The organism is Trinickia sp., assembly GCF_051953405.1.
Classification (GTDB): domain Bacteria; phylum Pseudomonadota; class Gammaproteobacteria; order Burkholderiales; family Burkholderiaceae; genus Trinickia.
Window position 1 is genome coordinate 57,672 of record NZ_JBQCIV010000071.1, and the last position, 56,407, is coordinate 114,078.

Below are 56,407 nucleotides of genomic sequence, written 5' to 3' on the forward strand. Positions count from 1 at the left end.
TCTCTTGCGCATGAGCGGCGTTGGGTGCGATCGCTATCGATAATCCGAGCGCGCCCGCAACTTGCCGCAGACGATCGGATACGCGCGATGTACGCAAATGCCGAACCATCATGAGTCTGCTCCTTGTGCTTGTTATCGGTGGGAGCGCGTCTCGGCCTCGCGTGCGAGGAGAGTCGAATCGCGGTCGCGGCGCGCGTGTCCTACGAGTAGCGATCCGTAGCAAACCACGCGCCGCGAGCGCTCGAACGGGCGATGCGCCGGTCGCGCCTATTCAGATGATAGGCGCCGGGGCGGACAGATCAAGGCTGAGCAGCGAGGCGGCGGCCGCGATGGGCGCACGCGCCCCGCCCGCCGCCAATGGCGCTAGTCGTCTTCCTGCCAATCGATATCGCCGCACAAAACGCATAGACGTTCATCGATTCGCACGGCCATCGACAGCGTGACGCAAGGTAGTGCTTCGTTGATCGACAGGTACGGCCTTGTCGCATGGATGCGATCGGGCGCATCGATGGCCGCATTGAAATACGGCCGGCGCATCCAATTGGCACCCTGTGCGTCGGCCACCGGCGCGAAGCGCGCCTCCCGCCCCGCGCGATCGGCGCGCAATACGACGTTGCGGCCCGCTTGCCGGCCATGCTCGTCGAGTACGAAGCAACGCGCCGCGTGATCGAGCGCGAGGAAGTTCCAGCACACTTCCTCGATGGGCTCCCCTTGAGCCAGGCGTTCGCCCACGCGGTCGAATGCTTGCAGATACGGGGCGAGGCGGCCGGCACGCACGCGTTCGCGCGCTTCGGTGAGCGTGCGATGCCGCTCGGCCAGCGCCGCGATGCGATCGGCTGCGTAGACGCTGTCGGCCGCGGCGGGGTTCGGGCGCCCGAAGTAAAAGCCTTGAACGAAGTCCACGTCGCACGAGAATGCGAGCTGCGCTTCGTGCTCCGTCTCGACACCTTCCACGAGTACGAGCTTGCCCGCTTCGTGCAACATCGAGACGAAGCCCGGCAAAATCGCCGCAGCCTGCGTCCGGTGCGCCGCTTGCGAGAGCATCATGCGATCGACCTTGACGATGTCGGGATCGAGCTGCCAGATCCGCTCCAGATTCGAATCGCCGGCGCCGAAATCGTCGAGCGCGATCAAAAAGCCCTGCTCGCGAAAGCCTGCCGCCTCCTCCGCAAGCTTGTCGAAATCTTCGGCACGGACGGCTTGCAGCTCGATCACGATACGTCGCGGCGACAGCTCCAGGCGATCGAGATGCGCGCGAAACGCGGCGGCGTGGTACGAATCCGCCAGTGCGCCGGCGTGGACGTTGAGAAACAGCCACTCGCGCTCGGCCCGCAGCGTCTTGAAGTTTTCCAGATGCAGGGACTGAGCGAGGCGGTCGACGTAGTGCAGTTCGCCATGGCGCGCGGCATCGCCGAATACATCGAGCGGCGGCACGGGGCGATCGAAGGTGTCATGCGCGCGCAACAAACCCTCGTAGCCCACGGCGCGCATGTGCGACAAGCTGAAAATCGGCTGAAATACGCTCGTGAGCGTGAAGTCGCGGTGGCGCAGCACATGACGCTGCGCGATCGTCGTCGACTCTAATTGGGCCGTCGGCGCGCGCGCGGCGGCCTCCTCGCGGACGGGGCTCACCATGGCGACCTCCCCGCACCGATGGCACGGATAGTACGAACATCTCGAACGCCGCATGTCGGCCGGCGGCGCAAACGGCGCTGAAAGCGAAAGGCAAAAACCATCATCGACGGGCTCCCTCGATCGTTTTTAATGTAGTGGCCGCCGCGATGAAAGCAAGCTTTATGCGCACGCTCGGCCTTGCGCCGAGGTAGGGCATACGCTTTCCGGCGGCGCGCGCCGCGGGGCAGGCTGGGTATCGAAGGGAAAGGGAGGGAAAAGGCCGCGCGCGTCAGCGGCGGCGGGCGTGTGCGGAGTGACGCGCGAGTTGCCGCGCGGTGCTGCCGCGAGCCGCTCGCACCAGTGCGGTGCAAACGGGCTCGCTATGCGCGCGCGTTTCGATCAAAGCACCGGGCCGCGCGCCGATTCGCGCCGAAGCAGCGTATAGAGCAAGATCGCGCCGAAGGTGGCGGTCCCGATCCCGCCGAGGGCGAAGCCGCCGATCTGCAAAGAGAAATTGCCGGCGCCGATCACAAGGGTGACGGCGGCGACGATCAGATTGCGGTTATCGGAGAAGTCCACCTTGTTGACAACCCAAATGCGCGCGCCCGTCACCGCGATCAGACCGAATACGACGATCGACACGCCGCCGAGCACGGGGCCCGGGATCGTTTCGATCAGCGCGCCGAACTTCGGCGAGAAGCCCAAGATGATCGCGATGAGGGCGGCCACGACGAACACGATCGTCGAATAGATTTTCGTGACGGCCATCACGCCGATGTTCTCGGCGTAGGTGGTCACGCCCGTGCCGCCGGCAAAACCCGACACGATCGTGGCGAGGCCGTCGCCGACGAACGCTCGGCCGATATAGCGATCGAGGTTTTGCCCGGTCATGGCGCTCACGGCCTTGATATGCCCGAGGTTTTCCGCGACGAGAATGACGGAGACCGGTGCCAGCAGCAACATCGCATGCGGATCGAACACGGGCGCCGAGAAGTGCGGCAAACCGAACCAGGCGGCATGGGCGACGATGGAGAAATCGACCGGCTTGCCGAGACCGAGGCCGTTGGTCAAGACCGCATAGATCGCGTAGGCGATCACGAGCCCAATCAGAATGAGCAGACGCTGCACCATGCCGCGCGTGAACACGGCGACGATGCCCACGCTGAGGACGGTCATGATCGCCATCCAAGAATCGAACGTCGATCCGCTGACGCTCTTCACCGCGATCGGCGCGAGATTTAGGCCGATGACGGCGACGATCGAGCCCGTGACGGCGGGCGGCATGAGCGCCTCGATCCATTTCGTGCCGACCGCGCCGACGATGAGGCCGATGATCGCGTAGACGACGCCGCAGGCGACGATGCCGCCGAGCGCCACGGGCACATTTAGGTTGGGGCCGTGCCCGGCATAGCCCGTCACGGCGATGACGAGACCGATGAACGAAAAGCTCGAGCCGAGATAACTGGGCACGCGTCCGCCTACGAGCACGAAGAACAGCAGCGTGCCGATGCCGGACATGAAGATGCATAGGTTCGGATCGAAGCCCATCAGCAGCGGAGCGAGCACGGTCGAGCCGAACATCGCGACGACGTGTTGCACCCCCATGGCAACCGTCTGCGGCCACGGCAGACGCTCGTCGGGCGCGACGACGCGTCCCTCGGCGGCGCGCGGCGCAAGACGCCAGCGCGGAAAATAGGATTCGGCCATGCTTGTTGGGCTCCTTCTCGCGTACGTGGGGGGTTGCGCCGCCTCATTGGGGCGGCGCATTGGAATCACGCGAGTTTAAGGACGGCAATAAGCGGTGACAAGCGATTGACATGCGGTCGAGTGCAGAGGACCGGGTGGCCCGGGGAAGACGATCGAATCCGGTGCCGAACTCTATGCACGCCGACGCATGCGGTGTCCATTTCTGCACGCCGGGCTCTCACCAATATTGATGCCGACGGTTGAAGTTAAAGCGGATCACCTCGAACGCCCGTCAAACATCGACGCAGACTTCCGCAGCTTGCGCTCCGAGAATTTTCTCAATTTTTTTGGCAACACTGCCAGTTGAAAATAGTAAGAAGCGTTGACATTATTCGTCCACGTGCTAGCAAGAACCGATCATATGCCAAATGTGTCGCAAGATGCTGAACAAGATAATACGACAACAATTGATCACACTTTTCAACACCACATCGATTTTCGGCTTGATAAGGAAGAACCTTGGATCCGACCACCGTACGACAGCACTCTGCAAGAAAACATTTTCATCAGCGTAAACCGCTTGACATCGGCAGTTTCGCCGGAATGCATCTTATGGCGGAGCTATATGGGGTTGACGGAACCATTCTCGACGATAGCCAATTTCTTACCTCCTCGCTCGCAAATGCAGTCGCGCAAAGCGGTGCAACTCTCTGCGGCATGCAAACCAAGCAATTTACTCCATCCGGTGTAACGATTGTCGCACTGTTATCGGAGTCGCATGCATCGATACACACATACCCGGAAAAGCGCGCGATGTTTCTTGACATCTTCACATGTGGGGAATGTCGCCCACATCTAACATTGGCATCGCTGATCGAGTCCTTGAAACCAACGGATTGGAATTCAACAGAAATCAGGAGAGGAAATGAATAGTACCTCACACGCAACGCCATCGGTTTGGGAGCGCGACAGTATGAATGTCATCGAGCAAGTCGCCCCGGGTTTGACGCGCACATGGGCGCTCGAACGCGTGCTTTACAAAACAACGAGCCCGTTCCAAGACATTCTTATCGCCGTGTCATCGCAGGGAATCAGTCTCTTTTGCAACTCCGAACGCCAAAGTACTGAAGCCGCACAGCTTGCCTATCACGAAGCACAGGTGCTACCGGCCGTGCTTCTAGCCGACAAGATCGACTCCGTGTTGGTAATCGGCTCCACTGAGGGCGTCGCTAGCGAGATCGCAGTATCGGCGGGCGCCAAGAACGTCATCCATGTCGACATCGACGAACAGTGTCTTTTCGCGTGCTCGGAGTTTCTCCCCTATGGTTACACAAAGGATCAGTTACGGAACGCACGCGAAAAAATCGGTCCGGTGCACGTCGTAGTGCAGGACGGATTGGAGTATGTCAAATCGGCGCTCCAAAGTGGACTTAAATTTGATGTCATCGTCGTTGATCTGCCGGACGAAGATGTGCACTGCCGTGGCCAGCAATGCCGATTGTACGATGCTGACTTTCTTCGCATGCTCAGTGACCTTCTTTCTCCTGGCGGCGCTGTGATCTCGCAAGCGGGCAACTGCTGCCTTTGGAGGCAAGAAACTTTGATTCGATCGTGGGTTCGGGCTAACGCAATTTTTCCGTGCGTAGTTTACTTCGGATCCGACGAGCATGATTGGAGCTGGATCGTCGCTCGTAACGATTCGTGTGATGATGCGGTTCGCCGTATGAGGGAAAAATTGGCCACGCTTCCATATCAACCACAATATATCGACGAAGCATCCCTAGTCCGAAGCACGATTACTCCTAAGTCGCTACGAGATTCTATCAAGCGAGGCCAAAATGTACGACAGCGTTGAAAATTCTCGCGCCGATCTTCAAGCCGCAGAGAAGTGGCCTCAACCTGATCCCTCACGATCACCAGTCAGCGTATTTACTGAATGGGACCCGCTTGAGGAAGTGATAGTCGGAATCATCGACGACATCCGGGTTCCCGACTGGGACCCGAACCTAAATGCGGTGATTCCGGAAAAGGCCGCGAGCTTCTTCCGGGCGCTCCCTGACAGGTTTCCTTCGGATCTCGTTGCATTGGCCAAACGCGAAGTTGATCAGCTGGCGTCGCTGCTTTCGTCAGAGGGCGTTGTCGTTCGTCGACCCGATGAATTTAATCATCGAAAAACCATTTCAACACCTTACTTTTCCACGAATGGCGGCTTTTATTCGGCGATGCCGCGGGATTGCCTTTTTTCGATGGGCAACACCATTATCGAGGCACCAATGGCTTGGCGAAGCCGATATTTCGAGACGTTTGCCTTTCGTTCAATCTTACAAGACTATTTTGATCGCGGAGCGCATTGGATATCCGCCCCAAAGCCCATGCTGAAGGATGACCTTTGGAATCTTTCCCACGAAAAATCGTTCTTCGATTCAGTAATTAGAGATGATGAACCGCTTTTCGATGCTGCCGATTTCGTCCGATTGGGGAGAGACATCATCGGCCAGCGCAGCCACGTGACGAACCGGAAGGGCGTAGATTGGCTAAGGATGGCGCTGGGGCCCGAGTTCACGGTCCACGTTTTTTCGTTCGACGATGCTTCGCCGATGCATATCGATACAACTATCTTGCCGCTCGCTCCTGGAAAGGTGTTGGTGAATCGAGCATGGGTGAGTCGGCTTCCCGATATTTTTCGGCACTGGGACGTTTTGACGCCGCCCGCCTCCACGCTTCCCGATAGTCATCCGCTGTATATGACGAGTAAATGGATTCATAGCAATGTGCTGATGCTTGACGAAAAACGAGTAATCGTGGAGGCACAGGAGGAACACCTGATCGCCAGCTTCACGCGCTGGGGGTTCACTCCAATACCCTGTTCGTTTCGTCATTTCCAGAGCCTGGGCGGCTCGTTTCATTGTGCCACGCTGGATGTGCGGAGACGTGGCCGACTTGATAACTACCTTTAAATGGAACGCGCGAAATGACGACCGATGTCTACGATGTGTTGCGCGCCGACTACGGCTTGACCGAAATTCGCAAACACACAAACCTTATCAAGCTATCGCAGCCCGAAACAAATCGGAGGCAAGCGGCGATGCTCGGCTTCTGGAATGCATATCGCGACGAGTTCCGTGAACGATTGTTCGCGTCCCGCCGTGAACTCGACACCTGGAAGCTACGTCAATTGCAGCGTCTGGTTGACTGGGCGTACACCACTTGCCCGCTCTACCAATCTCGATTCGCAAGCGCTGGATACGAGCTGGGCGGCATTCGGTCATTTCGTGATTTCGAATCCCTACCGATTTTGACGCGAGATGATGTGATCTCTGGATATCCAGGTGCCATTGTTTCGGCGGGATTTGACGCGTCGGGTTGTAGGCTCGTAGGATCTTCAGGTTCGTCTGGAAAGCAGGTGCAATTGATCGTCGAGCAAGACCGTGCGGATCTTGACACGCTTCTAAAGTACCGGATGTTTGAGCATGCTGGAAACTTTCGTTTAGAGGCGGACGATTGGCTATACAACGTTCACCATGCGCCTTGGTGGCATACGTCGATGCTTGGCGACTACCGAGTGTTTTCGGTCACGCAAGACTGCGATCCCGAGAACCTTTTACGTCATGTGGCGCTGCTTCGCCCCAAGGTCATATCGTGTACAGGAAGTTACCTCAGTAAGCTTGCGCCCACGTCCTGTACGCTGGCTAAACACGGCGTAGCGCTAGTGAGCACCAACTCAGAATCCACAACCAGTCGGGAGCGAATGCTTGCCGAAGCAGCGTTAGGCGTCCCCGTTCGCGACGAATACTCGTCCGAGGAGATTGATCTCATTGCCACTGAATGTAGTGCGGGGAGATATCACGTCGTCGAAGACAACGCCTACGTTGAGATCCTTAGTCCAGAGACGAATGGCACTGGGGCAGTTGTTGCTACGGACCTATGGAACCGCGCGATGCCGATGATCCGCTACGACCAGGGAGACCTCGCAGCGTGGTCATCCAGTCCAGTACGTTGCGCCTGCGGCAGCGGCTTCCGCCAACTGTCGGCGGTGCACGGCCGGGCTAACGATGCATTCCGCACATCCACAGGGGCCGTTATTTCACCGGCAAGCGTGTTGCATGCCGTAGAAGAGTACTTCTGCATGGGCGATACGGGATTGAATGAATTTCGAGTGATCCAGAAGACCCTCTGCGCAATCGAGGTGTTGTTCGTCGGCGGTGAGAGACAGCAGAATTTCGGCGCTGCAATAGAAGGGTTTTCAACCCATCTCAGCGACTTGTTCGGATATCGGATCGATGTGAAGGCTGTCCCGGTCGAAGCATTGCCGCCCGCACCCAGTTATAAGCGCAAGACGTTGTTCTGCGACCTGGCGCCGGGGACCCTGTTGGATCAGGGTCCGGAATCATGAGCCATCGTTCCGTCAGAATGAACATTCATCAGACCACCGGTGCGCGTCCAGCGCAAGCCAACCTTTGCAAAGCATCGGCGGCCGAGAAGGTCGCGGTGGTTTCGTCGTCAGCGGATGCGATGACAAGAATCCGCTCATACGTGCGAGCAGGAGTCCTACCCCAATGCAAGTACTTTGCGTTTGAGGAGACGTTCGGCAGGAATGTCCGCACCAAGCCCGAGCATGAAGGCGTGCAGGTTATTGACTTTATGGAGAATGAGGTCGTCGCGGCGGAAATCAGGGAGTTCGTGAACCGATTCCGCGTCGACCGAGTGGTCGCTGTTGACGAGTTTAGCGTCTGCATCGCCGCGGCACTCAGGGAGGAAGCCCGATGCTGTGGCGCGTCGCCCGGCACAGCGCGTCGCGTTCGAGACAAGCTCTTGATGAAACAGCTAGTCGCGGAGGCTGGTATCGCGATCCCTCGACAATACGCGCGGGAAGATTTGGAACGCGGAAATATTTCCTTTCCTGTCGTAGTGAAGCCACGGTCGCTCGCCGGATCAGTTGGCGTCGTTGTCCTTAGGTCCTTGGAACAAATCGATCTAGCCAGCCTTACCATGGCTACGTCCGCTGTCGAGTATTCCGACATGTCGGAGAAGCAGCTGCATGTCGAAGAGTTCGTCGATGGGGATCTGTTCCACCTAGACGGGCTGGTTCGCACCCAAAAGGCCATTTTTGTTACCGCGTCCAGGTATATCGGCACACCCCTCGGGTACTTAGGCGGTAAGCCGGTGGCATCGACGACAGTCAGCGCAGTGGAGTGTAGCGAATGGCAACCGTTTGTCGATCGGTGCCTAGACGCCCTTGGGGTGCCTGACGGCGCGTTTCATCTAGAGGCCTTCATCCGACCGAGCGGAGAGCGTGTGTTTCTTGAACTTGCCGCACGCCCCGGTGGCGGTCCTATTAGGCGCACCATCGAGTTGGCGCAAGGTGTTGACTTGCTGCTAGAACATCTTCGGCTGCAGTTGGGGCTCGACACAACATTCAAAACAGCGAACCTACCCGTCCGTTGCGGCGGCTGGGTGATATTTCCCAAAGCCCATTCTGAACCACACGGCCACCACGTTACTCACGTTATGTTGCCCCCAAGAAAGCGCTTGAGCACCGTCGTGGAAATAGCCGCCCCCGACGTTGGCGCCGATGCTTCAGGCCCATTCTTCTGCCACGAGGATAACCTCGGTCAATTCATTCTGATTGGCGGCTCCGAAGATGTTCTCAACGATGTGAATTTCATTTTGAAACACTATGCCGTTGAATATTCGAGATAGAGCTAATCACCCCCTGAGCATCGTTGCAAATGGGCTGTATAAAAGCTATGTAGTTAAGCACCCGCGCAGTGGTTTTCGGGGGCGTATGCTCGATTTGGTATCCCCGAGACTATCACGCAAGGCGGCGGTAACGAATTTGAGCATTCGGTTAGCGAAGGGTGAATGTCTCGGATTACTCGGACCTAATGGCGCGGGCAAGTCGACAGTGGTTAAGATGCTGTGCGGCATCCAGACACCCGACGAAGGTTCTGTTCGCGTACTTGGTTACGCTCCATATGTGCGGCAGCCGGATTTCTGCCAACGGATCGGTGTTGTATTCGGCCATAAATGCTCGTTGTGGTGGGATTTACCCGTCGCGTCGAGTTTCGCGTTCTGTCGGTCGCTTTATGCCATTCCGCGTACGAAGTTCGAGCGAAAGATGTCCGAGCTTACGCACAGCCTTCGCCTGGAGCGGATTTTGAACCAAGCAATTCGCTCGCTGAGCCTTGGTGAACGGGTAAAGGTTGAGCTTGCTTGTGCAATGCTTCATGAGCCGGATTTGCTTATGCTTGACGAACCAACGGTTGGACTGGACATCCAAGCGAAAGCAGAACTTCGAAATCACCTCAACTGGGTCAAGCGTGAATTGGGCACCTCTATCTTGTTGACGAGCCACGACCTTGGCGACATAGAAGCTTGCTGCGACCGGGTCGCTTTACTCAATAATGGGACAATCGAGCTCGAATCAACATTGGACGACTTCCGTCATCAACTATCCGACGACATGGAATTCAGGATTGAGCCCATATCGACCGGGTACGGTGCGGGGGACCTAGTGTACTTGCGCGAGTGGCTTAAGAAGCATACTAGCAGTGCGCCAACCGACATCGCCGTCGGTGAGCCGACGACATTTTATATTCCTCGACAGGACACCCCCGAAGCAATACAAGTTTTGGTCAGCCTTTCTAGCGTTCGCTTCGAAATTCGTCGCATCTCATTTGAACGCGCATTGCTGAACTATTTCAGAGACGACAAAACAAGCGGAGATGCGCCATGAATCTCCGGACGCGCAGCGTTCGCGCGATTTCGTGTAGTCGCGCAGCATGCCACAGTTTGTTTCAAGACAGAGCCATGCTGCTGGCAGACTTTGTAATCGCCACTTCGATTCCATTCATAATTCAGATCTTGGTTTGGAATTTCATATTTCGCCATGACGAATCCATCACCATCCACGGATTTTCGCAAAAAGATATTATCTTTTACTACGCGATTGCCCTAACGATGGGGCGCCTAAATAACGGGTACGACGTTATTCGACAAATCTCCGAGCATCTCGATGCCGGCACCATTGAGCCGATGATAACGAAACCTTTATCTGTACCCGTGCGCCACTTTTATATCTTCATCGGGGAGAGCCTAGTGTACCTCATCCCGGTAGGCGCATCACTAGCTGCCTGCGCCTACTACTCAAATGAAAATGTGTGGAGCTACGGCCTAGTTGCCCTTACCCTTATCATGATCGTGTTATCGCAAGCAGTAACGTACCTCTTGTCACTTACCATCGGGCTTGTCGCTTTTTGGCTAACAAAACCCGATTTTCTTTGCTCTCTTCATATAATTCTATTGGCGGTACTAGGCGGAACTTGGTTACCCGCAAGTCTGTGGCCGACTTGGTTGGAGCCAGTTATGGCAGGGAATCCATTCTATCTTCAGATAGGAGCGATCGCCGATTTTTCGGTACATCCAAATTATGGTTTTGCATTTCACATAGTTGCTTTGCAACTGCTTTGGACCAGCGCCCTCATGCTCGGATCCTGCGTATTTTGGCGACTAGGAATAAGGCGCCTTGCAAACACGGGCGGCTGACGTGCGCTCATTTTTCACACTGATACGCGCGGCGTTCATGCAGCAGATCACTTGGCGCATGAACATTGGACTCGATCTCACTCTATCGATTGTGTTCTTTATATTTCAAGTAGCGTTTTTCGATCGACTATTTACCTTTTCCAATGACCTTGCAGGATGGAACCAAGAATTCATGTATGTGATATTTTTTGCGTACGCGATAATTAATTTTTTAAGCGGAGCTTTCTTTGATTCTATCGAAGAATTTTTTCGTCAAGTACATCACGGAAAAATCGACGGTCATTTGGTGCGCCCGGTTCCAATCCTATCAACGATGATCTTGCGATGGTGCAACCCCATCAAAGCGATTCTGGCCGTCATCATCGGCATTGTCGGACATAATATTTATCTACTAAACCTCTCACCCTCCTTGGAAAAAATTATCCTCTTCTGGTTTGCGATAGCTCTGTCAGTCGCGGCGAATATCGGATTTTTCTTAATACTCCATCTACCAACCCTCATGTTAGGGAGAGTTCCGCCGGCGGACTATATACAATCTGAAATTCGACAAATGTCGATGTTGCCAATTGGCATTCTCCCCCCAAAAGCAATTGCCCTGACATTAACCCTACTCCCCATCTCCTGCGGAGCTTCGGTGGCCGGCCATGCATTTCGGTTTGGAATTGATTTCGTCATAGGATTATTTGTGCTCGGGGTCTCCGCTCTCGTCATGTTGACATTTTTTTTAAGTCGCATAAGCTTGCGCCGATGGGATAGTTTCGGAGGATAGGATGCCAAACGGCATCCCGCGCCGACCAGGTGCAGCGCCGTGCTTTATGAGGTTAACTTCACACTAATTTTTCACTAAAAAATGATAGTAGACCGCATGTCGAATATGGAAATTGAAACGATCCATTCATTGAACACAAAGAAATCAACACCGATGGCAGGCTTCATCGCCGCCACCCACATCACCGCCATCGCATCGAGCGTAATACTGGGTGAACTGGCGTTTCGTCTTAGCATTTTCGCTTCGATGCCGATCTCGGTGCTTATTATCATATTTGTTGGAACGCGATTCCGCGCCATCAACAATATGTCACACGAATGTTGTCACTCGACCTATGCGACATCAAAATCAGTTAACGATTTCTTTGGCCATATATTCGCGATTTTTGAGCTTTCGTCTTTCCGTGTCGTGCGACTGGAACATGCCACGCACCACCAACATCTGGGCGACTATGATCGCGATCTAGACTTCAAAGATCTGAAACGGTTCGAGTTTCACAAAGAAATTACCCGGTCATCATTGAAGCAACACATAACAAATGCAATTCTTTGTCGGCATTTGCGCGAATATCTCTTTGTGCGGCTTATCGACCAAACAGAGCCACTTTGGGCGAAATGCGCGCGCACTCTTGTTCTGATCGCGGTATTTGTTGCCTTTGTTTTTTACCCGCTTTCGGTATCAGCTTTTTTGATCGCACCATTCTTAACGACATATAGAATGCATAAGTATCTGACCGACTACATAGACCATGGCGGCCTATTGAACGAACGTGTCGCCATGAGAAAGACGCGAAATTTTGTATTGAAGAACGCGATTTTGAGATATATCTTCTTTCCGCGAACCGATTGCTATCACCTGGTTCACCATCTTTTTCCATTCCTAAGCGTCGAATCGCTGCCGTTAACCCACAGGTTTCTCATGCGTACAGTTCCCGCATATGCTGCCATGACACATGACGCCGATGCACAAATAGAAGCCTGGTTGCGCTTAGCGTAGTGTTCGTGCGTCACGCGAACGAAGTCGCGGTGCCGGCCCGACCTCAGGCGACAGTCCGGCGCATTGATTCTCATTGTACAAATTGAGGTTGTGGGACACGAACACGCGCGCGTCGTCAGCGAAAAACGGACGCGCCCACTTTCTGACATGGCGCTAAAGCAGGCCCATGACAGTCGCGCGCACGGTCGCCTGAATTTTGTTAGTCGCATTCAGCTTGACCAGGATGTTCCCGATATGAAAGTTGACGGTGCGAGTCGCAACACCTGTGATAGACGCGACTTCAGAGGCCGTCTTCCCCAAGGCAGTCCATCTCAGAATCTGCAGTTCTCGGTCGGACAAAGAAATCATCTCATCGAAACAGGGGCTTTCAAGATTTCTGAGCTTTGCGTGGGCTAGTCCGCTTATCCAGGCTAACCGTGGCGCGACGAACTCAAATTCTGCCGGCGTTATCGGCTTCGATTCTCGTGCCACGCTCAACAGGCCGAACATCGACATACGATCCCATGTTGGATGTGCAAGCCCGACTCGCAACCCGCAGTCGGCCGCTTCCGCCCATAGTCGGTCCCCACCCGCAGATCGGGCTTCGGCCCAGTTAATTGTTGTGAGACGCGTCTCCGCCAGCAACACGGACGTGTCGATGGACAGGAAGTCTTCTTCCAAGTAGTGGTGCATCCAGCCAGGCGGATAGTTGCTGAGCACACGGACCTCGTCATAATCGAGGGTACGATGTGGCCTCGCCCCATAAGACCAATGCTGGAATCCAAGCCGTGCCGTCACGGCTTCGATAGCAGAAACAACCTGAGAGCTTTCGTTTGCGGTTTCTATTCCATGCAACAAGTCGACCCACGACGTCTGACGCAAATCCATCCAGAGGCACCTCGAAAAATTCCGAGAAGCGTATCTGACAACGCTGCGATTGTTCGAAATGGGATAAAAATCAGACGTCGTTACCATCTTTCACTCGACCGATGCTGCGCCGCGGTTCCGGGATCGCCAATCAGCAAATTTGCGACGAGGACTTTGCGTCGAGCAACTACTGAGTGAGCCGGCTCGCAACCTGCGCAAGTTCATAGCCACCGTCCCCTCACAACGCAGGCGCCCACGCTGCTTTGGCTGGACCGCTTGCCAAGACAACAGCGGCCGTTACCCCCCGAGCTGAAATACCGCAACCGCCGATCGCAACTTCCCCGCCTGCTCCGCCATCGAACCGGCGGCCGCCGCCGCCTCCTCGACCAGCGCCGCATTCTGCTGCACCGTGCGATCCATTTGCGACACTGCAACGGTAACCTGCTCGATACCCTTGCTCTGTTCGCCCGACGCGGCCGAGATCTCGCCCATGATGTCGGTCACGCGCCGCACCGCATGCACGACTTCGCTCATGGTCGAGCCGGCCCGCTCGGCCAGTTCGGCACCGCTATCGACACTGGCCGTCGACGCTTCGATCAGCGTCTTGATCTCCTTCGCGGAAACGGCGCTACGTTGCGCGAGCGAACGCACCTCGCCCGCCACGACCGCGAAGCCGCGCCCCTGTTCGCCCGCACGCGCCGCTTCCACCGCCGCATTGAGCGCGAGGATGTTCGTTTGGAAGGCAATGCCTTCGATGGTCGCGATGATGTCGGTCATCCGCTTCGAGCCGTTCGCGAGTTCGCGCATCGTCTCGACAACCTCGCCCACCAAGCCCCCGCTCTTGGTCGCGATATCGGACGCCGCGCCGGCCAACGTGCTGGCCTGACGCGCGTTGTCGGCGTTGTGCCGCACCGTCGAACTCAGCTCCTCCATACTCGATGCCGTCTCTTGCAACGAAGCGGCTTCTTGCTCGGTGCGCTCGGACAGATCGGCATTGCCGCGCGCCAGTTGTTCGGATGCCCCCGCGATCGCTTCGCTCGAGCGGCTAATGCGCGCCACGATTTCCGCCAACCGCTCGCGCATATCTTTGAGCGCCCATAGCAGGCTCGTCCGATCGCCGGCGCGCGTCTCGATACGCACGGCCAGATCCCCCGCCGCGATCCGGCTCGCGATCTGCGCCGCATAGCCCGGCTCGCCGCCGAGCTGACGCGATAGTCGCTTGGCTATCAGCCACGCGAGCGCCCCGCCCGCAGCGAGCGATGCAGCCATGAACGCAAACATCATGGCGCGCATCGATTCGAAACGCGCTGTCGATTCGGCGACGCTGTCGTTGGCCACCTCGTGCTTGTAACGGATCGCCGTTTCCAGCGCGGCGCGCAACGCGTCGCTGGCGGCGATCACCCCTTGCACCATCGTGTTCTGATCCATGCCCGCCGGCATGGGCTCGGTGCCGATCTGAATCCGAATGTATTTGTCCCAAGCTTGCTCTTTCGTGCGGACGTCATCCACAATCGCCCGCCCTTGATCGTTCGTCACCGTTTGGCTGAAGCGATCGAGATCCTGATGGATGTTGACTAACGCGTCGGCCATGCGTTGCTGCAGGCGCTGCTTCGCAGCCGCATCGGCGGCGAAGCCGAGGTTCGCGCCGGAGAGGTCGGCGTCGAGCCGATATTTGTTGGTTTCCTCGATGGCATATAGACCGTCCATCTGCGAGGTCCCGAGGTCGAACGCAATGCCGTGCATCGTCGCGAGCCCCCATATGCCGACGCCGCCCACGATCATGCCGAAAGCGATCACGACGGCGAAGGCCAGCAATAGCTTGCTCAGCACCGTCATGTTGTCGAGTCGATTCATTTTGGCGTCCCCACCCGTTTTTCGGAAATGGCGCGCCCATGCACGATTCGAGGAACCGGCTAGCGCACCCTCTCGCTATTACGGCAGCGCGCTTGCGTCATTGATACGTATATTCCGCACATAAACAGCCGCTTATGGAAGGGTCGAATCCGACGGTGGACGCAAGCGGAAAGCCATCAAGCTGGGCGCTGGACCGAGCGCGCAGCGCCCGCGTATCCGATCGCAATCACGGCTGCGCCGATCACGGAAATGCCGACCCCGACCGGTGCGATTAGGCTCAACGCTCCGGCGAACGCGCCCGACATCGCCTCGCTCGTATTGGCGAGCGTGGAAAACAAACTGAAATGCTTACCGACGTTCGCTTCGGTGGATAAACGTTGAATGTTCGTCGGCAAAGTGACGTCGACGAACGCGCCGATACCGCCCAATACGAGGCATCCCGCCAATGTCGCGGGCACGCTCACCGCGCACAGCGGTAACAGCGCGAGTGCAAACCCGTACCAGCGCCAATAGGCCATGAGGTTCGGCGTGCTGAAATCGCGCGAGAGGCTGCCGCACAACAGCGCCCCGGCCATCGCGCCTAGCGCGAGAACGCTCATGGCGTAACCGATCACGCTATCCGCGAAGCCTTCGGCTTTAAGCATCGTCGGGATGAACACCCGCAGCGCCGCGCCGACGAACAGGATGCATAGTGCCGAACAGCCGATGCTCGCGCACAGGTCGCGCCTAACGACCGCCGCTCTCATCGTCGCACCGAAGTCGCGGTAAAGCCCAAGCAAGGTCACCGGTTCGCGCGTGGGTTCGGCCGGCGCCGGCACGCGCTCCGACTTCACTGCAACCGCCCGCCGGATGCAAAGCGCCGATACGCAATACGTCGTGGCATCGATCGCCAGGACGTAGCCTGGCTCGCCGACGAAGTAAAGCAACGTTGCACCGAGCGCCGGGCCGATCAGCCCCCCTAGGTCAGCCGCGGCTTGCACGACCCCGTTGGCCTGCGGCCAATGCTCGCGGCGCACGAGCCCGAGGATTGCGCCTTGAAAAGCCGGTTGAAACACGGTGCGAAAGGCCGTCATCGACATACCGACGAACGCAAGCGCCGTCACGCCGATCTGGCCGCTCGCCAGCGAGTAGCAGAACGCAGCGGTAATCGCCATCCGCGCCAAGTCGGCACCGATCATGAGCGATCGGCGCGGCCAGCGATCGGACAGCGCGCCGCCAAGCGGTCCCAGTACGACGTAGGGAATGAAGCGGACGCAATAGATCGCGCCCGAAAGCAAGACGTTCGCATGCGTGGCATGCAAGACCGTGATGATGAAGATGAACTCGTGGACGCCACCGCCGATTTGCGACAAGACATTGCCCGTCATCAATACGGAAAGGCGGCGCTCCTTGCGCAGCATAGCTAGCATTGCGCCTCCTCAGGACTCGGCGATGTCGCGCGGCCGCGCTTTTGTTTCAGATAAATTTATCTTGATTGGGCTAATTTAACAAACGCAGTGAATCGGCGAACCCGTTGGGTCTGACAGGTTGCGCGCGTTTAGTGGGATGGCTAGCGATTCTTGGGCGACTCACCGCCCAAGGGCTGTGCCGTACGGCCGCCCGCGACATCGCAGCGCGGGCGGCGGCATTCATCGATTGTCGTGCTTCTTTTGCCAACTCTTCATGAAGGCGATCTCGTTACGCTGGCTCGCGATCATGCGCGCGGCCAAGCGTTTGAGCTGCGGGTCCTTGCCGTACTTGACCTCGGTCTCGGCCATGTCGACGGCACCTTGATGATGAGGAATCATGTGCGCGACGAAATCCTCGTCGGTGTTGCCCGTATAGGCGGTGCCCTGCATCGCGCTCATCATGCGCTCGTCGGCCGCCTTGAAAGCCGCCGTGGAATCGCCGGCCGCCCCTTGGCTACCGGCCGGTGCCGATTGTGCTTCGGCGCGGCTGCTCGGGTTGGGCATCGAAGCCCCGTCTTGGGCGTAGGCCGATGGCGCAGCGGCGCCTACTACGCAGGCGGCCGCAAAAAGAAGTGAAGAACCGATCGTGCTCGTGCGGTGCATGCTGTGCCTCCTCGTTGACGAACGTGACGGTCCGCCCACGACGGACGGACCGAAAGGCTCGTTCGCCGCCGTGACGTCGAACGGCCCCCTCCCTGAACCGCACGTGCAGCAAATTGGATGCCGATCTCGTCGCACGCTCGATGAAGGCGCTCGATGCGTCGACGCGTCAATACGTCATGAGGTTCTTGTCGTTGTTCGCCACGATCGAGGCGACGCTAACCGAGCCAACCGGCTGCGGCCCCGGCAATGCCGGCCGTGCACACCGCCGCCGCGCACAGGCAAACGATCCATCGATAGGGGCCGCGCAGCCGCTGCGATCTCGGCAGCGCCACGACGGCCAGGCAGATCAGCGGGCCGACGACGAACGGCAGCAACAGCGCATTGACGACCTGTGCGGCGACGTTCACGGAGACGAGATCGGGCTGAATCCACACGATGCATGCGCTCGCGGCGACGGCAGCCGCATAGACGCCGTAAAACCCGCGCGCACGCGTTGGCCGCGCGTCCAGCGAGCCGCGGTGGCCGGTCACTTCGCTCAGGCCCCATGCAAGCGCGAGCGAGCAGACGATCGCGGCGACGAGCGAAGCCCCGAGCACCCCCACGCTGAAAATCAGCCTGCCGGCCTCTTCGCCCGTCACGCCGAAAAACGCGAATGCGATCTCGCCGACGCTTTGCAGTCCTAACGACCCGCCTCGCGAGGACAATGTCGCTGCCGCCGCGACGAGCACCGCGCCGGTCAGCGCTTGCGTCAACACCGCGCCGACCGCGGTTTCGACGCGCGCCGACCGGTAGTCGGACAAGGACTTTCGCTCGTCGGCGATGGCCGCTTGCTGATAGAAGATCATCCAGGGATTGAACGTCGCACCGATCAGCGCGGCCGCGAGATAGACGAACTGCGGCTGCCGCACGGGAAGGTCGCTCAACTGCCGCGCCAGCATCGGCCAATTGGGGCGCGCGTGCCAGGCGACGACGAAGAAAGCCAACTCGAACAGACCGATCAGCATGGCCACACGATCGACGCGTTTGTGCGAACCCGTCGATACAACCGCCAACAAGAGGGCGGCAGCGAGCGAAAGTGAAGCGGCCCGCGGCACGCCGACCATCTCGCCGATACCGGCGATGCCGGTGAATTCGGTCACGAGCGAACTCATCACGGCCACGACGAGCGCCGCGGCCGCGATCGCCGCCCATCCGCGCCCGAATCGTTCGCGCACGAGCGCGCCGTATCCGCGGCCGCTAGCAATCCCGAGCCGGACGCACAGCGCCTGCACCATATAGAGCGGAATGGCTAGCGCGAGCAGCAGCGGCAGCAGGCGGATGCCCCATTGCGCACCGCTTTGCGCGGCTGCGACGACATTGCCGGCGTCGCAGTCGGCCAGCATGACGAGCAAGCCCGGGCCCCATCCGGCGAGCGCGCGGGTGGTTCGGCGTAGACGGGCGGCGACAGGCGGCTGCGACATGGCGATCCGATCGCGCTCACGTGGTCATGTGGTTATGCGCTCACGCACGGGCGGCGCGCGACGCTCGGGGGCAAAGCGAGCACTCTATCACTCGAGGGTAGGCTCGGCGTCGAGCCCGGTCCAGCCGACGCTCGACACGCCTTTTTCCATGCTCAGCCGGCTCGCCATCTGCTCGAGCTTCGACTGGTCCTTCGGATGCAAACGCAACGTGGCGGTGACCTCGATGCGCTGCGGCTGATCGGGCATGTCGCGGCTCGTGAGGCTTTGAAACGAGAGCGGCGCCGACGACATCGGATTGCACAGCACGGCGCGCACGTGAATCTCGTCCTCTTCGCGGCACACGACAGTGAGCAGATATTGGCGCACGAGATCGGCCGCGGAGACCGGCGTGGCGTTGATCGTGCGGCTGACTTCGCGCAGCACCGTATTGGTGATCAGCACGAGGCCCGTGCCGACCACCGCGGGCGCGTAATGACCCGACCCGCACAGCACGCCGACGGCAGCCGAACACCAGAGCGTCGCGGCGGTGTTGATGCCGTGCACCGAGCCCTTCTCGCGCATGATGACGCCGCCGCCGAGAAAACCCACGCCGGAGACGACATAGGCGGCGATCCGCGTGACGCCGTCGGCTGCGGCGGTGCCATTGCCGGACACCATGCCGAGCGTGACGAACAATGCGGCGCCGCTGGCGACGAGCGTGATCGTGCGTAACCCCGCGGTGCGCTGACGAATTTGGCGCTCGAGCCCAATGGCCACGCCGCAGCCGAATGCGGCCAGCAGCCGCCAAACGAAATCGGACATCATAGGCATAACGTTCAATAGGTAATCCGCGCTCGGCGCGGTTGCGTTCATCCACGCGAGGGCGATGCTCGCGATCTGCCTCGGCTGCATGCGCGAGGGCACACGCGCCGGGACGCTCAAGGGTGCACGGGAAATATGACTGCGGCGCGCACCGAACCACCCGAAGGCAGGACGGCGGCTAAGTGAACGTAGCGCGGATATCCGGCCTGTTAGGCAGCAAAACCGTTCGAAGGTCGACTACTACAGGTATCCAAGACGCGAACCTCGCGCAAAATAGGGCCGCGCCATTCTATGCGGCCCCGAGAAGTTAAGTCAACACGAGCGAGCGGGGCCGAATTGAACCACAACTAGCCTTTGCGTCATCGTCGATCGGCGCGACAATGTGCGCGCCGGCCAGCCTCCACTACACCCACAACAAACGATGGAAAAGAATCGACTGGAAGCCTTCAGCGACGGCGTCATGGCCGTCATCATCACGATCATGGTGCTCGAATTGAAGGTGCCGCACGGCGAAACGCTGGCCGCGCTGTTGCAGCTATGGCCGATCGCGATGAGCTATATCCTCAGCTTCATCTACGTGGGCATCTATTGGAACAATCACCATCACATGCTGCAGGCCACACGGCGCGTGAATGGCGCGATCCTCTGGTGGAATCTGCACTTGCTGTTCTGGTTGTCGTTGCTGCCGTTCAGCACCGGATGGATGGGCGAGAATCACTTCGCACGCTGGCCGACGGTGCTCTACGGCATCAACCTGCTCGCCTGTGCGTTGGCATGGAAGGTTCTGGAGACCGGCCTCGTGCGCCATCACGGCCCCGACAGCTTGCTTGCGCAGGCGATCGGCAAAGGCCAGAAGAGCAAGACCTCGCCGCTGCTGTATCTGCTCGGCATCGGCGCCGCGTGGGCAGGCTATCCGAGCATCGGTCTCGCTTTCTTCGCCGGGACGGCGTTGCTCTGGCTGATTCCCGATCGCCGCGTCGAACGCCTCGTCGAGGCGCGCGACACGAACGAACGGGACTGACCGCCGGCTTGCGCCTAGCGGCTTTGCGCTAGCGCTTACCGATCGTCCCCGATCCCCGGCAAGACGCTCGTGCCTTCGGCCCGCACAGCGTGCAGCCACTCGGGCTTCAGATCGAGCAGACGCAAGATCGTCGGCGCGACCTGTTTCGTCTGAACCGGTGCCGAGATCGTGCGCGCATGCTCGATCCCAGGCAACGATACGAGCAGGCCGAGATGGCTGTCGTCGGGGGCGTTGCCGCCGTGCTCCGCGTCCTTCTTCTTGCTCGCGCTGTAGATCACGCCCGGGTTCGGCTGCACGATGATATCGGGCGTACGGCCCAGTGCCGGGTCGCCGAAGCGGCGAGCCAGGCGCGGGCCGTACAGGATGTACGCTTGCGGCCCGTCGGCGCAAATGCCGGGCGCGTTACAGCCGAGATTGGCATTCAGCGTCGAAACCGCTTGCGACAGTTGCGAGGGGTCGCGCAGCCAGATCAACCCCACGTCGTCGGTCTGCACCATACCGGTCCCGACAAGGCCCGAGCCGTCGTTCAGGTTGCCCGTGCTCGTATTGTTCTGGCCGAAGTTGCCGTTCGGATCGAGATAGTTGTTGGCCTCGAGCAGCTTCGTCAGCGTATCGCCGTTCTTCACAAGCTTGGTGTGATCGGTCGGCGAATTGCCGTGCTTCGCCGTGACGACGATCGCCGTGCTCCGATAGAGATCGCGCTGTTTCAGTTCGCTCACGATGCGGCCGATCGCGGCATCGGCATACGCAATCGCACCCGAGACTTGCGGCCCCGGCGTGAAGTCGGCATCGAGATAGCCGCCGCCCTTTGCGAAGGGCGCCTTCTCGGCCACGCTGAGTGTCTGAAAGTCGCCGCCAAACACCGTCGGCACTGGCGAGTTCTTCGTGCCCGTCGAATCCTTGCCGTCGATCTGGTTGAGGATCGCCTGCACGTGAAGATCGTCGAACTTCTCGGTATGCGTGTAGACGTCCGTGTAATCGGTATTCGTCGCCGGATCGATCGAATTGATTTCCGTGCGCGCGAGATCGTCGACGCCCTGTCCCGACGGACCGTTCACCCAGTCGTAGCCCCAAGCGTGTTTGTCGGCCCAGGCCGTGTGCGCGCCGGGGATATGCGCCTTGATCACTTCGAACAGCGTATTCGTCTTGATGTAATCGTGCGGATACACGCTCTTGCACACACCATTGACGAGCGCATGCGGAATCGCTTGCGGGTTGAATGCGCCGCCGCCGTTCAAATGCACTAAGGCGCCGCCGTTCTCGGCGTCGATGCCCGTGGTTTCGTCGAAGACCACGTTCCAGCCTTGCTTGCCCGTGCAGTTCGTGTCCGACGGCGCGTAGAGCGTACGGTCGTAGGAGACGTCGTAGAACAGCCCGGCCGTCTTGGGCGAGCCGCCCGTCAACAGCGCCGCGAGACCCGGGAACGAGTCGGACAAGCCAGGCGTATGTGCGTCGGTATAGGTGATGCCCGATTGCGCGAGCACGGCCAGGTTCGGACATGTATTGGCGCCGACGCAGCGTGCGAGATCTTGCTCGTGCAAGCCATCGATGCTGATGAGCAGCACGTGACGGATATCCTTGCTGTCATGGTCATGATGGCCACGATCGCGATCGTGCCCCTGCGCCAACGCCGCACCGGGCACACCGGCCATTGCGATGACGGCGCTTGCCACCGCCGCTCCTAGATACGACCACCGCCTGCGAATTTCCATGCTTGCACCTCGTTTATTGTCGGACCGAAAACGGGAAAGGGAAAAACGGACTGCGAAGGGTCGACTGTCGGGGGGGAATGCGAAGCGGTGATGAAATTCGCCTTTCAATCAGCTATCGATCTGGTAAGACGAATGCGAATCCATGTGGATTGGGAAATTCGTTCCGAAGGAAGACGAACGAAGATGGATTCGGGCGCCATTCGGCGAATCTTGCCGAATCTTGGCGATCGCGCGTCAACCGTCGCGTTCGGGCACCGTTAACAGGGAGAAGCGTTCCGCTTCACGCCACTTCAGGAGGGATGGTCATGTTGAACAAGTTTGTCTTGGCTGCGATCGCGGGCATGTTTGCAGTGGGCATGGCACACGCCCAAGCTTCGGCGACCACCGCCGCCGCGCCCGCTTCCGCGATGGGCGGCTGCGACGCCAAAGCCGTCGGTAAGAACGGCAAGCCGCTCGCCGGCGCCGCTAAATCGTCGTTCATGAAGAAATGTCAGGCCGATGCGATGAAATCGGCCAAGGCCGGTTGCGAAACCAAAGCCGTCGGCTCGAACGGCAAGCCGCTCGCGGGCGCGGCCAAAGCCTCGTTCGTCAAGAAGTGCGAGGCCGACGCCGCGAAGTAACGCGGCAAGCGAATGCGGCGACATCGCGTAGCGAACCGCGTCGGCGCGGAGCGGTTCGCTGCTGTCGTTTTCGCTGTTGTTTCCGCTGTCCGCACACGGGAGCGGACTCGCTCGCTCCCGTGCGCCGCCTACCGTTTCGATCGCGCGAGCTAGCCGACGCTCGGCTCGCCTTCGCCGGGCTGCCTGCCCGGTTTATCCGCCGGCGACTGCCGACGCGATTTGTCGTCGCGCTCCGGCATGCGGCTGCGTGCATCGTCGCTATGATGCGCCGGCTTCGGCTGATCGGCCATTCGTTGCGGATCGTTGCTGCTTCGGTTCATGGTCGCCCCCCACGGTCGTTGCATTGGCCCAGTTTCGGCTGCAATAAACGGGCCGCACGCGCAGCGGGTTTTCTCGGACGCCGTTCGCCTGCCCGTGCCCCCTTCTCCGAGCATCCCACCCCGTTTTTCCCGCATCGCGAAAAATGTAACGAGGCCTTAGCTTTCGCCTTGCGCCGCCGACAACCAGATTGATGGCGCATTCCACGCACGCAGCGGTTCGGGATGCGGGTCGGATTTCATATTGAGGGGCAAGCATGTCTACCCACGACATCATGCACGATGAGCGTACGCAGCTCACGAGCAAGAACAAGTTCGAACTTCTCCTGTTCCGTCTGGGCACCGCACGGCCGGGCGCTGTACCGGGGTTGTACGGTATTAACGTTTTCAAGGTTCGCGAGATCATTACGAACCGCGAAATCACGCCGATCGCCGGTGCCCCCGAGGCAGTGACGGGTGCGATCGACATTCGCGGCCAGATCATTCCGGTGATCGACCTGTGCCGCCTCACGCACAACACGCCGTCGCGCGAGCCGAACATTCTGTTGATTACCGAGTTCGCGCGCACGACGCAGGCGTTCGCGGTCGAAGACGTCGACGATATCGTTCGGCTCGAATGGAGCCAAGTGCATCCGGCCGAATGCGCCGGCGGCACGGGCTATATCACGAGCATCGCGCGCTTCAACGGCGAATCGGGCGAGTTGCGTTTGGCTCAGGTGCTCGATGTCGAGCAAGTCATGCGCGACGTCTTCCCCGAGCAGCATCGCGACGTGAACAAGGCCGAACTCAGTGCCGAGGTCAATTACGCGGCCGGCGGCGGCAAGATTCTAGCGGCCGACGATTCGGCGTTTGCGCGCACGTTGCTCGACCAAGCCTTGACGGCCATCGGTGCGCCGCATGTGATCGCCAACACGGGCGAGGAAGCGTGGCAAATGCTGTTGCGCTACGCGGACGAAGCGGAAAAGGAAAAGGTGCAGGCGCGCGACAAAATCTCGCTCGTCATCACCGATTTGGAAATGCCCGAGATGGATGGGTTCATGCTCACGCGCCGAATCAAGGCGGACGAGCGGCTCAAGCACATTCCGGTCATCATTCACTCGTCGCTGACGGGCTCCGCGAACGAGGCGCACGTGCGCAATGCGGGGGCGAATGGATACGTAGCCAAGTTCGCGCCGAAGGAACTGTGCGACGCGATTAGCGAGGCGTTGGCGTCGTAGGTTGCGGCCTCATGACGGCAGCATGTTTCCAATATAAGAAACAATTGACAACTCGCCGCCGCTGGTAGCAATATTTCCCAGATTGGAAACAAATGAGGTTCGTGTGCGTACGCCCACGATTCTTTCCGATTTGGGAAACTATGGCTCGTTCGCTTGAGCAGCCCGGCCGGCCGCCTGCTGCACAGATTTCGACGCTCGACGCGCTAGGGGTGCTTGTGCGCCACCGGCGGCTCGAACTGGCACTCCGTATCGACGATGCCGCGCACGCGTGCGGCGTGGCGCCCAACGTCCTGTCTCGTCTAGAAAACGGCAATTCCGTGGGAGTCGATCGGCTCTTGCGCATTCTTTCCGGACTGGGCCTCGGAATGCTCGTCACGACGAAGGAGAACGCGCTTCGCTACGCAGCAGAGCAGCGTAGCGACATGCCGGTTCCCACCGACGTGTTCGCACACAAGAAAATTGAAGGTGAGCTGTGAGCGAGCATCTTCTGCACGCCTCCACAGGCGGCATGCTTGTTGGCCGGCTGACGCACGAGACCCGCGAGGACCACTATCGCTTCGACTACGCGAAATCGTGGGTAGACAGCTCGGATTCCTTCTACCTATCACCCGCGATTCCATTGGAGCGCGCCCCCGAGAGCAGGGGCGCGGTACATCGGTTTCTCGAAAATTTGCTACCGGAAGGTCGCGCGTTGGATATCGCGTCCATCGTGAACCAAGTGTCGAAAGGCAATACGTTTGCCCTCATACACGCGCTCGGGAAAGAACCTGTTGGAGCATTCAGCTTTATGGCGTTCGACGCGAGCGAGGGGGAGGCCGCACGCCTGGTGCGTGCCGAGCAACTCGAGCCGATCCGCAGGCCTCTCCCCGATGAAGAGCTGAGCCAACGCATTCGCGAGCGCGACACGATCCCATTTCCCGTTTGGGACCGGCGAGTGAGACTGTCTCTTGCTGGCTATCAGGACAAGCTGCAGGTACTTGTCGAGGGTAACGAGCTTTCGCTGGCCGACGGTTCGCTGAGTTCGACGCATCTGCTCAAGCCCGAAAGTCTCAATCCGCGCATGCCGTTCATGGTTGCAAACGAGCACTTCTGCATGAGTTTGACTCGGCGTCTCAAGTTTCCCGTCGCGTCGGTATTCATCCGGCGGATTCCCGAACCTATTCTTCTTATCGAGCGCTTCGACCGCAGGGTCGAATGGAAGGACGGAAAAGCAGATAAGGTTTTCCGGCGTCATGTCATCGATGCCTGCCAAGCACTGGACTTGCCCTCTACCTTTAAGTACGAGCGTAACTTGGGCGCGGGAAAAGACGTACGAAACATTCGCGAGGGTGTCAGCTTTGAACGGCTATTCTCGCTGCTGGACAAAATGGTGACGCCTGCCGCTGCAAGGCCCTTTCTGCTCCGCTGGGCGCTGCTCCAGTTAATGCTGGGCAACAGCGATGCGCATGGGAAAAACATTTCTATGTTCGTGGGCCGTGCTGGCTTAGCCCCCGCGCCGATGTACGACCTCGTTTCGGTGAATGTGTATGGCGACGATGTCGAGGCGGACATGGCGATGGGCTATGGCGACGCCTTTACGCTAGAGGAGATCACGCCGCACGCACTGGCAGACTTCGCGGTGCGCACGCGAACACCGCGTGCAGCGCTCGCGCGTGAGATTGCGCGAATGGCAGAAGCGGTGCTCCGGCATGCGCCAGAGCAGGCTGCGTCTGAAATCTATCTGGGCGAGGAGCGCGCCCATGTCAGAAAGATCGCCGAGTTTGTTTGCGCTCAAGCGACCCGACTGCGCGCGCTTGCCCCTCAAGTTTCGAAGATGGATTCCCGTTTGCTGTAGATTCGTCCGGTCGCAAAGCTCGACAAGACAGTCCGCGCGTGCGGAAAGTCCAACCGATGCCTCGAACGCAAAACGCAATGCCGATAACCCGAATGGATTTGGTATAACATCGCGCGCTCGGCGAAGTCGCTTTGCCGGACGATATCGCGGCGGGTGCCTTGCAACAACCCACCGCTCAAAAAAACAATCTTTGTTTGCGACCGAGGATAAGAAGATGACGCAGGAAATGAGTAAAAAGGAAGTGCGCCTGAAGGTGAACGCGATGCTTTCGGCCGGTGAAAAGAAGCAGGACGTTTTCTCTGCCCTGTCGGGACGAGGCGTCAAGGATCGCGTCTTGGCGTACTACATCGCATCGTATATCGACCCGCAGCGCTGCGCGCAAAACAAGGTACACCGAGGGGTCGTCATCGCGCTCGGCTACCTTCAAGTGCTGGTGGCTATTGGCGCGACGGTCTTCCTTACAAGTGAAACGACGGTGACTTTCGGGCTGGTGTTCGGCGCATTTGTGCTCGCGTTCGCCGGCTTGTTCGTGTGGGGATTCACGAAAAACATTGTCGGTGTCTATAACGCGTTCCTCATTCTGACACTCACACAAACGCCGCGGCAACTCGAGGGTTTTTCGGAGAATCCCACTGCGACTGTGATCGGGCTGGCGATTGGCGCCGCGATCTACGCTTACGTCTGGTTTGTCCGGCAACGGTTGTTTCCCGACTTCGTCTTCTGGTGGCCCAGGAAGGCCGGTGGTCAGTATGTGTTCGCCGATTGAGACCGCACTCGCGACGGCCAAGTAGAAGCCGTTTTGTACCTTGTTCCGCGGCATCCGTCCAATCGAGAGGGCGGAGCTGCGAACGGTGTATTTTCCCCGCTGAAAAATCAGTGAGGACTCGCCCTCGTCCCGCCGTATTTTCGTTCTTAAATTAACCCATCGAAGGCGTGGCTACGGCGTGATATCTCTGTGAAACCACTTCTCGGAGAGCTTTTTCACCGTGCCGTCGGCCAGCGCGGCCGTAATGGCGGCATCGAATCGCGCTCGCAAATCCGCATCTTCCTTGCGCAAGCCCATCGCCTCGCCGGCGCCCCACCGCGGGCTGCGGATTTCCGGGCCCGCCACATGAATCCCGTTTTTGTCGGCATATTCGATGTCCGATGCGAACGTCGAGATATCGTCGAACACCGCATCGATCTCATGATCGATGAGATCCAGGTCACGCAGCGTGGATGAGTCGTAGGTACGGATCGTTGCGACGTCCTTGAAGTTGTCGTTGAGGAATTTCTCGTACACCACGCCCGACACGATGCCTATCGACTTGCCCTTGAAAAGCTTGCGCAAACTATCGATGGCAGGCTTATCGGCGACGGGGTCACCGGTCAGTTCCAGGATCGGCGCATTCGGCTGCGCCTTGGGCAATACCTTGTCGTCCATCACGGCGAACGTCGCCGGCACGCGGGTGTATGGCTTGGAGAAGTCGATGACTTTCTGAAGGCTGCTCCGGATCTCGATCTGGTCCATCACCGCGTCGAATTTTCCCGCTTGAAGCCCCGGAACCAACTCCTTCCATTCCCCGGCGGTCAGCGTGCATTTCAGCTTGGCGCGCTCGCACAAATTCGCCGCCAACTCGGGCTCGAATCCGTGCATCTCGATCCCGTGGTCCGGGGGATCGTTGAAATTCCAAGGCGGGTTGCCATATTCGAAGGCGATCGTTACCGACTTCCATTCCTTCGCGTGCACCGGCGCGGCGAACGTCGCCGCCAGTGCGAAGGCCACGCCCATTGCTCGAATCGCGTGGCGGATGCGTGTTCCGTTCATGCAAATACCCCTCTGTAGAAGATGCGTGCGGGACGCGGGCCGGCTCGCAGGTTTTCCGACGAAGATGTCGTTATCGTGCCGAGGATTGTCCGGCATGTTACCCATTTAGCAATCGGTTCGCACGTTGATACGATGAATCTTCGATGCAATGAGGTTTCGGGGCAATACTTCGGCGCGTTAAAGCGCGATCGCACCACTACGATTCTCCTCGATATTTGTTACAGAGAGACGAAGGCGTTCTTTATAGAAAAGGCAAATTGAAAGCTTCACGGCCGCATTCGCATTAGCGCACATGACGCGACTGAACGCCGAAGGCCGGTTTCACCGGCCTCACTCATAGCACCACGGGCGAACTCGGTAGCTCGTCGCGCGGAGGGCATTGTGCTGGAAAGTGCACCCGCAATAGTTCCGTGACTTGTGCGATACCCCGAATCACACCAGCTTCGTACTTCACACTACCTTACGTCCACGGGAGTTCCGCGCGCGGTTATGCCATTTCCATTTTTCTCTTATTCGCATTCACCTTCAATTCAACTTGCAATATCCGTAGCAATCGTGCTATTTATTCACCGCACAACATAAAAACCGAGGGCGTGACAGCATGAAACGTAATCTCCTGATGGTCGGTGACAAGTCGTCCGCCGGCGGAACTGTCTTGGCTATCCTGTCCAAGATGCCGTTTACGAACAAAGGCAAGGCAAATGGATGTATCAACGCCTCTATGGTAGTTACGGCGATTTGCACGCTGGCGTATGGGGAGGCATGAGCAAGCACGTGCGCTGGAACCTCGCGCAGTTCAACAATCTATGAAGCTCCGGGTCACTATCGTCGCCCTTGTGGTCATCGTCGCATGCTATTTCGCGGCGGGAACACCTGCGGTTGGCGTGCTATTCAAACCCGCAGTCCTAGCCGACGCCCTCGCGCTCAAACCCATTACATACCACTGGGCGAACCGCCTCGATCGAACGACTCCGGAAGCGGAGTTACTGGCGAGTCGCTTTTACGTGCTGATACTCGCAGTGGTGAGTGCGATGGCAGCCATCCTCGCGTTCCGCGTCGATGCCCCCCGGCACCGCTTCGCGTTCGTTTTTTCTTGGTCCATCGTGCTGCTTGCTATCTTGGCATATGCGCAGATGCAAGCCTTCTATACGGTTGGATAACTATGAAGCTGCGGGCGAGCATTCTCGTGTCACTGTTTGCTGGCTTTGTTTCGCTGATCGGCCTCGTCCTTACCCTCGGGGCGCTCGCTGCCCTCAAGAGCGTCGACGAACTCCATCGTCTCCTGACATTCGACTACCTCAGCTTTGTCGACGGCCAGACAGTGGGCGGCATGGTCAGTGATTTTTTCAACGGCGTCGCAGCGCTTCTCATCGGTAGTGTGCTGTTCACGAATGTGGACCGTGTTCGCCGCGTAAGCAAGGCCGTAGCAGGCGTCCTGCTACTATTCATCGCGCTGACGCTTGTCTACTCGTGCCTGAACCCTCGCATCGGAATTCGGTGGTACTGATGCAGGAACGAGGGTGTGATGCGAATCTGGAGGCGAGATCTCCTGACTCTATGCCGGGTTACCGCTTGAAGGACTAGCGGAAATCAGGGCAAACGAGCACGAGGGCCGGCGCGAAGACGGCCGCGTGATTAGGGCCCGGCGGTCAGTTTTACTTCGGCGACTATCCAAACGACGAGCACCCGCATGGATTTGCACAGAACCCTGGTAGTGGGAAATTCGGGCTCCGGAAAAAGCTGGCTCGCCGAACGAATCGCAAATCGCTTAGGGTCACACTATGTAGACCTGGATTCGATTCATTGGCTTCCGGGCGGGTACAACGTTCCGCGCGAGCGCAACGAGGCCCTTCAATTGCTGGGAGACGCGGCCAAAGCCGATCGATGGGTCATCGAAGGCATTTACGGTTCGCTCATCAATGAGGTCCGCAACGACTCCACCGCGCTGATCTGGCTGTGTCTTGACGAAGCTAAATGCGTTGAGAATATTCGGCAGCGCGGTATCCGCCGTGGAGGAGACGCGGCTTCATTCGCCGCGTTGTTGGATTGGGCGTCGACGTATCGAAGCCGCCAGGGAGCGAGTTCGTACCTTGGCCACCAGAAACTGTTTGACGAGTATGGAGCCGACAAGCTGATTCTTCGATCACGCGATGACGTAATGGCCTTCGTCGATCGTTGGGCAGCGTAGCCTTCGTGACTTCACGGTGCGCTAACAGGCAGATATAAGTCGCATCGGCGGCGTCAAGATGGCGTTGGCGACCCGCTTACGACCCACTGGCTCTTCTCTGAGCAGATGACGACGACAGGCATGGGCAATCGTCGATGCGTTGCCTCAGCCGCCCCGCCCGTCACCACGTTCGTCGCCCCCCGCCCCCTTCACTCCACCGTGACCGATTTCGCCAAATTCCGCGGCTTGTCCACATCGGTCCCACGCGCACACGCCGTGTGATACGCGAGCAACTGCAGCGGCACCACGTGCAGGATCGGCGAGAGCATGCCGTAATGCTCCGGCATCCGAATCACGTGCATGCCTTCCTCGTTGACGATCTTCGTATCCGAATCGGCAAACACATACAGTTGGCCGCCGCGCGCCCGCACTTCCTGCATATTCGACTTCAGCTTTTCCAGCAGCGCATCGTTCGGCGCCACCGTCACGACCGGCATCGCTTCCGTCACCAGCGCGAGCGGCCCATGCTTCAATTCGCCGGCCGGATAAGCCTCGGCATGGATATACGAGATTTCCTTGAGCTTAAGCGCACCTTCGAGCGCGATCGGATAATGCAGCCCACGCCCGAGGAACAACGCGTTCTCCTTGCGCGAAAATTCTTCCGACCATGCGATGATCTGCGGCTCGAGCGCCAGCACGCTATTGAGCGCGGCCGGCAAGTGGCGCAACTGCTTCACGTAATCGGCTTCCTTGGCCGCATCGACATGGCCGCGCATCTTGCCAAGCGTCACAGCCAACGTGAAGAGCCCGACGAGCTGCGTCGTGAACGCCTTGGTCGATGCCACACCGATCTCGCGCCCCGCGTGCGTCAAGAATTGCATTTGCGTCAAACGCACCATCGCGCTCGTGGCGACGTTGCACACGGCCAGCGTATGCCGATGGCCGAGTTCCTGCGCATGCTTGAGCGCGGCCAGCGTATCGGCCGTCTCGCCCGATTGCGAAATCACGACCACGAGCGCCTTCGGATTCGGCACCGACTCGCGATAGCGATATTCGCTCGCGATCTCGACTTGCGTCGGGATCTTCGCGATCGATTCGAGCCAGTACTTCGCCGTCAAGCCCGAGTAGTAGCTCGTGCCGCAAGCAAGAATCAGAATGCTGTCGATCTCGTCGAACGCCGCGCGCGCCCCTTCGCCGAACAGATTCGGTTCGAAGGAATCGGTAGCCGGGATCGTGTCCGTGATCGCGCGCGGCTGCTCGAAGATTTCCTTCTGCATGAAGTGCCGATACGGTCCCAGCTCCACCGCGCCGCCGTACGCTTGCACAGTGCGGATTTCGCGCTCGGCAATCTGGCCGTCGCGATCGGTGATGCGCACGCCGGCGCGCGTCAGCTCGGCCACGTCGCCCTCTTCGAGGAACATGAACTGGTCGGTGCTGCCCGCGAGCGCCAGCGCATCCGACGCCAGGAAGTTTTCGCCCTTGCCCACGCCGACGACGAGCGGCGAGCCCTGCCGCGCGCCCACCACTGTGTGCGGCTCGTCCTTGTGCACGACGGCGATCGCATAGGCGCCGTGCAACTGCTTCACCGCTTCGCAAACGGCGTCATACAAGTTGCCGCGATAGAGGCTATGAATCAAATGCGCGATGACTTCGGTATCCGTTTGCGAAACGAATTCGTAGCCCTTGCCGCGCAGCATCTCGCGCAGCGATTCGAAGTTCTCGATGATGCCGTTATGCACGAGCGCGACGGTATCGCGCGAGAAAATCGGATGCGCGTTATCGGTCACCGGAGCGCCGTGAGTGGCCCAGCGCGTATGCGCGATACCGGTCGTGCCTTCCAGGTGCCCTTCGTGCACTTGCGCGTCGAGATCGGCCACACGCGCCACGCTGCGCGCACGGCGCGGTGCGCCGTCCGTCAGCACGGCGACGCCGCACGAATCGTAGCCGCGATATTCGAGGCGGCGCAGCCCTTCTACGAGGACGGGAACGATATTACGCTGCGCGCAAGCGCCGACGATGCCACACATGGGGATTCTTCCTTTCGCAAGTCCTGCTTCGTTCTTTAATCATGCGGCGCACTCGCGTCCCAGTCGGTGCGGGAGCGAGCGCGGCGCCGTCGTCGCGCAAATCGATACGGCTTAACGCTTGTTCTTGACCGGGCGGACGTAGCCGTCGCGCGTCACTTGCGTCTTTTCGTTGAGGACGAGCGCCCCTTCGGGCACGTCTTTCCACACCGTCGTGCCCGCCGCGATCGTGACGCCGCGGCCCACGCGCACCGGTGCCACCAGTTGCGTATCCGAGCCGACGAAGACATCGTCCTCGATCACGGTGCGATGCTTGTTCGCGCCGTCGTAATTGCAGGTGATCGTGCCCGCCCCGACGTTCACGCGCGCGCCGATGTCGGCGTCGCCGATGTAGGTCAGATGGTTCGCCTTCGCACCGACGCCGAGCGTCGCGTTCTTTACTTCGACAAAATTGCCGACATGCGATTGCTCGCCCAACACCGCACCGGGCCGCAGCCGGGCGTAGGGCCCGAGCACGGCATGCGCGCCGACTTGCGCGCCTTCGATGTGCGTGAACGCGTCGATGCGCGTCCCGGCGCCGATCGTCGCATCGCGCAGCACGCAGTTCGGGCCGATCGTCACGCCGTCCGCCAACGTCACGTTGCCTTCGAACACGCAATTGACGTCGATCGACACGTCGCGCCCGCACGTGAGTTCGCCGCGCACGTCCAAGCGTGCCGGATCGATGATCGTCACGCCAGTGCCGAGCAATGCATCGGCCAGATTGCGCTGGTGGATCCGCTCGAGTTCGGCCAATTGGGCCTTGCTGTTGACGCCGAGCGTTTCCCATTCGTCGTCGGGCTGCGTCGTCACGACGTCGAAGCCTGCTTCGATCGCATGTTCGACGACGTCGGTCAGGTAATACTCGCCCTGCGCATTATCGTTGCGCAGCGCGCCGAGCCACATCGCCAATTGGGCGGTGGGCGTTACGACGATGCCCGTATTGATTTCGGCAATACGCAGTTCGTCCGGCGACGCATCCTTCTGTTCGACGATACGCGTCACATAGCCGCCCGCGTCGCGCACGATCCGGCCATATCCGGTGGGATCGTCGAGCGTAACCGTCAAAATCCCGTAGCGGCCTTCGACGGCCGCATCGGCCAGCCGCTTAAGGGTCGAGGCTTTCGTGAGCGGCACGTCGCCGTAAAGCACGAGCGTGGGATGCGCGGGATCGAGCAGCGGCAAGGCTTGCTGAACCGCATGCCCGGTGCCCAGTTGCTCCGCTTGCAGCGCAAAGGCGACGTCCGGCGCCGCGACGGCTTCGCGAACCGCATCGGCACCGTGGCCGACGACGACGACGATCCGCGCCGGATCGAGCGCGCGCGCCGTATCGATGACATGCGAGAGCAGCGGCCGGCCGGCCAGCCGGTGAAGCACCTTCGGCAGCGCGGAGCGCATCCGCTTGCCGGTGCCTGCAGCCAATATGACGATGTTCATGGCATCGACGAAAATTTAAAATACAAAGTAGGCGATTTTATCATGCGGAACAACGCTCAAAAGCCGCGCGTCAAGGCACCGAGAATAGCCCCTTCGCCCGACTGGCCGGCGTCCAAGCCGGCCTCGCATTACAGATCGTCGTACGGCACGAACGAAATCGTCTGCCCAGCGCTCGCCCCGCTGCCCTCGGCCGTCTCCGGGCTCGCGCACGGCTCGTCGTCGAATGCGATATCGCCAAGCGGATCGGCTTGTCCCGTCGCCCGCAGATCCGCGAACGGAAACAGCTTCGAATCCATCAAATGCGACGGCACGACATTCGATAGCGCATTGAACATATTCTCCACGCGCCCCGGAAAACGCTTGTCCCAATCGCGAATCAGCGCTTTCATTTCCGCACGTTTCAGGTTGGGCTGGCTACCGCACAGGTTGCACGGAATGATCGGGAACGCACGCAATTGCGCGTATTTCTCGAGATCGACTTCCTTCACGTAGGCCAGCGGCCGAATGACGATGTTCTTGCCGTCGTCCGACTGCAGCTTGGGCGGCATGCCCTTGAGCTTGCCGCCGTAGAACAGGTTCAGCAGCATCGTCTGCAACATGTCGTCGCGATGGTGCCCGAGCGCGATCTTCGTCGCGCCGAGTTCGCCGGCCACGCGATAGAGAATGCCGCGGCGCAGCCGCGAGCAAAGCGAGCAGGTCGTCTTGCCTTCGGGCACGACACGCTTGACGATGCTGTAGGTATCCTGGTTCTCGATGTGAAACGGCACACCGACTTGCGTCAGGTAATCGGGCAGCACATGTTCGGGAAAGCCGGGCTGCTTCTGGTCGAGATTGACGGCAACGATGTCGAAGTCGATCGGCGCGCGCTCGCGCAAGCGCAGGAGGATGTCCAGCATCGCGTAGCTGTCCTTGCCGCCCGACATGCACACCATGACTTTATCGCCGGCTTCGATCATGTTGAAGTCGCCGATCGCCTGGCCGACCTGCCGTGCCAGCCGCTTGAACAGCTTGTTGTTCTCGTACGCTTCCTTTTGCTCGCGGCGCGTGAGCACGCGGCGCTCGCCGCCTTCGTCGGATGCCTCGCCGTGCGCTGCCTGCGCAGGTGCGGTGGACGGTTCCATGCCGATGGCCGCGCTTTCGGGCGCGAGTTTCTCGGGCGCGTTCATGCCGATTCCTCTTTGATGCGAAATACCTCGACGCCCACGGCGTCGCAATCCGGATAGACGTCCGGCTTCTCTGTCGACACCGATACGCCGCGCACCCGCGGGTGTTCGAGCATCATGGCGGCGATGTCGTCGCACAGCGTCTCTTGCAGATGGATGTGGCCCTTGCCGACGCGCCGCGCGATGGTCGCGCGCATGAAGTCGTAGTCGAGCACCTCGTGCAGTTTGTCCTCGATCGGTGTCGTTTGCGCGAGCGGGACGAACAGTTCGACGTTGATGACGACGCGCTGCTCCCCGCGCTTCTCGAACTCGTGCACACCGATGTTGATATAGACCTCGTAATTGCGCAGGAACAGCCTGCGGCAGTCGGCGAGCCGGGGATGCAAGAGAGCGGCAACCATGTTCGTTCCAATCAAAATATGCGCTGTCTGAGCGCGAAAGGCCCTGTTATCCCTGGGCCGGGGCCGGGCAGACGCGCGCGGTGGGCGCGGCGTGCGTCAGCGCGTCAAAAACATCACGTCGCGCGGCAAGGGCACCAGGTGCTGGCCGCCGTCGACCACCAACGTCGCGCCCGTCACCCCGCGCGCTTCCGCCAAATAACAAGCCGCGTCCACGACGTCGCCGGGGGTCGACGCCCGGCCGAGCGGCGTCACCCGGTGCGCCTGCGCGAACTCGTCGGGTGTCTGGTCCGCCGACTGCAGCGTGAGCCCGGGGGCGATCGCCACCACCCGCACCTTCGGCGCGAGTGCTTGTGCGAGCGTCACCGTGGCCGTTTGTAGCGCCGCCTTCGACAGCGTGTACGACAGGTAGTCGGGATTCAGGTTGTACAGCTTCTGATCGAGCACGTTGATGACGACGCCGCGCAACGATTCGTCTTCAATCGCCGCATCGGGCGTCGCCTCGTACAGCGTGCGCGCCAATACGAGCGGCGCGCCGACGTTGATCGCCATGTGCGCGAGCAGCGTCTCGTAGCCGACGTCGTGCGCCGTATCTTCGACGAAGCGCGACGCGTTGTTGACGATGCAAACGGGCCGCCCGAGTGCCTGCGTGCAGGCCGCCACGAGCCCCGCGACTTCGCGCTCGACCGCCAAATCGGCCGCCAGTGCGACAGCGCGGCGGCCGAGGGCGCGAATTTGCGCGACAAGCGTATCGGCTTCGGCACGCGATGCCCCGTAATGGACGGCGACATCCCATCCCTTGGCCGCGAACCCGAGCGCGAGCGCGCGCCCGATGCGCCGCGCCGCGCCCGTCACGAGCACGACACGTGCGGGCGCCGCTTGGGGGCCGGCGTCACGGCGAGAATCGACGGAAACGGTCATTTACAATGCGGGAATGAATCGACATGCTCACGAACCCGCTAGTTTACCCGTTCCGGCCGCCGATGCGCTCGGCGCCAGTGCCGAACTTGTCACGCGCATCCGCGATGCGGTCGCGGCCGCCGGCGGATGGCTGCCGTTCGATCGGTATATGGAGCTGGCGCTATACACGCCGGGGCTCGGCTACTACAGCGGCGGCGCCCGCAAATTCGGCCGGCGGGCCGAGGATGGGAGCGACTTTGTCACGGCGCCCGAACTCTCGCCGCTCTTTGCGCGCACGCTCGCCCGGGCGGTGGCCCAGGCGCTCGACGCAAGCGGCACGAGGCACGTCATGGAATTCGGCGCCGGCACGGGCCGGCTCGCTGCCGGGATGCTTGCGGCGTTCGAAGCGTTTGGCACGCCGCTCGACAGTTATGCGATCGTCGATTTGTCGGGTGAATTGCGCGAGCGCCAGCGCCAGACGATCGACGCGCTCGGCGGCGCGCTGGCTTCGCGCGTTCGCTGGCTCGACGCGCTGCCCGAGCGCTTCGAAGGCGTGATCGTCGGCAACGAGGTGCTCGATGCGATGCCGGTGCAGCTCTACGCCCGCACGGGCGGCATCTGGCATGCGCGCGGCGTGGGCTTGGACGAGACCGGTGCGCTGCGCTTCGAAGCGCGTGGGCTGGATACGTCTTCCGTGTCTTTGTCGAAGGAAGATTCGGCGGTGCTCGCGCAATTGGATGCGGAAATGGCCCCCGATCTCGACTACGTCGCGGAAACGCACTCGGCGGGTGCGGCGTTCACGAAAACCGTTTGCTCGATGCTGACGCGCGGCGCGGCGATTTTTATCGATTACGGCTTTCCGCGCGGCGAGTATTACCACCCGCAGCGCACGGAGGGCACGTTGATGTGCCACTACCGGCACCATGCGCACGGCGATCCGTTCCTCTATCCGGGGTTGCAGGACATTACGGCGCATGTCGAATTCACGCGCATTGCGGAGGCGGGCGTCGAAACCGGGGCGGATCTGCTCGGCTATACGTCGCAGGCCCGCTTTCTCATGAATGCCGGGATTACGGATGTGCTGTCGGAAATCGATCCGGCCGATGCAGTGCATTTCCTACCGGCTGCCAATGCCGTGCAGAAGCTGTTGTCGGAGGCGGAAATGGGCGAACTGTTCAAGGTGATCGCGTTCTCGCGCGGCATCGAGGGGACGCTCGATGCCTTCGCGCGAGGGGATCGGACGCATACGCTTTGAGGCGGGGCGGTTTACGCTTGTGCCAGTTCGGAAGGCTCGCCTGTCAGGGGACGGCTGTGCGGGTAGTCTTGGCGCGCGCCGACAATGCGGACGATTTCAATCACGCCAGCTTTCGGCTTCACCCGGTAAACGAGCACGTAGTTCGGAGAAAGGACCATTTCGCGTGTGCCGCGGAGCGCCCCCCTCTATCCGTTCCCATTGCCAAGCGCCCCCGCCACCGCCTCGGCCCGTGCCCGGTGCACGGCATCCTTGATCTTCGCCGGATCGTTCTTGAACGCCTGCGCCACCGCGCCCGCATCCACACCGCGCGCGGCCGTCAGCGCCACGCGCAGCCGCTCCGCCTGCGGGTACTCGCGCGCCTCGAACCCAAGCCGCCCACGCGCGTCGGCCTCGCATGCCTGCAGCGCTTCCGCGAAGCGAGCCGGCTTGCGCAGCGCATCGCAGCGCTCGAACAATCGAACGAGCGCCGGCGCACCCATCTCCATCACGCGGTGAATGTTGCCATGCTCGCGCGCCACCAGGAGCGCTAAGTCGCGACATTCGTTCGGCACCCGCAAGCGCTCGCACATCGGCCGCAGCAAATCGACGCTGCGCATCTCGTGCCCGATATGGCGCGGCAACACATCCTCGGGCGTCGTCGCCTTGCCGAGGTCGTGCGTCAGCGCGGCGAAGCGCACCGTCAACGCGTAGCGGCGAGCCGCGGTGTAGTCCACCACCATCATCACGTGCACGCCGGTATCGACCTCCGGATGGTAGTCGGCCCGTTGCGGCACGCCGAACAATGCGTCGATCTCCGGCAGCACGCGCGCCAACGCGCCGCAGTCGCGCAGCGCGTCGAACATGCGAGACGGCTTTTGCTCCATCAACCCGCGCGAGAGTTCCTGCCAGACACGCTCGGGCACGAGCGCGTCGACCTCGCCCGCTTCCGTCATCGTCCGCATGAGCGCGAGCGTCTCGGGTGCCAGCGCGAAGTCGTGAAAACGCGCCGCGAAGCGCGCCACGCGCAAAATGCGTACCGGATCCTCGACGAACGCCTCGCCTACATGGCGGAAGCAACGCATCTGCAAGTCCGCCTGCCCGCCGAACGGATCGATCACGGGCCCGATCAACTCGCCGTCGGGCCGCACTTCGCGCGCCATTGCGTTGATCGTCAGGTCGCGTCGCGCCAAGTCCTCTTCGAGCGTGACGTCGGGCGCGTAGTAGAACTGAAACCCGTGATAGCCGGCTGCCGTTTTGCGCTCGGTCCGAGCAAGCGCGTACTCCTCGTGCGTCTCGGGATGCAGAAACACGGGAAAATCCTTGCCGACGGGACGATAGCCCTGCGCCACCATCTGCTCCGGCGTAGCGCCGACCACCACGTAATCGCGGTCGGACACCGGTACGCCGAGCAACGCATCGCGGATCGCGCCGCCTACTGCGTAGATCTTCATGCGTCGTTGTCGAGATCGGCCAACCGGTGCGTTTCCCGATGGGCATCGTCGAACCATTCACGCACGGCGGGCAAGGCACGCACGCGCTCGACGTAAGCGCGCGCGGCTTCGGACAGCGGCGGCGCGTAGGTGATGAACCGCGACACGACAGGCGCGTACATCGCATCGGCCGCGCAAAACGTTTCGCCGAACAAGAACGGCCCGCCATAGCGTGCGAGGCATTCGCTCCAGATGGCGTCGATGCGCGCGACGTCGGCGAGCGTCCCCGGGGTCGCGCCTTTGCCGGCGCGTTGCGCCCGAATGTTCATCGACATGTTCGTGCGCAGCTCCGAGAACCCGGCATGCATTTCGCTCGAAATCGAGCGGGCGTGCGCACGCGCCGCGGGATCGCTCGGCCATACGCCGTGCTGCGGATAGCGCTCGGCAAGCGTCTCGATGATTGCGAGCGTTTCCCAAATCGATTGTCCCTCGTCGGTGACGAGGCACGGTACTTTGCCCGACGGCGAATGCGCGAGGATACGCGCGGTGGTGTCCGGCTCCCTGAGCGGCACGATCACCTCGTCGAACGCGATACCCATTTGTTTCAACATGACCCATGGCCGCATCGACCACGAGGAGTAGTTCTTATCACCAATGATGAGTTTCATGCGCAAGCGAACTAGCGTGGGTTGGTCGGAACATCGTGGAGAACGGCAATAGTGCCATGAGCACGCAATCGATGCTCGGCCGTGCGTACGACCGGGCGTGCCGCGCCGCTTCAGCGCCCCGCCGTCGTGCGAAATACGCTGAAGCGCGAACGCAGCGAAGCGTCGTTCAGGTACGTGGGCACGATCGCCTCGATCGCGACGGGCTCGAGATTCAACTCGGGCGCAAGCGGCCCGCTCATGACCGCGTCGCGCGTCATGGAATCGAGATTGTCGCGCGTGATGAGCGGCTCGCCCGGCAGCGCCTCGAACGTCAACGCCTGCATATAGGCGAGCGCATCGGGCAACCGCACGATACGCGGGCGACGGCCGATCATCTCGCCGCACATGCGCACGAGCGCTTCGAGCGTATAGACAGCGGGACCGCCCAGTTCGTAAATGCGGCCGTGCGCGGCATCGAGATCGAGCGTGCCGACGATCGCACGGGCGACGTCGCCGACATAGATTGGCTGGAACCGCGCGTCGGGCCTGGCGAGCGGCAGCACGGGGAACAAGCGCGCAAGCGCCGCGAAGGTATTGAGAAAGCGGTCTTCCGGACCGAAGACGACCGACGAACGGAAGATCGTCGTCGCAAGCTGAGCCGCCGCGAGCACCGCTTTTTCGCCGTCGGCTCTCGAGCGCAGGTACATGCTCGGGCCGTTCGAGTCGGCATTGATCGCGCTCATTTGAACGAGCCGATGCACGCCTTTGCCTTCGCAAGCCGCCGCGATCTTCGACGGCAATTCGACGTGCAGCTTGGCGAATTCGGGTCCATAAGGATCGCCGCGCCGACTGTGAAGCGTGCCCACCAGATTGACGACGGCGTCCATGCCCTCGACGAATCGCGCCAGCTCGACCGAATCGAACACGTCGAGTTCGATCACGTCGAGCGGCAGCAAGGTGAGGTGCGCCGCGTGGCTACGCTTGCGCGTGGCGACGCGCACGGTTTTGCCGGCCGCGACGAGCGCGTTGGCGAGATGAGTACCGATGAAGCCGGAACCGCCGATCAACGCAATGGATTGATGCCGCATTTTCGACTCCCTGCGGGCCTCCGGCGGCACGGCCCGCATGCGCTCATCGTGCGCGCCGCCCGGCGCGCACGCCCTGCCTCATTGCGCCTGAGGCAGGATGACGCCGAGCCGCTCTTTGAGCGATTGCGGGCGGCCTTCGAACAGCGCCGCGTAGTAGACGGTATTCGACAGCACGTTCTTGACGTAATCGCGCGTCTCGTTGAACGGGATCGTCTCCGCAAAAATCGCGCCGTCGACGGGACGCTGCAACGCCGCTTGCCATTGGCGCGGGCGGCCTGGCCCGGCGTTGTAGCCCGCCGTGGCAAGCACCGCGGAACCGTCGAATTGATTGTAGATCATCGACAAATACGTCGTGCCGAGCAAAATGTTCGTATCCATATCGTTCATTTGCCCAGGCGAAAGCGGCCCGATTCCGATCTTGCGCGCCACCATCTTCGCGGTGCCCGGCATGAGCTGCATGAGGCCGCCCGCACCCACCTCCGACTGCGCATTGATGATGAAGCGCGACTCCTGACGAATGAGGCCGTAGGCCCATTCCACGTCGAGCCCCGTCGATTTCGCGTCCCGCTCCACGATGTCGCGGAACGGCGCGAGGTAGCGCAACGAGAAATCGTGCTCCGTTTGCGTGCGGTCGGCCGTGTTGACGGTGCGGTCATATAGTTCGATCCGGCGCGCGTACTCCGCCACGGCCAGCAGTTGGCGATCGCTCATTCCGCGCAACGGCCAGTTCCACTCGCGGTTGCCCTCGAGCCGCAGATTCAGCGCGTAGAAGCGGCGTGCAAGGTCGAAGCCCGGCGTGCGGCTGGCGGCTTGCACTTCGGCATCGGTCACGGCCGTCTTCGGCGGCACGGTGATCTTGCGGCCCAACGCCTCCGTGGCGAGCTGACCGTAAAAATCGAAGCCCGACGCAATGCGTTCGAACTCTTGCGTCGCGAGCGCTTGATCTTCGGGGCTGCCGCTCTTTTCGAGCGCGCGCGCATGCCAGTAGATCCAAGCCGGCTGTTTGCGCAGCGCGCTCGGCATCTGCTCGATCGACCAGCGCACCATCGTCCAATCGCCCGCGAGGAGCGCACTGCGCGTGCGCCACATGTAAGCCGGATACGACAGCGGCGCGTTCGACGAGAGCCGATACCAATCGACGGCACCCGGCACCTGGCGAACCGCGCCCTGATAACCGATCGTGCCCCAGCCGATCGCGCGTTCGGCGAGCGAGAGCGAAGGCGCGATCGTCGCGAACGTGGCAGCAGCGGTAACGACGTCGTTGCGCGCCATCGTCGTGACCGCGAGCAGCGCCAGCGCGTGCGACGCCGAATCGGGCCCGATCGCACGCGCGAGAACGAGCGGCGGTGCGCTTGTCGCTTGGTCGATGAGGTTTTGATCGGGCCGCCGCGGACCCAGCGCGTCGAACAGTCGGCTCCCGACCCCCGTGGCGTTTTGCTCGTAAGCGAGGCGGATTTGCTGCCAGACGTCGTCGTCGCTGAACTGGTGGCTCATGGCCAGCGCCGTGATCAGATCGACGCAGCCGTCGCCGTAGTACTTCGGCTCGACGAGCAGCGCGCGCGCCGCTTCCGCGACGTTTTCTCCGTGAGCGGCCCGCGCTTCGAGCGCGTAGCACTTCACTTGCGTGTCGTCGTTCAGCACGAAGCGCGGATATTGCGCGTCGAAATCGTGCCAATCGTGACGGGCGCCCAACACGAGCAGGTAATCGTTGCGCAGGCGATCGGCGATCGCCTCGCCGTCGTGACGCTGCAAGAACGACAGCACGGGTTGGTCGGGGGCGTCGACGCGCGCGTGGCCGCCACTGTCGAACAGCTGCGGCCTGAGCTGAAAGTATTCGAGGTACGACGGCGCCGGATAGTTCGGAATCATCGCCGCGAGCTGCGCCGCGCGCGCCGGATCGTTGCCGAGCGCTGCTTGGCGCAAGCGCACGAAAATCTGATCGTCTGTCGGCGCGGCGGTGGGGCGCGCGTGACGTCCCGCGGAGGCCGTGCCGCAGGCGACGAGCGCCACGGCGGCGAGCGCGAAAGCGGCCGCGCGATATACTCGGGCAAAGCGTTTTGACATCGTAGTTCTAGGAGCGAATTCGGAGAGCAAATTGAGCGAAAGCATAGCACGCAACCCCTCTTCGGAATCGAAAGCCGAGCTGCGAAAACGCTTGCTGCAAGCGCGCGCCGACGCGGCCGTGCAGGGCCGTGCCAACGCTCCCCTCGCCGCGGGTTTGCGCGAGGCGCTGAACCGCTACGCGCCCCACACCGTGGGATTTTATTGGCCGCTCGACGGCGAATTCGATGCGCGCGCAATGATCGGCGAATGGCTCGCGCAAGACGCGCGGCGTCAAGCCGCATTGCCCGTCGTCGCCATGAAGGGCCACGCGCTCCGGTTTCACGCGTGGACGCCGAATACGCCGATGCGCATCGGCCACCATCGCATCCCGGAACCCGACCAAACGGAACCGGTCCTGCCGGATCTGCTGCTGGTGCCCTGCGTGGGTTTCGACGACGACGGCTACCGGCTCGGATACGGCGGCGGCTATTACGACCGTACGCTGGCGGCATGGCCGGGCACGGTCTTGCCCGTCACGATCGGAATCGCTTACGAAGCGTGCCGTGCGGCATTGCCGCGCGAAACGCACGACGTTCCGCTCGATGCGATCGTCACCGATGCCGGGCTGTTCGCCAGCCCACGTCGAATCGAGGCGCCATAACGCGCGACCCCGAGCGCCCCGGCTCGCCGCGCATGCCGCGCACTGGCAAGGGCGAGACCCGGGCGGGATGACCGGGCTCGATACTTGAGTGCCCGAGCCCCGAAGCTCGAAACTCGGATTCAGAGCGAAGCGGCCGCGCGCGCCGCCGTATCGTACAGGCCGGATGCGTTCCGCATAAGCTGAGCGGCCTCGCCGATTTGCTCGTTGGCAAGCCCGCTTTCCTTGAGCGCCGCGATGAGACAGCTTTCCCGGACTTCGCGGTATTTGTTGCACAATTCGCGCCCCGCCGGGGTGGCGGAGAAAAAGACTTCCTTGCCGGTCTTTTCGCTTTTTACATACCCTCTACTCACGAGCTTCTTCAAGGCGTAGGTAGCGACGTGCGTGTCCTCGATATTGAGCACGAAGCAAATATCGGCGAGCTTTTTCTTGCGTTCGCGGTGACTGACGTGATGGAGCAGCGAGACTTCGATCGCCGTCATGTCCTTGGCCCCAGCCGCCGACATGCATCGCACCATCCAGCGGTTGAAGGCGTTGCTCGCCATGATCAGCCCGTATTCGAATTCCGAGAGTTCGACGCTCGTCTCGGAGACGAGATGTTCCGACGATACGATCTTGGTGGGATGACGCGACATGGCAGCGAGTTGGCGAGCGGAAGATGAACGAAAGGCGTGGGCGCAGTGTACGCCGCCCACCACGCGCTCAGCACTAGCAAAAACGCTTATGGGTAAAATGTCGATAATTTATCGATAATCCTCCCTGACAGAATCCCTACGCCCGAGCGGACTTCCGCGGCCGGCCAAGGCTTGAGATGACAGAACCTCGAATTTACCCGTTCGGCGATAGCGCCCTCGTCTGCGAGGTCCCCGCGCCCGCGACGCTCGCATGCCAGGAGCGGATCTGGGCGCTCGCCCAGGCGGTGCGCGAATGGGCCCATGTGGTCGAGGTCGTGCCGGGCATGAACAATCTGACGATCGTCTTCGATCCGATGGCGGCGGATTTGGAGGCGCGCGCGGCCGAACTGGCGCTCGCGTGGGCGAGCGCCGTCGGGACTCGGCCGTCCACACGCGAAGTGGAGATTCCGGTCCGATACGGCGGCGCGGACGGCCCCGATTTGCAGGTCGTGGCCGATCACACTGGGCTCGCGATCGACGATGTCGTGCGGCGCCACTCGAGCGCCGAGTACGTCGTGTTTTTCGTCGGCTTTCAGCCGGGCTTCGCGTATTTGGGCGGCCTAGAGGCATCGTTGCACACACCCCGCCGCGCCGTCCCCAGGCTGGAAGTACCGGCCGGCTCGGTCGGCATCGGCGGCGAGCAAACCGGCATTTACCCTACCGCATCCCCGGGCGGCTGGCAGTTGATCGGACGCACGCCGGCGCAGTTGTTCGACCCGCTGCGAGACCCGCCTACCTTACTGCAGCCCGGCGATCGAGTCCGTTTCACCGTCTTGGAGATCGTCCGATGATCGAAGTGCTGCGCGCCGGCGTGCTGACGTCGGTGCAGGACCTCGGCCGAACGGGATACCGGCACCTCGGCGTTGCGCAAGCGGGCGCGCTCGATACGCTCGCGCTCGAAGTCGGCAACCGCCTCGTCGGCAATGCGCCGTCGGCCGCCGCGCTCGAAGTGACCGTCGGCCCGTTGGCGCTCCGATTCAACCGAGCCGCGCGCATCGCCATCACCGGGGCGCAATTCGCCGCCACGCTGGACGGCTCGGCCGTGCATACCTGGTGGAGCCTGCCGGTTCGCGCGGGCCAAGAATTGGTGGTGCAAGGGCCGGCGCGCGGCATGCGCGGCTATGTTTGCGTGCGCGGGGGCATCGATGTCGTCCCCGTGCTGGGCTCGCGCAGTACCGATCTCGCCGCCTGCTTCGGCGGCCTTGGCGGGCGCAAGCTGCGCGACGGCGATCGGCTGCCGATCGGTCACTGCGAGCCGCTACAAGGAAAGGCGACGGCGGTCGATGCGCCGGCATTCGGCGTCAAGGCGCCCCAGTGGTGCCGATTCGCGCAGGCAACGCGCGAACCGGCTCGGCGCGGCAAACACGCAGCCGGCGCCGAGCGCGGCGAAATCATCCGGGTGTTGCGCGGCCCCGAATACGACGCGTTCGGCGAGGCCGCACGCACGGCATTCTGGTCGGACGAATGGCGCGTGACGCCACAAAGCAATCGGATGGGGTACCGGCTCGAAGGCACCGCGCTCGAGCGCGAGCAGCCAACCGAGTTGCTGTCGCACGCGGTGCTGCCCGGCACGATCCAGGTGCCCGGCAACGGGCAACCGATCGTGCTCATGAGCGATGCGCAGACAACGGGCGGCTATCCGCGAATCGGCGTCGTGATCGCGGCCGATTTATGGAAACTCGCGCAGGTTCGTCTAGGCACGGCGGTGCGCTTCGTGCGCACGACGCGCGAGGAAGCGCGCCACGCGCTCGCCGAGGAACGCGCGTATTTGCGGCAGATCGATGCCGCGATCGCCATGCATGAAGAGCGGATGCAACGCCTGTCGCGCGCCGCTTGAGGGTTTTGTAACGAGGTAGTCATGAATATCGATTTGAACGCCGATCTCGGCGAAGGCGGCGATGCCGATGAAGCGCTGCTCGGTCTCGTCAGCTCGGCGAACATTGCGTGCGGCTGGCATGCCGGCGGCGCCAATGCGATGCGCGATTGCGTACGGCTGGCCGTGCAGCGCGGCGTGGCCGTCGGCGCGCATCCGAGCTTCCACGATCCGGCCAACTTCGGGCGCAAGGAAATGCATCTGCCGCCCGACGATATCTATGCCGGCACGCTGTATCAGCTCGGCGCGCTCTCGGCGATCGCCCAAGCGGAAGGCGTGCGCGTCGCGCATCTGAAGCCGCACGGCGCGCTCTATAACCAAGCGGCGCGCGATCCGGCGATCGCCGAGGCAATCATTTCGGCCGTGCACGACTTCGATCCGTCGGTGGCCGTGTTCGGTTTGGCCAATAGCCGCTTTATCGCGATGGCGCGCGAAGCCGGGCTGGTCGCGATCGAAGAAGGGTTCGCCGATCGCGGCTATCGCGCCGACGGCTCGCTCGTGCCGCGCAACGAACCGGGCGCGCTAATCGAGGACGACGACGAAATGCTCGCGCATGTGCTCTCGATGGTGCGCGACAAGCGCGTGCGGACCGTCACGGGCGACTGGGTGGCGCTCGACGTGCGCACGCTGTGCCTGCACGGCGACGGCCCGCATGCGCTAGCATTCGCGCAAAAGCTGCGGCGCACGCTGGACGAAAACGGCGTGGGTATCCACGCCGCGTCGTCGCTCGCGCATTGATGCACCTGCATGCGGCCGAGGCGGAAGGCCGCATGCGGGGGGTGAACGCCGGCGACAAAGAAGAAACAAAAAGACTAGAAGAATCGAAATGCGAGCGCCGCGCCTGTGCCGGGCGTCCCGCTCGCAACTTGAAGGGCAAGCGGCCGGTAGAGCCGCGGTTCGAAAGGCGAGCGATTCGGTTCGCTTCGCCTGCGTTTGCTGCGACGTGCGAGCACGCATTCGATAAAAAGGGCGGCGTGCTCGACGTGGTTCGACGACTCGTCACATGGAGACATTTAAATGCAGACCAACCTATGGCCATTGTTGGGGGTAGCCGTCATCGTCGTCGGCTTTCTCCTACGATTCAATCCGATGTTGATCGTCGCTTGCGCGGCGATCGTCACCCCGCTGTGCGCGCATTTTCCCCCTGACAAGATTTTGGCCGCGATCGGCTCCGGCTTTTTGAAAACGCGCAACATTCCGCTCATCATCTTGCTGCCGCTGGCCGTCATCGGATTATTGGAACGGCATGGGCTGCGCGAGCGGGCGCAAATTTGGATTTCCAGCATCAAGGCGGCGACGGCCGGACGCCTGTTGATCGTCTATTTGCTCGTGCGCGAACTCACGGCCGCTGTCGGCTTGACCGGCCTCGGCGGGCACCCGCAGATGGTGCGGCCGCTGCTGGCGCCGATGGCCGAAGGCGCAACCGAAGCGCGCTACGGAAAGATTTCCGATGCGGTCCGCTACAAGCTGCGTGCGTTTTCCGCGGCGACCGACAACGTCGGCCTATTTTTTGGCGAGGACATCTTCGTCGCTTTCGGTGCCATCGTGTTGATGGTGACGTTCTTGAAGGAAGCCGGCATTACCGTCGCGCCGATGCACGTGGCCGTCTGGGGGATGCCGACGGCACTCGCCGCCTTCCTCATTCACAGCGCGCGCTTGTATTGGCTCGATCGGCGTCTCGCCAAGGAACTCGAGCGCGACAAGCAAGGCACGGCCGCCGATGGGCGCAGCGACGCGTCGCCCGGGGCCGGCCTGCCGGTGCAGCCGTCCACCAATGTCGCAGGGGAATGACGATGACGCTCAAACTCGTTCATTTGTTTTGGCTCGTTGGTGTCGTGCTGCTCGTAGTCGGCACGATGATCGTTACCGATAAGGCGCATCCGCGCCGCTTTGCAGCCGGTGGATTTTGGTTGATCTATGCGGTGATCTTTCTCATCGGCGATTGGCTGCCTGTCCAATTGGTGGGCGTACTCGTGATCGCCATGGCACTGATCGCGGGCTTCGGCGGCGTGCTGGGCGCCAAACCGAAGATGCCGAGCGACGAGACGCGTTACGCCAGCGCGAAGCGGCTCGGCAATCTGCTGTTCGTGCCGGCGTTGACCATTCCTGTCGTGACCGTGGTGGTCACGTTGCTCGCGGGGCGGCTCACGGTTAATGGCGCGCCGCTCGTCGAGCCGAAGAACGCGACGCTCGTGGGCTTCGGGATCGGGTGCATCGTTGCATTGGCGGTGGCGTGCTTCGTCACGCGCGATTCCGTGGGGCAATCGGCCAAGGAGGCTCGGCGGTTGATCGACGCGCTGTCTTGGGCGGCGGTGCTGCCGCAGATGTTGGGGATGCTCGGGCTGGTGTTCGCCGATTCGGGCGTGGGCAAGGCTGTCGCCCATGTGGCCACGGCTTACGTGAATCTCGACTATCGTTTTGTCGCGGTGGCCGTTTATTGTATTGGCATGGCGCTGTTCACGATGGTGATGGGCAACGGCTTCGCCGCGTTTCCGGTGATGACGGGCGGCATCGGCGTACCGATCCTCGTCAATGTGTTCCACGGCAATCCCGCGGTGATGGTGGCGATCGGGATGTTCTCGGGGTACTGCGGCACGTTGATGACGCCGATGGCGGCGAACTTCAACATGGTGCCCGCGGCGCTGCTGGAATTGCCGGATAAGAACGCGGTCATCAAGGCGCAAGCGCCGACGGGGGTGTTGTTGTTGATCGTGAATATCTTGCTGCTTAATGGGTTGATGTTTAGGTGATGGGGTGAGGGAGGCGGCCCACGACGAGGTGGGCGTGTGGGCCGCCGCCGATTCGTGTCCGAACGCGGAATATGACGGAAGTCGACTTACCGCCCAACCGCGCTACTCCCCGACACGCATTCGGCGAGACACAGCCGATGAATCTCTTGCGCGCGCACCGCCGTCGTATGGTGCGCGGCCACTTTCCGCGCCGCGCTTTCCGTCATTGCCGACCAGCGTGGATCTGCATCGACGAACAAGCGTTGAACGGATGCGGCATCGTCCATCACGTGAAAAATGTCCGTGCCCAGATAATGCTCGCCCTCGTTGAACCCCAGCGCCGCGAGTTGAGCACCGAGCGACGGGCGATCCGCAAGTACCAAGCACCCTGCCCCCATTGCCTCGAGCACCTTAGCCACCAGGTAGTGGAAAATCGAACCGCACGCGAGCATCGCGGGATACCGTCGCAACAACGAGGCATATCGCTCCCTGCCCACGGCCGCCAACGCCCTGGCGTCGGCCTGCATTCGGTTGGCCCGATCCCCCGGATAACCGGGATATCCCGGGTGATCCACGACATGACAAACATCCGGCGACAGCTTCGCCGCGCAGAACTGGCGAAACGGATAGGGCCACGTGCGAGATCCCGAGAGCAAGATCCGGTCGGAAGTGGGAGCGAATATCGGCGTGAAATAGGAAGCGGCCGCATGCGGTATCCATCGCACGTGCCTCGTCGTTTCCGGAAACCACTCCGCCAATTTCTGCGGATAGGCCGCGAGGATCGTTTCCGCCCAATCGAACGCGCGTTGCCGCTGCGCTCGGCGATGGGCGCCGAAACAATGCACGTCGTCGCAATAGACGATGCGCCTGACAGTCTTGGGCAACGCATCGAACGAGGCGCTGTGCTGCTCAAGAAGCTCGTAGCACTCCCACAGCAACACGACACGCGCTCGACGAACGGACGTCAGCACCTCTTCATCGTCGATGGTGCCGACCACAATCGATTTCCACCCTAGCGCCACGAGGTGTTGATGAATTTCATGAAATTCGCGGGAGATGTAGGTATTCCAGCCCGGAGGCACGCAGAGAACGAGATCGCCCGTCGCGGCTACGTCATTTGATTCCATCGCGGTTATCCAGAATTGGTTCGACACAGGGGAAAGGCTACGGCCGCATTCAGCGAGCGCACTGCCTTTATCGACCGACCAGGGAGAAGACCCGGCAAAAATCGTATTGACCGAGGACGTTAAGCGACTTCCGGTCCTCGCTCGAACAGGTGCGAAAATTTCGGACGGATGGAAGGTCAGTCGCGGCGCGCTCCGCTTATCATTGCGATCAACGGCCGTCGCGGCGCCGAATGGACCGATCGACGCGTGCTCCCCGTGCGCGCAATCCGCCTCAACCTCAACCCCGCGCTGCCGCAACAGTGCGAGCACGCCCTTCGGCCCACCAAAATGCAGCGCGCTGATCGCGACGAAAGTCGCCCGACCGACTCCGAGGCTCCGCCCACGCCCCTAGCTGTCGAAATGCCCCGCACGCACATGAGGATCACCCTTCCGGTTCCGTCGTGTCGCGGACAGGCAGAGCGATGCCGTCTTCGTTGAAATCGGGAAATCGTCCGAAAATTCCTCGTTTCCAATCGAAAACGTTCAATCACGCACAGAATCCGCTCCCCAGGTTACTCGATCGGCATCGACCGCGGCGAAGGATGGACGAATGATGCGCTGGGGCAGCGAATCAACATGCACTCAAAGCTTCTCGGATCTGATTTGAATATGCGCACTACAGCGTTTACCTTTTTTTCGTCCGTCGTCAAACGATATCGCGTACGATACTCCCTCATCGCCTTCTTTGAGATACTTCAGGCAGCCAGCGGAATTTCTGCCCCGTTGGTTTTTGGCCTCCTGATAGATGCCATCGGAAAACGTGACACCTCCTCGACGATCCAGATAATTTTATTGTCGATATTTCTGGCGCTTATCCTAGGTGACATGCTTTTTTCGCGAATTTCCGGCGGCATGTTTGTACGAACACTGGCACACCAACGGCACTGGGCGGTCGAACGGCTGTATGAGCGCGTTCTATGTTACCCACGAACTTTCTATTTGCAACGCTCCGCAGCCCTCATTTCACACCGAATCTCCGAGACGTCCGTTGCCGTCAATCAAATATTAGGTTGTGCGATATTCGATTTTTGGCCGATGACCGTCGCGTTGTGTTTTGCAGCGGCGATGCTTTTTTCCGCATCAGTTTGGCTTGGTATGTTCATGCTGACGTGGATCTCCATCTTCTTTTGTGCCTCACTTTATTTTGCAAAAAATGGCGGAGATCGTGCATTGCAGGCGGCGAAGCGCGAAAACGAAACCAACGCACACGTTTCCGACGCTTTGCAAAATCATCTTATTGTCAGCCTCTTTGATGGATCGGCACGAGAGCTTAAGAGATTGGAAGCGATTCGTGCGAAAGAGATGGCGGCGATTGATCCCTCGAACAACTATTTCGAACTGGTTCGATGGGTGCAGTTCGGCGCAATGGCTACACTAGCGATCGTGGTCGTCACGCTTTCGTTTTCGCTATACCTACACGACAAAATCGGGATAGCTCTGCTGACGATGGCGATCGGATTGATCGTCAACATCATCAACTACACGCATAATCTTAGTCAGCGATTGGCAGATTTCTTCGGATTTTGGGGGCGACTGAACGACGGAGTCACCGACCTGCTCGCACACGATACGACGGAGAAGTGCACGTGCGCGGCCCATGAGCCGATGCGCAGCTGCGACATACAATTCGAGCGCGTCGAATTTTCCTATCAAGACGATCGTCACATTATCAAGAACCTAACGCTCAACATTCCAGCTGGCCAGAAGATTGGGATCGTCGGTGCATCCGGCGCGGGGAAAAGTACAATTTTAGGATTGCTGCTTAAGCTGCACGCCCCCACTTCCGGGCGAATATATTTGGGAGACGAATCTATCGATACGATCTGCGCCCGCAAGCTGCGATGCAATATTGCTGTGATTCCACAAGAAGCGCTCCTCTTTAACCGATCCGTCTTGGAGAACCTTCAGTACGGTGACAGGCACGCCGATTCTGCCGACGTGCGGTGCGCGGCGAAACTCGCCGACGCGCACGAGTTCATCAACGCCCTACCGGCTTCATACGATACGTTGATCGGCTGCGACGGCGTGGCCCTATCGGGTGGCGAGCGGCAGAGGATAGCGATCGCCCGAGCGTTCGTGAAAGACGCTCCGATTTTGATCGCGGATGAAGCAACCGCAAATCTCGACCCGCTGGCGGAGGAAGCGATACGAGACGCGCTACTTCGTATCGACACATCGAAGACGGTGTTGGTCGTTGCTCACCGGCTTCGGATGGTCGCACGCCTCGATAGGATCATCGTTCTCGATGAGGGCACGGTCGTGGAGGATGGTACGCATGACGAGCTGATCGCTCGCGGTGGACTGTATCGCGTGTTGTGGGACCTCGAATCGGAACGAGCGACTCATCCGCAGCCTCGGCCCTGATGCGAGATCGAGACGTTGCGCCAGCGAGCAACCTTTAGGTCAGCCGAGCGGCATAGCCATACGCTCGCCCGAAGAGAGCAGCTTTACAGTTGCAACGCTCTCGCGCTCCCCGCGCGCTCACCCCGCCTCAACCGCAAACCCCCGCTGCCGCAACAGCGCCAGCACCCCCTTCGGCCCACCAAAATGCAGCGAGCCGATCGCCACGAAAATCGGCCGATTGGGTCCGGCGATCGCGATCATGCGCGTAACGAACCGCCGGTTGCGTTCATAAACGATGCGGTTATCGAGCGCCCGCGCCACAGCGGGCGTGCGCGCGAGCCGCTCCGACTTGGCCGCCGCCCACGCGGCGATCGCATCGGCATCGCCTACCCGCCACAATCGATGCAGCGTCTTCACGTCCGCCATGTTCTGCGCCGGTGTTTGCGCCAAATCCTGTGCAAGCATTTCGCGTTGCTCGGCCAGCGTCAGATTCGTGAACGCCCGCATCTGCTCGGCCAGCGTCTCGAGGCCGACGATCTTGCCGCGCGTCGGCAAATAGATATTCTCCAACTGCGCCTCGGTGCCGTATTCCGTTTGCAAGCCCGCAGCCAGCGAATCGTAGGTTTCGACGAGCAACGCCGCGAGCCAAGGCCGCGTCTTCTTGATCTCCTCGAGCGCCGCCGGATTGCCACGCAAGCGAAAGGCGAGCTTGCGCATGAGCGCCTCGGGCAACAAACGCGGCAAACAGGCATACCGACACACGCCGTACTTCGACACGTCGTCCTGCGATCGAAGCAAATCGTCGGGCGAGATTTCGAGCGCGAGTGTAGGCGACGCCCTCAGCGCCGCCATGATCGGCGGCCGAAACGGCTGACTCTTCGGGTAATCGTAAGGATCGCCGACGTGCAGCGTCCCAAGCAGATAGATCGTCGTCGTCCCTTTCGTGGCGACGTAGAACGGCATGTGCGCGGGTTCGGCCCGCACCGCCCCGCTCGCGCTCGTGCCGTCGAAGCCGGGCGGCGGCCCATGAAAACCGGGTATCGTCGCGCTAGGCATCGGCGCGCTGGGCGCCGCTTGCGTGACCGGGGCGTTAGCGGGCCCCGCGAAGGCCGGCGCGATCGGCCCGCCGGAACGCGGATCGAGCGCCAAGCTAAAGACCAACGTGAGCACGAGTGCCTGCATCCGCCGCAGGCAGGCCCGTGCCCGCCGCGCGAGAACCGCCACGAAGGCGCCCTCGCGCGGGCGGCGCGCACGATTACGCGCCGCCCTCGTTTCAGCCATCCGCGTCCCCCACCTCCTCGGCACGGTGGCACGACACGAAGCGGCCGTCGACTTCCCGCAGCTTCGGTTCTTCCACTCGGCACCGCTCGATCGCATACGGGCAACGCTGATGGAACGTGCAGCCCGAGGGCGGATTGAGCGGCGACGGCATTTCGCCTTGGAGCTTGATTTGCGTGCGCCGATCGGCCTCGAAGATGGCCGGCGTGGCCGACATCAACGAACGCGTATACGGATGGCGCGGCTTGGCAAAAATCGTCTTTTTGTCGCCCAACTCGGCCACGCCGCCGAAATACATGACCATCACGTCGTCGGCAATATGCTCGACGACGGCCAGGTTGTGCGAAATAAAGACGTAACTCGTCTTGAACTGCGCTTGCAAGTCCATAAACAGATTCAAAATCTGCGCCTGGATGGAAACGTCGAGCGCCGAAACGGGTTCGTCGGCCACCACGATGCGCGGATCCAGAATCATCGCACGAGCAATGGCAATTCGCTGCCTTTGTCCGCCAGAAAACATGTGCGGATAGCGTTTTGCGTGTTCCGGACGCAACCCGACCGTGCGCATCATCTGCGCCACCCGGCCCGCGCGCTCGGCCGCCGTCATCGATGCATTGATGACAAGCGGCTCGGCCAGCGTCTGCTCCACCGTCTTGCGCGGATTGAGCGAGGCGAACGGGTTTTGAAACACCATCTGCACGCGGCGGCGCAGTTGGGCCAGTTTCGCCGAATCCGCCCCGGCCACATCCTCGCCTTCCACCAGCAAGCGTCCCGACGTGGGCGGCTCGATCATCGTCAGTTGCCGGGCGAGCGTCGATTTGCCGCAGCCCGACTCGCCCACGACCGCGAGCGTCTTACCACGCACCAGTGAGAACGACACGCCGTTCAGCGCCTTGACCGTCGCGTGGCCGAACATGCCGCGCCGAACGGGGTAATGCTTGGTCAGCCCGTCCGCGATCAGGACGAGATCGTCGTCATGCCGCGGCGCGCGCGAAACTTCCGGTACTGCGTTCATCGGGCGCCTCCGTGGTAGGACTCGTTCGAGCGGATTGCATCGAGATTCAAGGGTTTAATGCAGCGGACACGCGCGTCGGGCACCGTCGGATCGAGCGCCTCGAGCGCCGGCCGGCCCTTGCGGCAATCGTCCACCACGTACTTGCAGCGCGGCGCGAAAAGGCATCCGCTCGGGCGATCGTCCCGCCCCGGCACCATCCCGGGCAACGCCGATAACCGCTTGGCGCCCCGGTTGTGCTCGGGAATGGCGGCCAACAGCGCTTCCGTGTACGGATGATGCGGCTTCGCGAAGATGTCGGGTACCCGATTCGTCTCGATGACTTCGCCGGCATACATTACCGCCACGCGCTGCGCCACTTGTGAAACGACCGCCAAATCGTGGGAGATCAGCACGAGCGCCATACCGCGCTCTTTCTGCAGCTTGACGAGCAAATCCATGATCTGGGCCTGGATCGTCACGTCGAGGGCAGTGGTCGGCTCGTCCGCGATCAACAGCTTCGGATTACAGGCGACGGCCATCGCGATCATCACGCGCTGGTTCATGCCGCCCGACAGCTGATGCGGAAATGCCGTAATGCGGCTCTTGGCGTCGGGAATGCCAACCTGATCGAGCAATTCGAGCGCGCGCCGATCGAGCGCCGCGCCGCGCAACCCCTCGTGCAGCTTCAGCACTTCCTTGATCTGATAGCCGACGGTGTAGCTCGGGTTCAGGCTCGTCAACGCATCCTGGAACACCATGGCGATGTCCTTGCCGATGATCTTGCGTCGCGCCTTCGCCGACGCATTGAGCAGATCTTTGCCGTCGAACGTGATTTCGTCGGCGGTGACGACACCGGGCGCGTCGATGAGGCCCATGAGTGCCATCATCGTCACGCTCTTGCCGGACCCCGATTCGCCGACGACGCCCACGACCTCGCCCGGCGCGACCGAGAAGCTCACGCCGTCGACGGCGGGCGCGCCGCCGAACGTCACCGCCAAATTGCGGATGGTCAAAAGAGTGTTCATGGTCATGCCATCCGTTTCAGTTTCGGATCGAGGGCGTCGCGCAGCCCGTCGCCGAGCAGATTGATCGCGAGGACCGAAATGACGATCGCCAGGCCAGGCATCGTGACGATCCACCATGCGTTATCGATGTAGTCGCGCGCGGAGGCGAGCATCGCCCCCCACTCGGCCGTCGGCGGCTGCACACCCAAGCCCAAAAAGCCGAGCGCAGCCGCATCGAGAATCGCCGACGAAAAACCGAGCGTGGCCTGCACGATCAGCGGCGCCGTGCAGTTGGGCAGGACCTGCGAGAACATGAGCCGCAGCGTACCGGCTCCGGCCACGCGCGATGCGGTCACGTATTCCTTGTGCAGCTCGCCCTGCGCCGAGGCGCGCGTGAGCCGCACATAGCCTGGCAGCGCGACGATCGCAATGGCGAACATCGTGTTCGTGAGCCCCGGGCCGATGATCGCGACCACCGCCACCGCCAGCAGCAGCGACGGCAACGCGAGCAGCACGTCCATCGCGCGCATGATCGGCGTATCGGCCCAGCGGAAGAACGCCGCGCACAGGCCGAGCACGACGCCCGGTATCAACGCGAGCACCACCGACACGAAGCCGATCCAGAACGACATGCGCGCACCGAACATCAGGCGAGCCAAGATGTCGCGGCCGGCTTCGTCCGTGCCGAGCACGAACTTCCAATTGCCGCCGCTGAGCCAGGCCGGCGGAATTTTAACGGCGTCGCGGTACTGCTCGATCGGGCTATGCGGCGCGATGAGCGGCGCGAACAAGGCGATGAAGACGAGCGCCAGCACGACGATGCCAGCCGCCACCGCGCCGCGATTGCGCGAGAAGTTGCTCCAGAACTCGCGCAGCGCGAGCGCGCGTCCGCTTGGCGGCGTGACGCTTTGAGGCACCGTGTTTTGAATGTCTGCCATGATTGCGGGCTCCTTTAGCGCGTATAGCGA

At 61.1% G+C, this 56,407-nt stretch carries 54 protein-coding genes and 1 pseudogene (2 of these 55 only partly in view); 26 read left to right on the forward strand and 29 right to left on the reverse strand.

What is annotated here, in order from left to right:
• The 3 genes from ACTHN9_RS11825 to ACTHN9_RS11835 all read right to left on the reverse strand — a co-directional run.
• A protein-coding gene (locus tag ACTHN9_RS11825) for a branched-chain amino acid ABC transporter substrate-binding protein (protein WP_440536948.1) crosses the window boundary here: on the reverse strand, positions 1–112 show its start. It extends 1,088 nt beyond the left edge of the window; 112 of the gene's 1,200 nt are visible here — the first part of the coding sequence; it begins with the start codon at positions 110–112; its stop codon lies beyond the left edge, outside the window.
• 251 nt (positions 113–363) lie between these two features.
• Complete coding sequence (locus tag ACTHN9_RS11830; protein WP_440536949.1) at positions 364–1,635, reverse strand: EAL domain-containing protein; 1,272 nt, start codon at positions 1,633–1,635, stop codon at positions 364–366.
• 378 nt (positions 1,636–2,013) lie between these two features.
• Entirely contained in the window at positions 2,014–3,321 is a 1,308-nt protein-coding gene (locus ACTHN9_RS11835) for a solute carrier family 23 protein (protein ID WP_440536950.1), read from the reverse strand.
• Positions 3,322–3,819: 498 nt separating this feature from the next.
• Here ACTHN9_RS11835 and speD point away from each other — a divergent pair, with 498 nt between their 5' ends.
• From speD to ACTHN9_RS11880, 9 genes are all read left to right on the forward strand, one after another.
• Complete coding sequence (gene speD, locus ACTHN9_RS11840; RefSeq protein ID WP_440536951.1) at positions 3,820–4,233, forward strand: adenosylmethionine decarboxylase; 414 nt, start codon at positions 3,820–3,822, stop codon at positions 4,231–4,233.
• A 40-nt stretch (positions 4,234–4,273) separates the two neighbouring features.
• Positions 4,274–5,155 (forward strand): spermidine synthase, encoded by an 882-nt coding sequence (locus ACTHN9_RS11845; protein ID WP_440536952.1) that lies wholly within the window; start codon positions 4,274–4,276, stop codon positions 5,153–5,155.
• Positions 5,139–6,257 carry an amidinotransferase gene (locus ACTHN9_RS11850; protein WP_440536953.1) on the forward strand — a complete coding sequence of 373 codons (1,119 nt, stop codon included), beginning with the start codon at positions 5,139–5,141 and terminating at the stop codon, positions 6,255–6,257. The genes ACTHN9_RS11845 and ACTHN9_RS11850 overlap by 17 nt, the downstream gene beginning before the upstream one ends.
• 14 nt (positions 6,258–6,271) lie before the next feature.
• Positions 6,272–7,693 (forward strand): phenylacetate--CoA ligase family protein, encoded by a 1,422-nt coding sequence (locus tag ACTHN9_RS11855; RefSeq protein ID WP_440536954.1) that lies wholly within the window; start codon positions 6,272–6,274, stop codon positions 7,691–7,693.
• Positions 7,690–9,000: an ATP-grasp domain-containing protein gene (locus ACTHN9_RS11860; protein ID WP_440536955.1), complete on the forward strand. Its 1,311-nt coding sequence runs from the start codon at positions 7,690–7,692 to the stop codon at positions 8,998–9,000. Before ACTHN9_RS11855 ends, ACTHN9_RS11860 begins: the two co-directional genes overlap by 4 nt.
• 85 nt (positions 9,001–9,085) lie before the next feature.
• Positions 9,086–10,036, forward strand: coding sequence for an ATP-binding cassette domain-containing protein (locus ACTHN9_RS11865; RefSeq protein ID WP_440537010.1), 951 nt, complete (start codon positions 9,086–9,088; stop codon positions 10,034–10,036).
• 74 nt (positions 10,037–10,110) lie between these two features.
• Entirely contained in the window at positions 10,111–10,845 is a 735-nt protein-coding gene (locus tag ACTHN9_RS11870; protein ID WP_440536956.1) for an ABC-2 family transporter protein, read from the forward strand.
• 37 nt (positions 10,846–10,882) lie between these two features.
• Positions 10,883–11,614, forward strand: a complete 732-nt coding sequence (locus ACTHN9_RS11875) for an ABC-2 family transporter protein (RefSeq protein WP_440536957.1) — start codon at positions 10,883–10,885, stop codon at positions 11,612–11,614.
• A 96-nt stretch (positions 11,615–11,710) separates the two neighbouring features.
• On the forward strand, positions 11,711–12,610 hold the full coding sequence (locus ACTHN9_RS11880) for a fatty acid desaturase family protein (protein WP_440536958.1): 900 nt from the start codon (positions 11,711–11,713) through the stop codon (positions 12,608–12,610).
• A 153-nt stretch (positions 12,611–12,763) separates the two neighbouring features.
• Here ACTHN9_RS11880 and ACTHN9_RS11885 read toward each other — a convergent pair whose 3' ends face one another.
• The 6 genes from ACTHN9_RS11885 to ACTHN9_RS11910 form a co-directional block, all read right to left on the reverse strand.
• Positions 12,764–13,477 carry an autoinducer binding domain-containing protein gene (locus ACTHN9_RS11885; protein ID WP_440536959.1) on the reverse strand — a complete coding sequence of 238 codons (714 nt, stop codon included), beginning with the start codon at positions 13,475–13,477 and terminating at the stop codon, positions 12,764–12,766.
• 276 nt (positions 13,478–13,753) lie between these two features.
• Positions 13,754–15,310 carry a methyl-accepting chemotaxis protein gene (locus tag ACTHN9_RS11890; RefSeq protein ID WP_440536960.1) on the reverse strand — a complete coding sequence of 519 codons (1,557 nt, stop codon included), beginning with the start codon at positions 15,308–15,310 and terminating at the stop codon, positions 13,754–13,756.
• 176 nt (positions 15,311–15,486) lie between these two features.
• The gene (locus ACTHN9_RS11895; protein WP_440536961.1) at positions 15,487–16,719 is read right to left on the reverse strand and encodes an MFS transporter; all 1,233 of its coding nucleotides are present in this window, start codon (positions 16,717–16,719) and stop codon (positions 15,487–15,489) included.
• A gap of 219 nt (positions 16,720–16,938) precedes the next feature.
• On the reverse strand, positions 16,939–17,361 hold the full coding sequence (gene copM / locus ACTHN9_RS11900) for a CopM family metallochaperone (RefSeq protein ID WP_440536962.1): 423 nt from the start codon (positions 17,359–17,361) through the stop codon (positions 16,939–16,941).
• Positions 17,362–17,576: 215 nt separating this feature from the next.
• The gene (locus tag ACTHN9_RS11905; protein WP_440536963.1) at positions 17,577–18,821 is read right to left on the reverse strand and encodes an NRAMP family divalent metal transporter; all 1,245 of its coding nucleotides are present in this window, start codon (positions 18,819–18,821) and stop codon (positions 17,577–17,579) included.
• A gap of 87 nt (positions 18,822–18,908) precedes the next feature.
• Positions 18,909–19,625: an MgtC/SapB family protein gene (locus ACTHN9_RS11910; protein WP_440536964.1), complete on the reverse strand. Its 717-nt coding sequence runs from the start codon at positions 19,623–19,625 to the stop codon at positions 18,909–18,911.
• Between the two features lie 418 nt (positions 19,626–20,043).
• Here ACTHN9_RS11910 and ACTHN9_RS11915 point away from each other — a divergent pair, with 418 nt between their 5' ends.
• The gene (locus ACTHN9_RS11915; RefSeq protein WP_440536965.1) at positions 20,044–20,643 is read left to right on the forward strand and encodes a TMEM175 family protein; all 600 of its coding nucleotides are present in this window, start codon (positions 20,044–20,046) and stop codon (positions 20,641–20,643) included.
• A gap of 35 nt (positions 20,644–20,678) precedes the next feature.
• On the opposite strand, the gene ACTHN9_RS11920 is transcribed toward ACTHN9_RS11915, so the two are convergent.
• On the reverse strand, positions 20,679–22,355 hold the full coding sequence (locus tag ACTHN9_RS11920; protein WP_440536966.1) for an alkaline phosphatase family protein: 1,677 nt from the start codon (positions 22,353–22,355) through the stop codon (positions 20,679–20,681).
• A 305-nt stretch (positions 22,356–22,660) separates the two neighbouring features.
• On the opposite strand from ACTHN9_RS11920, the gene ACTHN9_RS11925 reads away from it, so the two are divergent.
• Positions 22,661–22,975 (forward strand): hypothetical protein, encoded by a 315-nt coding sequence (locus ACTHN9_RS11925; protein WP_440536967.1) that lies wholly within the window; start codon positions 22,661–22,663, stop codon positions 22,973–22,975.
• Positions 22,976–23,124: 149 nt separating this feature from the next.
• Here the strand turns inward: ACTHN9_RS11925 and ACTHN9_RS11930 are convergent, their stop codons facing one another.
• Positions 23,125–23,295, reverse strand: a complete 171-nt coding sequence (locus tag ACTHN9_RS11930; protein ID WP_440536968.1) for a hypothetical protein — start codon at positions 23,293–23,295, stop codon at positions 23,125–23,127.
• A 254-nt stretch (positions 23,296–23,549) separates the two neighbouring features.
• On the opposite strand from ACTHN9_RS11930, the gene ACTHN9_RS11935 reads away from it, so the two are divergent.
• From ACTHN9_RS11935 to ACTHN9_RS11950, 4 genes are all read left to right on the forward strand, one after another.
• Complete coding sequence (locus tag ACTHN9_RS11935; protein ID WP_440536969.1) at positions 23,550–24,509, forward strand: chemotaxis protein CheV; 960 nt, start codon at positions 23,550–23,552, stop codon at positions 24,507–24,509.
• A gap of 140 nt (positions 24,510–24,649) precedes the next feature.
• The gene (locus ACTHN9_RS11940; RefSeq protein ID WP_440536970.1) at positions 24,650–24,985 is read left to right on the forward strand and encodes a helix-turn-helix domain-containing protein; all 336 of its coding nucleotides are present in this window, start codon (positions 24,650–24,652) and stop codon (positions 24,983–24,985) included.
• Positions 24,982–26,343 carry a HipA domain-containing protein gene (locus ACTHN9_RS11945; protein WP_440536971.1) on the forward strand — a complete coding sequence of 454 codons (1,362 nt, stop codon included), beginning with the start codon at positions 24,982–24,984 and terminating at the stop codon, positions 26,341–26,343. Before ACTHN9_RS11940 ends, ACTHN9_RS11945 begins: the two co-directional genes overlap by 4 nt.
• A gap of 214 nt (positions 26,344–26,557) precedes the next feature.
• Positions 26,558–27,109, forward strand: coding sequence for a hypothetical protein (locus ACTHN9_RS11950; RefSeq protein ID WP_440536972.1), 552 nt, complete (start codon positions 26,558–26,560; stop codon positions 27,107–27,109).
• A gap of 171 nt (positions 27,110–27,280) precedes the next feature.
• Here ACTHN9_RS11950 and ACTHN9_RS11955 read toward each other — a convergent pair whose 3' ends face one another.
• Entirely contained in the window at positions 27,281–28,150 is an 870-nt protein-coding gene (locus tag ACTHN9_RS11955; RefSeq protein WP_440536973.1) for a transporter substrate-binding domain-containing protein, read from the reverse strand.
• 806 nt (positions 28,151–28,956) lie between these two features.
• Between ACTHN9_RS11955 and ACTHN9_RS11960 the strand changes: the two genes are divergently transcribed.
• From ACTHN9_RS11960 to ACTHN9_RS11970, 3 genes are all read left to right on the forward strand, one after another.
• A complete protein-coding gene (locus ACTHN9_RS11960; RefSeq protein ID WP_440536974.1) occupies positions 28,957–29,310 on the forward strand; it encodes a hypothetical protein in 354 nt (117 codons plus the stop codon).
• A 2-nt stretch (positions 29,311–29,312) separates the two neighbouring features.
• Entirely contained in the window at positions 29,313–29,657 is a 345-nt protein-coding gene (locus ACTHN9_RS11965; protein WP_440536975.1) for a hypothetical protein, read from the forward strand.
• 183 nt (positions 29,658–29,840) lie between these two features.
• Entirely contained in the window at positions 29,841–30,338 is a 498-nt protein-coding gene (locus tag ACTHN9_RS11970; protein ID WP_440536976.1) for an adenylate kinase, read from the forward strand.
• 188 nt (positions 30,339–30,526) lie between these two features.
• On the opposite strand, the gene glmS is transcribed toward ACTHN9_RS11970, so the two are convergent.
• The 5 genes from glmS to ACTHN9_RS11995 form a co-directional block, all read right to left on the reverse strand.
• Positions 30,527–32,344: a glutamine--fructose-6-phosphate transaminase (isomerizing) gene (glmS, locus tag ACTHN9_RS11975; protein WP_440536977.1), complete on the reverse strand. Its 1,818-nt coding sequence runs from the start codon at positions 32,342–32,344 to the stop codon at positions 30,527–30,529.
• 111 nt (positions 32,345–32,455) lie between these two features.
• Positions 32,456–33,817: a bifunctional UDP-N-acetylglucosamine diphosphorylase/glucosamine-1-phosphate N-acetyltransferase GlmU gene (gene glmU, locus ACTHN9_RS11980; protein WP_440536978.1), complete on the reverse strand. Its 1,362-nt coding sequence runs from the start codon at positions 33,815–33,817 to the stop codon at positions 32,456–32,458.
• Between the two features lie 128 nt (positions 33,818–33,945).
• Entirely contained in the window at positions 33,946–34,938 is a 993-nt protein-coding gene (gene ttcA / locus ACTHN9_RS11985; protein WP_440537011.1) for a tRNA 2-thiocytidine(32) synthetase TtcA, read from the reverse strand.
• A gap of 41 nt (positions 34,939–34,979) precedes the next feature.
• The gene (locus ACTHN9_RS11990) at positions 34,980–35,381 is read right to left on the reverse strand and encodes a dihydroneopterin aldolase (protein ID WP_440536979.1); all 402 of its coding nucleotides are present in this window, start codon (positions 35,379–35,381) and stop codon (positions 34,980–34,982) included.
• A gap of 96 nt (positions 35,382–35,477) precedes the next feature.
• A complete protein-coding gene (locus ACTHN9_RS11995; protein ID WP_440536980.1) occupies positions 35,478–36,299 on the reverse strand; it encodes an SDR family oxidoreductase in 822 nt (273 codons plus the stop codon).
• 13 nt (positions 36,300–36,312) lie between these two features.
• Here ACTHN9_RS11995 and ACTHN9_RS12000 point away from each other — a divergent pair, with 13 nt between their 5' ends.
• Entirely contained in the window at positions 36,313–37,533 is a 1,221-nt protein-coding gene (locus ACTHN9_RS12000; RefSeq protein WP_440536981.1) for a class I SAM-dependent methyltransferase, read from the forward strand.
• A 185-nt stretch (positions 37,534–37,718) separates the two neighbouring features.
• On the opposite strand, the gene ACTHN9_RS12005 is transcribed toward ACTHN9_RS12000, so the two are convergent.
• From ACTHN9_RS12005 to ACTHN9_RS12020, 4 genes are all read right to left on the reverse strand, one after another.
• Positions 37,719–38,963 carry a multifunctional CCA addition/repair protein gene (locus tag ACTHN9_RS12005; RefSeq protein WP_440536982.1) on the reverse strand — a complete coding sequence of 415 codons (1,245 nt, stop codon included), beginning with the start codon at positions 38,961–38,963 and terminating at the stop codon, positions 37,719–37,721.
• Positions 38,960–39,610, reverse strand: a complete 651-nt coding sequence (locus tag ACTHN9_RS12010; RefSeq protein WP_440536983.1) for a glutathione S-transferase family protein — start codon at positions 39,608–39,610, stop codon at positions 38,960–38,962. The genes ACTHN9_RS12005 and ACTHN9_RS12010 overlap by 4 nt, the downstream gene beginning before the upstream one ends.
• Before the next feature lie 110 nt (positions 39,611–39,720).
• Positions 39,721–40,677 (reverse strand): complex I NDUFA9 subunit family protein, encoded by a 957-nt coding sequence (locus tag ACTHN9_RS12015; protein ID WP_440536984.1) that lies wholly within the window; start codon positions 40,675–40,677, stop codon positions 39,721–39,723.
• A 78-nt stretch (positions 40,678–40,755) separates the two neighbouring features.
• Positions 40,756–42,741, reverse strand: coding sequence for a transglycosylase SLT domain-containing protein (locus tag ACTHN9_RS12020; protein ID WP_440536985.1), 1,986 nt, complete (start codon positions 42,739–42,741; stop codon positions 40,756–40,758).
• Between the two features lie 31 nt (positions 42,742–42,772).
• Here ACTHN9_RS12020 and ACTHN9_RS12025 point away from each other — a divergent pair, with 31 nt between their 5' ends.
• On the forward strand, positions 42,773–43,381 hold the full coding sequence (locus tag ACTHN9_RS12025) for a 5-formyltetrahydrofolate cyclo-ligase (RefSeq protein WP_440536986.1): 609 nt from the start codon (positions 42,773–42,775) through the stop codon (positions 43,379–43,381).
• Between the two features lie 119 nt (positions 43,382–43,500).
• On the opposite strand, the gene ACTHN9_RS12030 is transcribed toward ACTHN9_RS12025, so the two are convergent.
• On the reverse strand, positions 43,501–44,013 hold the full coding sequence (locus ACTHN9_RS12030) for a winged helix DNA-binding protein (RefSeq protein ID WP_116139718.1): 513 nt from the start codon (positions 44,011–44,013) through the stop codon (positions 43,501–43,503).
• Positions 44,014–44,189: 176 nt separating this feature from the next.
• Here ACTHN9_RS12030 and pxpB point away from each other — a divergent pair, with 176 nt between their 5' ends.
• From pxpB to ACTHN9_RS12055, 5 genes are all read left to right on the forward strand, one after another.
• Positions 44,190–44,843 (forward strand): 5-oxoprolinase subunit PxpB, encoded by a 654-nt coding sequence (pxpB, locus tag ACTHN9_RS12035; RefSeq protein ID WP_440536987.1) that lies wholly within the window; start codon positions 44,190–44,192, stop codon positions 44,841–44,843.
• A complete protein-coding gene (locus ACTHN9_RS12040) occupies positions 44,840–45,889 on the forward strand; it encodes a biotin-dependent carboxyltransferase family protein (RefSeq protein WP_440536988.1) in 1,050 nt (349 codons plus the stop codon). Before pxpB ends, ACTHN9_RS12040 begins: the two co-directional genes overlap by 4 nt.
• 21 nt (positions 45,890–45,910) lie before the next feature.
• Positions 45,911–46,663, forward strand: coding sequence for a 5-oxoprolinase subunit PxpA (pxpA, locus tag ACTHN9_RS12045; RefSeq protein WP_440536989.1), 753 nt, complete (start codon positions 45,911–45,913; stop codon positions 46,661–46,663).
• A gap of 279 nt (positions 46,664–46,942) precedes the next feature.
• Complete coding sequence (locus tag ACTHN9_RS12050; RefSeq protein ID WP_440536990.1) at positions 46,943–47,716, forward strand: DUF969 domain-containing protein; 774 nt, start codon at positions 46,943–46,945, stop codon at positions 47,714–47,716.
• Between the two features lie 2 nt (positions 47,717–47,718).
• The gene (locus tag ACTHN9_RS12055; RefSeq protein ID WP_440536991.1) at positions 47,719–48,675 is read left to right on the forward strand and encodes a DUF979 domain-containing protein; all 957 of its coding nucleotides are present in this window, start codon (positions 47,719–47,721) and stop codon (positions 48,673–48,675) included.
• An 86-nt stretch (positions 48,676–48,761) separates the two neighbouring features.
• On the opposite strand, the gene ACTHN9_RS12060 is transcribed toward ACTHN9_RS12055, so the two are convergent.
• Together ACTHN9_RS12060 and ACTHN9_RS12065 are read right to left on the reverse strand one after the other, a co-directional pair.
• A complete protein-coding gene (locus ACTHN9_RS12060; RefSeq protein ID WP_440536992.1) occupies positions 48,762–49,781 on the reverse strand; it encodes a glycosyltransferase family protein in 1,020 nt (339 codons plus the stop codon).
• Between the two features lie 267 nt (positions 49,782–50,048).
• Positions 50,049–50,141 (reverse strand): annotated as a pseudogene (locus tag ACTHN9_RS12065) (TraB/GumN family protein); the annotation flags it as partial.
• Positions 50,142–50,396: 255 nt separating this feature from the next.
• Here ACTHN9_RS12065 and ACTHN9_RS12070 point away from each other — a divergent pair.
• Positions 50,397–52,184 (forward strand): ABC transporter ATP-binding protein, encoded by a 1,788-nt coding sequence (locus ACTHN9_RS12070; protein ID WP_440536993.1) that lies wholly within the window; start codon positions 50,397–50,399, stop codon positions 52,182–52,184.
• A gap of 117 nt (positions 52,185–52,301) precedes the next feature.
• Here ACTHN9_RS12070 and ACTHN9_RS12075 read toward each other — a convergent pair whose 3' ends face one another.
• The 5 genes in view from ACTHN9_RS12075 to ACTHN9_RS12095 are tightly spaced (at most 14 nt apart) and all read right to left on the reverse strand, a layout consistent with a single transcriptional unit that may run on beyond the window.
• Positions 52,302–53,444 (reverse strand): TraB/GumN family protein, encoded by a 1,143-nt coding sequence (locus ACTHN9_RS12075; protein WP_440536994.1) that lies wholly within the window; start codon positions 53,442–53,444, stop codon positions 52,302–52,304.
• Positions 53,437–54,456, reverse strand: coding sequence for a peptide ABC transporter ATP-binding protein (locus ACTHN9_RS12080; RefSeq protein ID WP_440536995.1), 1,020 nt, complete (start codon positions 54,454–54,456; stop codon positions 53,437–53,439). Before ACTHN9_RS12080 ends, ACTHN9_RS12075 begins: the two co-directional genes overlap by 8 nt.
• The gene (locus ACTHN9_RS12085; RefSeq protein ID WP_440536996.1) at positions 54,453–55,466 is read right to left on the reverse strand and encodes an ABC transporter ATP-binding protein; all 1,014 of its coding nucleotides are present in this window, start codon (positions 55,464–55,466) and stop codon (positions 54,453–54,455) included. The genes ACTHN9_RS12080 and ACTHN9_RS12085 overlap by 4 nt, the downstream gene beginning before the upstream one ends.
• The gene (locus ACTHN9_RS12090) at positions 55,463–56,377 is read right to left on the reverse strand and encodes an ABC transporter permease subunit (protein WP_440536997.1); all 915 of its coding nucleotides are present in this window, start codon (positions 56,375–56,377) and stop codon (positions 55,463–55,465) included. Before ACTHN9_RS12090 ends, ACTHN9_RS12085 begins: the two co-directional genes overlap by 4 nt.
• A 14-nt stretch (positions 56,378–56,391) precedes the next feature.
• Positions 56,392–56,407, reverse strand: partial view of an ABC transporter permease subunit gene (locus ACTHN9_RS12095; RefSeq protein WP_440536998.1) — the end only. The gene runs 995 nt beyond the window's last position; only the last 16 of its 1,011 coding nucleotides appear in the window; the start codon falls outside the window, past its right edge; the stop codon is at positions 56,392–56,394.

Coding starts and splice junctions, on each gene's coding strand:
- ACTHN9_RS12015 (WP_440536984.1), bottom strand. CDS start 40,677: ATGCGGCATCAATCCATTGCGTTGATCGGCGGTTCCGGCTTCATCGGT.
- ACTHN9_RS12050 (WP_440536990.1), top strand. CDS start 46,943: ATGCAGACCAACCTATGGCCATTGTTGGGGGTAGCCGTCATCGTCGTC.
- ACTHN9_RS12060 (WP_440536992.1), bottom strand. CDS start 49,781: ATGGAATCAAATGACGTAGCCGCGACGGGCGATCTCGTTCTCTGCGTG.
- ACTHN9_RS12010 (WP_440536983.1), bottom strand. CDS start 39,610: ATGAAACTCATCATTGGTGATAAGAACTACTCCTCGTGGTCGATGCGG.
- ACTHN9_RS12090 (WP_440536997.1), bottom strand. CDS start 56,377: ATGGCAGACATTCAAAACACGGTGCCTCAAAGCGTCACGCCGCCAAGC.
- ACTHN9_RS12075 (WP_440536994.1), bottom strand. CDS start 53,444: ATGGCTGAAACGAGGGCGGCGCGTAATCGTGCGCGCCGCCCGCGCGAG.
- glmS (WP_440536977.1), bottom strand. CDS start 32,344: ATGTGTGGCATCGTCGGCGCTTGCGCGCAGCGTAATATCGTTCCCGTC.
- glmU (WP_440536978.1), bottom strand. CDS start 33,817: ATGAACATCGTCATATTGGCTGCAGGCACCGGCAAGCGGATGCGCTCC.
- ACTHN9_RS11995 (WP_440536980.1), bottom strand. CDS start 36,299: ATGACCGTTTCCGTCGATTCTCGCCGTGACGCCGGCCCCCAAGCGGCG.
- ACTHN9_RS11935 (WP_440536969.1), top strand. CDS start 23,550: ATGTCTACCCACGACATCATGCACGATGAGCGTACGCAGCTCACGAGC.
- ACTHN9_RS12020 (WP_440536985.1), bottom strand. CDS start 42,741: ATGTCAAAACGCTTTGCCCGAGTATATCGCGCGGCCGCTTTCGCGCTC.
- ACTHN9_RS11910 (WP_440536964.1), bottom strand. CDS start 19,625: ATGATGTCCGATTTCGTTTGGCGGCTGCTGGCCGCATTCGGCTGCGGC.
- ACTHN9_RS11960 (WP_440536974.1), top strand. CDS start 28,957: ATGAAGCTCCGGGTCACTATCGTCGCCCTTGTGGTCATCGTCGCATGC.
- ACTHN9_RS12030 (WP_116139718.1), bottom strand. CDS start 44,013: ATGTCGCGTCATCCCACCAAGATCGTATCGTCGGAACATCTCGTCTCC.
- ACTHN9_RS11905 (WP_440536963.1), bottom strand. CDS start 18,821: ATGTCGCAGCCGCCTGTCGCCGCCCGTCTACGCCGAACCACCCGCGCG.
- ACTHN9_RS12000 (WP_440536981.1), top strand. CDS start 36,313: ATGAATCGACATGCTCACGAACCCGCTAGTTTACCCGTTCCGGCCGCC.
- ACTHN9_RS11875 (WP_440536957.1), top strand. CDS start 10,883: ATGCAGCAGATCACTTGGCGCATGAACATTGGACTCGATCTCACTCTA.
- ACTHN9_RS11895 (WP_440536961.1), bottom strand. CDS start 16,719: ATGCTAGCTATGCTGCGCAAGGAGCGCCGCCTTTCCGTATTGATGACG.
- ACTHN9_RS11920 (WP_440536966.1), bottom strand. CDS start 22,355: ATGGAAATTCGCAGGCGGTGGTCGTATCTAGGAGCGGCGGTGGCAAGC.
- ttcA (WP_440537011.1), bottom strand. CDS start 34,938: ATGGAACCGTCCACCGCACCTGCGCAGGCAGCGCACGGCGAGGCATCC.
- ACTHN9_RS11940 (WP_440536970.1), top strand. CDS start 24,650: ATGGCTCGTTCGCTTGAGCAGCCCGGCCGGCCGCCTGCTGCACAGATT.
- ACTHN9_RS11855 (WP_440536954.1), top strand. CDS start 6,272: ATGACGACCGATGTCTACGATGTGTTGCGCGCCGACTACGGCTTGACC.
- ACTHN9_RS11990 (WP_440536979.1), bottom strand. CDS start 35,381: ATGGTTGCCGCTCTCTTGCATCCCCGGCTCGCCGACTGCCGCAGGCTG.
- ACTHN9_RS12055 (WP_440536991.1), top strand. CDS start 47,719: ATGACGCTCAAACTCGTTCATTTGTTTTGGCTCGTTGGTGTCGTGCTG.
- ACTHN9_RS12040 (WP_440536988.1), top strand. CDS start 44,840: ATGATCGAAGTGCTGCGCGCCGGCGTGCTGACGTCGGTGCAGGACCTC.
- ACTHN9_RS11930 (WP_440536968.1), bottom strand. CDS start 23,295: ATGAACCGAAGCAGCAACGATCCGCAACGAATGGCCGATCAGCCGAAG.
- ACTHN9_RS12005 (WP_440536982.1), bottom strand. CDS start 38,963: ATGAAGATCTACGCAGTAGGCGGCGCGATCCGCGATGCGTTGCTCGGC.
- ACTHN9_RS11965 (WP_440536975.1), top strand. CDS start 29,313: ATGAAGCTGCGGGCGAGCATTCTCGTGTCACTGTTTGCTGGCTTTGTT.
- ACTHN9_RS11955 (WP_440536973.1), bottom strand. CDS start 28,150: ATGAACGGAACACGCATCCGCCACGCGATTCGAGCAATGGGCGTGGCC.
- ACTHN9_RS11890 (WP_440536960.1), bottom strand. CDS start 15,310: ATGAATCGACTCGACAACATGACGGTGCTGAGCAAGCTATTGCTGGCC.
- ACTHN9_RS11845 (WP_440536952.1), top strand. CDS start 4,274: ATGAATGTCATCGAGCAAGTCGCCCCGGGTTTGACGCGCACATGGGCG.
- ACTHN9_RS11850 (WP_440536953.1), top strand. CDS start 5,139: ATGTACGACAGCGTTGAAAATTCTCGCGCCGATCTTCAAGCCGCAGAG.
- ACTHN9_RS11835 (WP_440536950.1), bottom strand. CDS start 3,321: ATGGCCGAATCCTATTTTCCGCGCTGGCGTCTTGCGCCGCGCGCCGCC.
- ACTHN9_RS12070 (WP_440536993.1), top strand. CDS start 50,397: ATGCACTCAAAGCTTCTCGGATCTGATTTGAATATGCGCACTACAGCG.
- copM (WP_440536962.1), bottom strand. CDS start 17,361: ATGCACCGCACGAGCACGATCGGTTCTTCACTTCTTTTTGCGGCCGCC.
- ACTHN9_RS11860 (WP_440536955.1), top strand. CDS start 7,690: ATGAGCCATCGTTCCGTCAGAATGAACATTCATCAGACCACCGGTGCG.
- ACTHN9_RS11870 (WP_440536956.1), top strand. CDS start 10,111: ATGCTGCTGGCAGACTTTGTAATCGCCACTTCGATTCCATTCATAATT.
- pxpA (WP_440536989.1), top strand. CDS start 45,911: ATGAATATCGATTTGAACGCCGATCTCGGCGAAGGCGGCGATGCCGAT.
- ACTHN9_RS11830 (WP_440536949.1), bottom strand. CDS start 1,635: ATGGTGAGCCCCGTCCGCGAGGAGGCCGCCGCGCGCGCGCCGACGGCC.
- ACTHN9_RS12080 (WP_440536995.1), bottom strand. CDS start 54,456: ATGAACGCAGTACCGGAAGTTTCGCGCGCGCCGCGGCATGACGACGAT.
- ACTHN9_RS11925 (WP_440536967.1), top strand. CDS start 22,661: ATGTTGAACAAGTTTGTCTTGGCTGCGATCGCGGGCATGTTTGCAGTG.
- ACTHN9_RS11950 (WP_440536972.1), top strand. CDS start 26,558: ATGACGCAGGAAATGAGTAAAAAGGAAGTGCGCCTGAAGGTGAACGCG.
- ACTHN9_RS12085 (WP_440536996.1), bottom strand. CDS start 55,466: ATGACCATGAACACTCTTTTGACCATCCGCAATTTGGCGGTGACGTTC.
- ACTHN9_RS11885 (WP_440536959.1), bottom strand. CDS start 13,477: ATGGATTTGCGTCAGACGTCGTGGGTCGACTTGTTGCATGGAATAGAA.
- pxpB (WP_440536987.1), top strand. CDS start 44,190: ATGACAGAACCTCGAATTTACCCGTTCGGCGATAGCGCCCTCGTCTGC.
- ACTHN9_RS11915 (WP_440536965.1), top strand. CDS start 20,044: ATGGAAAAGAATCGACTGGAAGCCTTCAGCGACGGCGTCATGGCCGTC.
- ACTHN9_RS11865 (WP_440537010.1), top strand. CDS start 9,086: ATGCTCGATTTGGTATCCCCGAGACTATCACGCAAGGCGGCGGTAACG.
- ACTHN9_RS11880 (WP_440536958.1), top strand. CDS start 11,711: ATGTCGAATATGGAAATTGAAACGATCCATTCATTGAACACAAAGAAA.
- ACTHN9_RS11970 (WP_440536976.1), top strand. CDS start 29,841: ATGGATTTGCACAGAACCCTGGTAGTGGGAAATTCGGGCTCCGGAAAA.